Source organism: Bacteroides sp. 3_1_23 (assembly GCF_000162555.1).
GTDB classification, from domain to species: domain Bacteria; phylum Bacteroidota; class Bacteroidia; order Bacteroidales; family Bacteroidaceae; genus Bacteroides; species Bacteroides ovatus.
This window is the reverse complement of the sequence record NZ_GG774953.1, coordinates 57,672-115,342: the sequence shown is the minus strand read 5'-3', so window position 1 is coordinate 115,342 and position 57,671 is coordinate 57,672. Positions and strand designations below refer to the sequence as shown.

The following is a 57,671-nucleotide window of genomic DNA, read 5'->3' as shown; positions in this document are numbered from 1 at the left end:
TTCCCAGTCAAATGAAGAATGGTGTCCGAACCACCTCTCCAGCCAGTAAAGCAGATGATAACTCATGAACGCAAGCAACATCCACCACCACGAAAGCCAGACGGATAGCACCAATGCAGGCAATAATGCCAAGAAGAAACATTCCGTATACTGTCGCGCATGAATCTGAAGTTCCATCTCCTCCCACCCTTCCAAATATTTAAACCGGGTGAAACAACAACCGAAAATCATAAAATAATGCCTTTTCTTCCTGTTCAGGAAAGTTTTCGCCAACAGACTATTATATATTATCATATCCTTCTCTTCATTTTAAAAAAAGCAACATTGCAAAGAACCATCCAACTACCGGTCGACAAGCCCACCTTGTAACGACAAAGCACTTTCAGTCCCGACGTAGAAGAAAACGAGACAGCCCCGCAATGTTGCCTGAAATACCTTGAAATGAAATAAAACTATTATTCGACGATTACGGCACGGTTCAATTCAGGTTCACTAAAACGGTTGTTCGTATCGCCCTCCGCTTTCTTCACGAGACGTTCAGGGGAAATTTTATACTTTTCGACTAATAAATTGTACACATATTCCATACGTTGTTCACTCAAACGCTGGTTCAGTTCCTTGCTGCCCGTAGCGCTGTCTGCCGAACCAATCAGCGTGAAAGTCTTGTTCTTATCCGCCTTGATGGCGTTGTTCACATAAAACTCAAGATTGGTAAGTTCCTTCTTGTCCAGGGTAGCTTTGCCGATATTGAAGAACAGGGCTACCGGCGAAGCAGTCACTTTCGATTCATTCACCACTTCCGGTTTCCGACTTCTGGCAGCTTCCAGTTCGGCGGCAAGGCGCTGTGCTTCGGTGCTCAAATCATGATTTTTGGCGCGAAGCGCGTTGATACGTTCATTATAAGATGAATAATCTGCAGGAGCCACTTTCTCGACACGATTGAAACGGGTCTTGCCCAACTTCACGCTTAGACCCAGTGTCACCGAACTCATACCTTCACCTTTGCTGCCACTTACAGTTCCGTCAAAACACTCTTTCACTAGCATTTGCCGTCCTTCCAGAGTCAGGTCCAGACGCTTGCCCAGGCGGAACGTATTCAAGATACCGATGTTGGCGGCAATTTCATTGTCATGCGTACTGTTTCCCCACGAACGTGCCCAACCGAAACCTACAAACGGAATCACATTCCACACACGTTTCTCATTGAATCCGAGGAAACCGTTCGACCAGTTCCACATAAAGTCCGCATGGAGATTGGATACATTAAACTCTTCCTTGTAATAACCGCGATGCGCCCCTTTGGCATACATTCCGCTTGCGTCCGTCAGCCCCTTGGCTTTCAGACCCGAATATTGCAGACGGACTCCGTAAGAAGGAGTAATCCACTTGCCCAACGACACATCCAGTGCAGGAGCGATACGGTTGCCCACCGATGTCTTGTTATCAAATTCGCCTTCATAGATATTGATTCCACCGCCTACACCGATATACCAGTTACTCCAGAAACTATTCGTTTCATACGGGCCACGGAGAATATTTCCGTCCGTGTCACGATTTTCCTTTTGCTGTGCCATGGCACAGACTGATGATAATACCAATGCAACTGTAATAATTTTCTTTTTCATGTTTCAATTTTTATGTTCAACATTTAGTTTAACCTGTTTCTTTACTCTAATCTCATTTTACTTCCGGGGCGGAATTTCACTTGTCGTTTGGCCGGAATCAGCATTGAGCCGCCTGTGGCAGAATTATGCCCGTTGCGTGCTTTCCGTTCCTGAACGACAAAACTGCCGAAACCGACTAAAGTGACACTCTCTCCTTTATGCATTGTTTCCGCAATGGTTTCCATGATTGCATCTACTGCATTCGTAGCTTCGTTAAAGCTCAACTGACCTTTAAGGGCTACTTCTTTGATTAGTTCTGATTTGTTCATATTTTCATAATTTATAATTTACACGACAACGTCATTCACGCACACATCGCACTGATTGGGCTGCATCCCAAGAACCCGTATATGCAGAAAGTTCAATTTCTGACGATGTAAACATAAGACATTCAGCCCACGCCATTGAACCATCGTTACTGGGAGTAGCCCATTTTTGTGGACGGGAAGTCCAATAATACCCATCAGTAAGAAAATAAAAGGTGTTTTTTGCGACTTTTGCACTTGTAGCAGGATAATAAGCCTTTTTACGACGTTCAGCATCATAATAAAAACAATATCCCATATTATTTTCATAAGACATGGAAGAATCGTAATACAAATTATCTAATTCAGAACCTACACCGGATTTATAAAAAGAAGCGGCAAAGTCTGTTTGCGGAACCATATACCCCAGCGGGCAGGGATCATAAATTGTTTTTACAGCCTCAACTTTATAATCCTGGACAGGGACTCCCCACAAGTTATAAAGTTCTTCTGAATAAGGTATCCATGTATCATTGTAACGATCCTCCATACTACCGTGTAGTATACATTCTATAAACTTCTCCGGATTCTGAATAGCATACTGAAGCCCTGAAACATTCGGATTCATCACCACATTTTCCAACTCTATTTGTTTATCACGTACATTATAAACCAGAGCATCCTTTCCCTCTGTTAATGACACTTTGCCAATCATAGGATCTTTACGTCCCCATTGATAATGTAAGCCAACCGATTTAATCGAATTAGTTTGGACAGATGTAGCTCCCAAATTACGATCGAGTACATAATACTGCTTTCCACTATAAGTCTGGTCATTCGTAGGTATCACATATTTTTGTTCTTCCGGTTGTTCTGTACACCAAATATGCCAACTCCAAAGACATTTCGCATTTTCTGCATTAGGATCGTTATCATCATATACAGCAATCAAGGCATTGCCACTTCCTGTTCCTTTTACAAATTCAACTCGGTTTGTTGTCGAATTAAATGCAACCTGCGTTATCAACCCTTCCATATCCTGCCAAATTAGTTTTGCAGATTTAGGATGAATCTCCGCACCACCTGCCTGTGTCAACAGATTATCATCGGCATCCCTAAAAGTTCCCACATCAATAATACCTCTCGCACCGACTCCCATAACAGTAGCGTCAAACGAGTATTTTCCTGCATAGGGAGATACAATATAACAATTGGAAGTCCCTTCCTCGTCCAATACATTCGAAGTCCCTATCTCTGATATTGGAATATATCTAGTCATATTTCCCATTTTCACTTCTAAATAGCCACCATCAAATCCCTTCCCTGTTGTACAATAAAACTTCCACGAATAAATATCTCCACTAAGCCAATCAATACGTTGCGAACGATTGTCGTTATATGCATAATTATTATCTACTTTAATTACATTCTCTATTTTCTCATCATAACGCCATAACTGCAAATTAGATGTAGGCATAGTCGTTTCTTTGTCTGGTTGAACAACCCTTATACTACGAAAGATCAATTTATCCAAAAGTGCCTCATCTGAATCATTGTTATATAAATCGACATTTACCAATGAGACCGGATCTGAAATTTCAGATAAAAGTTCAACTGCTCCCCTACTAAAATTCATTTGATACTGCCCGTTATATTCATATACTCCTGTCCATGAATTATCTACAGAAACTGTATATTCCAAATTACTACCCGGCATATTTACCGCATCCTCTACATAAGAATAACCATCAGAACGCACGCTAGAAATATTGAAAGTATATCGGCATCCATGTTTGACATCTATGTACTTACCAGCAACTTTATCATAAAAATCGAGCCGATAATATTCTTCTTTATTGGTAACATTATCTTCTACAATAATTATCACTCCCATCCGTTGAGGACTAAAAACAGTTTCCTGAAGTGTTTTACCTCCTGACATGGCAGTATGATCAGAGCATCTGTATTCTGATATTAACGTTTCTGCCGAACTTATACCTAACGAAGATAAAGTATAAGCATAAGACAGTTCCCCAACTTCCGTATATATATCATCACCATTAAACAAAGATATATAACGAGGTTCATTATAGCAGACAATCTTGTTTATTGTCTTATTTATACCAGAAGACAAATTTACTCTAACGGCAGCCATTCGACGATCCATAACACAAAGATTGGATGCATTCTCCTTCCATACCAATGAGCCACTAAAGCACATATAAAAATTACCGGAGTCAGACAAGCCCTGAATAGGACTGACTTTAGCTTTCTGCAAATCTTCTTCCGAAATAGAAGAATTACCGACACTAGCATTTAGTAATACGTAAACACGATCATTCGTTTGCGGAGTAAAATCATCTGTAAATTTCAATAATGGGGAAGCTGTTGAATTTCCCAATATTGCCCTGGAATTTCCATCTTGATAATATACAGGAGTACTCTTTAAATTATCACCCCTATATACAAATAAAGTGTAAAATGAGATTTCATTCTGCCATTCAGAAGCTATCCCACGCACCTGGACATCCTGCATGCCCACAATAGACAGTTGTATTACATTTTTTTGATTATCTCCTTCCGCAACAGCAGAACAATCATCTTCGCAACTTCCTAATACCAAACTGCCTAATAAGAACAAAACTATATATATACATTTTTCCATATCTTATACGTATTTATCATTCCCAATAATCAATCTTCCCGCACACAACGTATTGGTAATCCACGTGCTGTTCCCATGTCATTATCGTAAAAATCAATCCACTTTCCATTATACCACCCAAAAGTCATACTTGTTGTTGTCATTGGAGAAGCAGTCCAATATTGTAGCCCATTATCATATACAAAACTATAATCGAAATCAATTACACCCGTCATTGGGAAAAACAATTCTCTACCAGGCTGTATTACTGAAAAATAAACTCCCGTATCTTCCATACGGCAATTTTCAGTTAAATAATAGTCCTTTCTCAAATTATAAAAAACAATATTAATAGGCACCCTATATCCATAGGGGCAGGGATCGTATATAGATTTACCTGCTGTTATATCTCTACCTTCCCATCTATACGGACTGAAAAATGACCAGGCAGTTCTTATATCAGTCCCTTTACTAAAGAAAGACATGGGATTTAGAATACCTTCACTTAATGAAACTCGTTTTAATTCATGCAAAGCAGAAACCTTCATCCCCAAAACGTCAAAGAGAGGTTTACCTGGCTTCTCAAACGGGTCTTTACGTCCCCATTGGTAATACAGACCATAAGAATTATCACCTACAGCATCCGAAACAGCCCCTATATTCCGATCCATAAACGTGTAAATCGTACCTCCGGACTCTGAATGAATATATCTATCTGAAGGACGAGGAGCACACCAAATATGCCAACTCCAAAGCACCTTTGCATCATTTGCATTAGGATCTACATTATCATACACGGCAATTACAGCATTTCCAAATCCCTGACTACCCGAAGTTATGAATTCAACCCTATCATTATTGAAGGCAACTTGTGTAATTAATCCTTCTGCATCTTGCCAAAGCAACTTTGCCGATTTAGGAGCGATTCCTGCTCCTTCCGCTTTAACCATTCGTGTTCCATCAGCTTTTTCAAAAGAATAATCGGGATTCTCATGAGAAGGATCATGAATAATTCCTTCTGCCCCATTTCCCATAATAGCCCCATTGAACGAATAAGTTCCTACTTTTTCTGCAATATAACAGTTGGCATAACTTTCATTGATATCTAATGCTACGGTAGGAGCAGGCTCCACAATAGGTAAATAGCGTACAGAATTTCCACATGAGACCTTGAAAAAGCCACCTTCGAAACCTGATTTATCCTTCGTTGTAATAGCTAGTTTTATTCCAAGTTCGTCAGCTGACACAACACTACTACTTATAGAAATATGATTATCATTATTTGTTCTTTGCAGGCTTCCATTAGTATAATCCCATAATACCACCCCTTCTTTATCTTGTGTTATTTCAGTCTGTTTGTCAGCCTTTACAATAGAAATACTTATAGTTTTGTCAGGCCTGCCTGAAGTTGAAACTGTAAAAACAGAAGTCGGATCAGTTATATTCGGCAATAAGGCTACTTCCCCCTTACTTACCGTAAAGCCTTCACCCGGGACATCGCCATTAATATTTATCTCTTCTCTCCAGTCCAACAAATCCATATCAATTTCTACATCATCCACACTTAGCACCCTCACGTCCACTGTATAAATATGATTCCTCAATATTCGATAACTATCATTTGTTTTAATAGGAATTACACGTTCAATAATACGATTTTCTCCAGTTTCATTATTCCACAAAGGAATCCTGACTTTCAAAGCTGTAACATTCGTATTTTCATCATAGTCTGATTCATTCTCTAACCAGTTCTCATAAATATAGCGGTCATAAGACGTCTCCGCTACTTTATCAACATTTACCCCGTCATCTATCGGTAACTCAACGGATGATAATAAATGAGAATTTTCCCAGCGAAACCACCAATCAACATTTTTTAAAGTACAATCTATATATCTGTGATATACGTCATTCCACCAATCATTTGCAGCAGGATTACGGTGAGTCTCAAAAGGTGCAAATGGACGAATACACAAAGGCATATGAAGTATTTGAGTCTCTACCTGATTTATATTAATATTCCATGACCCTAGAACGGAGCGTTTTGTAGTACGAACCACGGTTCGTAACTTAGCGACTCCACGAAGTAAATGTACATCAGCCTCAAACTCACGACCACCGCCCCACCTATCTCTTATTGTCCCTATCCCGGACATATATAACGGAGTTGTCAATTCCTCCTCTGGAGTGACATCAATCGGATATTCTTGATTTGCCCACACATAAATATTATCTCCATCTCTAAATGTACCAATAGGCACTTCAATACTTGCCTTATATATACTATCCTCATAAGCATAGGAATCAAGATATATTGCTCCATTCTGCGTAGAATAGAAATTTCTGTAATGGTCACTATCATAATTTCTTATTTTTACAAACAAGTCTTTTATCTCATTTTCTTTTTCTAAAGCAGTGCTGCGTGTATTAGAACCCACAACTTTAGAAGAAGGTACTATGACTTTAAAAGTAAGCCTCTCCATTCCTTCCGGTATGCATGAAGTGTCTCCATTCTCATACACTGACGTACATGAGAATATAAAACAGCTTACAGAGCATAATATTAGATATACAATGTACTTTTTCATACTATATATTATTCTGCTATTCTTAGTTTATTCTTTAACACAACGTATAGAGCGTCCATCTGCCCGCCAAAACGGTTGCCATTCTTGTCCCAAGCCATAACCATATCCCCCTAAAGGATAAACTGAATTTACTGAAGCTACAGATGCCCAATGCGACAATCCAGATATAAGACGACCATCTTGAGGCAGACGTTTGTCTGATCTTGGATAATAGCCTGCTTCTGGATGAATAATACCTTGTGTACTCTCAGTTGAACCAGCTTGTAATCCCTTCCAAGGTTGATTGTCTGGGGGAACACGCCAACCTATCGGACATGGATCAAATATTGTTTTATTATTTGGCAACCATAATGAATAATTCATTAATGACACCGAATTTGTATACCAGTCTCCCCAACTTCGCTCATTAGTTATATAAGTTAGAGGTTCACGAACCGACTCTACTAAGTTTTCCACTTCAGCTACTTTAAAACGGACATTGGTTACACTATTTTCCGTATAAAGTGTTTTTTCCTTTTGAGTCCAATTTTCAGCACTAGGAAAAGGATCTTTACGTCCCCATTCATACAGTAAACCTTTTACTCCACCGTCAATTGTATATTCATTAGTCATAGCTCCCAGATTTCTATCCATCCAAACCAAATTATTAAAAAACTTCTGTCCTTCTGTTACATTTGGTTCATAATCTGTACACCAAATATGCCAACTCCAATAAATCTCGCCGTTTACTTTCATCGCAACAACCGCATTTCCCTCTTTTGCCGTCCTTACCTGCAAATAAGCCCTCTCGCGCTCCAAAGCATTGACTACCGTTACTCCTTCGTCCGCAATAACTCCTTGTTCATCTTGCCATACGAGTTCTGCCGTTACGTCTCCATCCGGAATTGGAATATTGCCAAACTCTGCTTGTTGAGCCCATATCTTATATACGTTTTCAGTAGGAATATCCACCCTTCCGCCCGGAGCTACCATATAACAATTCGTCATCTTAACTTCTCCCTTCACCTCTTCTGCTTGTGGCGGAAGATATTCCCATGGACACACTGTCAGATTTAGTTCAAACTTAGCTGTTTTTTGAGTAAAACGGCAAAAAAGTTTATATACATGGTTACGTTCTATTTTTTCTAGAATTTCTCCATAGGGATAACCGGTATAAGGATCATATCCGCCCAACTCGACCCAAGCACGACCATCATATCCCGTTTCATATCTATAATGGAAATCTAAGGATAATTTATCATATATACACTCCATTTCCGGAACATAAAAAGAATATAATAATTCTCCTTTATCATCAGAATATACTTCTTCTCTGATTTCTTTTCTGTCCATAAAATAGATATTATCGTAACGGTTATCCGGCACTCGGACAGGCGATATAAATCCAATATCTGATATACGATCCACTCCTAACTCTTCAATATAAAGCCTGTTTTCCCAGTAGTTTTCATCCTGTCCTATTTCCCTCCTCATATAAACATCTACCCTCGCAACAGCTCGGTCTACTTGCAGATTGATTATTTGTGTCGTCCCTTCCAATGCGTCCACTCCTGTCAGTTCTCCATACATCGGCAAACAATAATCATTATAGTAGCCCATTATATTAGGATTCCAATAATCCATTATATCACGTCTCCTGTATTGTATTTCAGCCAAATCATCCGGATGATCCACTGCTTCCAATAAAGCACGGGAATCCATATCCGTTGGCTCATTTACAATGGCATAAAACGTTTTACCAGTAGCAGCCTTTACTAGAAATATCGGAGTAACGTATACACCATCATTTATATTCAAATCCGACCAATAATACATCTTATCTAAAGTAGAGCCATCAAAAACGTAAAGACGTAACCGGTTGATACGCGTTTCATTTTCGTTCAATACTTCAGGATCATATGTAGCACGTGTACTGATACTCATATTCATTCGCACCTTTCCCGGTTCATCCGACAGAACTGCACGTTGTTCCTCATTCACACATGAGAAACAAAGCAGCACAAGCCACATCATCCATTTATATTTTGTATATCTCATATCATTTGCTGTTATAGTTTACGTTTACTAAAGGTCTTCACCTTTCAACCAGATAGTCCAGCCGTTAATCACAATCTTCGTGGAAAGGAAATTCAATAATTCCGGATTATAGAAAAAGACTATCGCATACTCGCTCTGACGGTCGAGGTACTCCTGCGCCGGAATATTGTGCCCCTCCATTTTTGTAAGTAGCAGGTAAGGTATCAGGTCAACCTTCATCAGTTCCTTACTGTCCGACATGCGTGTAAGCGTCAGATATACTTTTTTATGTTCGAGCAGGCGCATGGTATTCATTTCCGCCACAATGCCCACATCTTCCACTTTTTCCAAATGATAGGGCTGATAACTAATCACGTCGTCATCCAGCAAGTCATTATTCCAGTCATAATATCCGTTGTCCGCATGGATTTCGAACAGGCAATCACTCATATCCAGTTCTTCTCCCGGACCGGACTTTTGCAAGATAAAGCGGAATTTATTGGTATCCTTTATCAGAGAGACCATTTCCGTCTGTTCCTGTCTGCCGGTAAAGTCGACAGTCTTCACCTCGCCATACCAAAGCGGGTTCAGAGCTTTATTATGCACCAATGACTCTTTCCGTTTCATTCTTACCATCAAGTCTTCCAATGTTGATTTCCCGGCAACCAGTTCCGGCATTTCAAAGTCATCGCTCACTCCCGCCCAAGCGGCTATCCGGTATTCACCGACCGGAAGCGGCAACGGCATACGGTAGCTGCCGCTGCCCAGAGTTTCTCCCTGCTCGCTCTTCTTCATGATAAACGTACCTTCCTTGTCAAATACAAACACGTCGACACGATTCACTTGAGCCGCAAAAGCGTCGGAAAACTCCATGTTATAGTCATACCGGAAACGAACATACAACTGACATTCCGGTAGTGTCTCATCAATGGATGTGCAGGAAAAGAGTACAAGCAATAACAACAGGCAACTTCCATAATTCATCCACCGGACGACACCCTTTGTTTTCATTATCTTTCTCATAATCTATGGTTCTATTTATTTTTCTAATTTCATATATAGCGTGGAAAAGCGACTTTTGCCTTTCTCGGAATAATCTGCTTTAGTTGACAAATCGCAAAACTTGCCTGTATGGAAGACCTGTTTTTATCAGTTTTTTTATATCAAGGTCTTGATTCACGGAAATAAGCCTCCGCCGGCTGAATAAAAACGAAAAGAAAGAAAAAAAAGAAGGCGCCATAAGACAAGCTGCGCCGTATCATAACGCCTTCTTATTATTTTAATTGTTATTTTAGCCCGATATAGTTGTCATTACAAATCCACTCCCTGACTCCAGGTAGTCCATGGATTTACCGTAATACTTACAGAGAGATATGCTTCAGCGTCATCATCATTCTCACCCGGTTTTTCAGGGTCAGTAGGATCTGTGGTATCAGGAATCCAGGGAGTACCCGGTTGTTTCACGCTGTTGATAGTCAATGTGTACCAGTTGTTACGTACAACACCGTATTTGCCAAGTGCCATTGTGGCGGTGATTGCATCGTCATGACGGATGAGGATGTTATAATAGCATACACCTTTCTGGAAGTATTCTACACCTACGGTTTCACCGGCTGTTGCATCAGGCTTGGAGTATTCACCACCGTTCGCAATAGCGTCCAGTTCGGCGAGAGTAATAGCGGCAAAATCAGCACCGACAGTTTTGCCTTGTGCAGTAGCGGCAGCAGACATACGTGCATAGAACTGGTCACAAAGAGTGATTATCTGTGTTTGCAATGCATCCGGTGAAGTAACTGCTTTTGCAGCATTATATACTGCCTGCAAATCAGCCAGTGTCTTATAAGTGACACCCAAAAGGCGGAACCAGCTATCGCCTGCTGTAAATGAATTAGGAGTGTAAACCGCACTTGCTACGGCAGCTGTAGTCTGTGCCTGGGTTTGTGCGTCGGCAGCCATTGTGTTCTCAAGACAGTATTTGCTATCCGTCATAGCTGAAAAATCAGCAGGCAAAGTTCCGTCGTCAGCAACTTTCAGATAGTTGAACTGTGACACATTGAATCCTGCCAGTTCATAGTTCGGGTCAATTCTGTAATCCGCACCTGCAGAACCTCCGGCGGGCATTACGATTTCAGCATACGGGAACATGCTCTTATTGGTAACATTCAATGCCCAGTTGCCGAATGTACAGGTTACTCCTGCCGGAACTGTGACACCACCCGGATTTATTCCTAAAGAAACCTTGGCAACGACACGGTCTACGTGAATCAGGGAACGGTCAGCTTCGGCAGCGGCAATCGCGGCAGTAGCATCAGCAATAAGCGTTCCATCAACCACCTTCACATTAGCTGTCACCAATGCTCCGTTAGCCGGATTTGCATTGTCGCCGGCGTTAATCATCATAAAGTTGTTCTTTGCTGCTCCAATCACCTCTTCGAGTGCCTGCTCTACAGCACCATTGATGACAGACCAGGAAGCTGAAGCTACACAGGCAGCCTTGAACTTGTCGCTCGGATTAACTACTGCCAGTACTTTGGCGGTAGTAGAAGGAACTTTGAATGCATTTCCGGTCCCTGCTGCAGGATTACCGCCTGCATTCAAAATATACTCGGCCGAAGCCAATGTCTTTGTCTCCAAACAAACGTCTGATGCATCAAACAATGCAAGGAGTACTTCGTTTACATTCTGTTCGTCCGCTGTTCCGTGATTTTCTCCAGGAGCGCGTGTTCCCGTACTTTTAGGCATATCTACAACTACGGACATATAAGCCTCCCTGCCGTCTATCGGCAACAGGTCTTGTCCGCCGGTTGCCATCTCTTCATCATTACTACATGCTGCCATCGCCAGTCCGACAAACAGCGTTAAAAAAGATTTGTCCAATTTCATTGTTTTAAAATTTAATGAATACTAAAATGTTAATTACTAAGTATAAGTTTCAGATTATATTATTCAGCTTTTATACCTTCCAAACGTTTCAGGTACACCCGCATCGCGTCGTAATCTCCCATTTCCCAAGCCACGATAGCGGCGTTATTGTTAGCTATCCTGTCACTCGGAAAACGGTCGGCAATCATCCGGATAATCCTGTTGTATTCGTCCGAACCTTTGCCGTAGCTGACTGCGACCTGATACATTTCGTTATGGTTCATCTTATCGGGACGTGTTCTGATGATTTCCCGTCCCTGCTCTACAGAGAACGGAACCACTGTATAGCTGACTGTATATTCCACTAAGCGCAGCTTCGGATATACCTCTTGCAATAAGGCATTATATATTTTTCCGCCATCGATAGCTTTTATCTTCGCATCGCGCGCATCCGGTTCGGGAGTCTGCCCGATAATATCGAGTACTTTCTGCATATAGGAAGGACGGTATTCGCACAACCATGCAGCTAGTCCCTCCCAGTTTTCCGGCACCGAACGGCATTCTATCATACTGTCGTCCAGCTTATAGGCATGTTTCAGGTTTTGTACCAACGCTTTCGCACGTTGTTCGGAAAGGCGGGCATTGCCGTCATAATTGCCTTCCGGCGATGAGTAGCCCACTATCTTAATCCGGGCAATACGATAGTTATCATCCTCACGGATAGAATCAATGGACGAATGGATTTTAACCAGTTCGGCAGGATTATTCATATAATCGGCAAGCAATGCCGACTGGTTCACTTTAAAATTAAGATATGCACTGCGGGTGAAAGAACGGCGTTTCTCCTCTGCCTGTGCCACCATTATTTCCAGATTCGGGCGTTCCACTACCTCTTTGAATAAAGGAAGCTCCGCAACGGGATCATTACCCAGTGCTTCTCCGCAACCTGCGCATCCCTGTAATTCACGGAATATCTCGACACGTGCTCCGGACATCCACTCCTGTGCCGGGACTGTTTCGTTATATTCTAACAACATATCCCGTTTCCTGTTAAAACGAATCATTTCCTGTCTCTCTCCCGCAGCCGGTTCTTTGCCATACAGACTTTCTTTCCGCTTGTTCATGCGATAACGGTTTCTGCCTGCAATGCAGACTGAAGGCAGGGCGAGCGTATCGTTTTCCGACCGGCTGATTATCAAAGGAGTGATTATCATCTGTCGGCGTGAAGGAAGCCGCAGTGTACTGCAATCCATATTAAATGAGACTTCCACTTTGTCATCGCTTATTTTCCGGGCAACGGCTTGTCCGATATTTATCTCCTGGGCATGGGCGGAAACTGCGCCTAGCAGTCCCAAGGTCACGTATATACAGATTCTTTTCATCATTAGCCTATTTTATAATGTATATGATACTCACGGCAGCTTTTGTTGGGCCGAAGTAGTTTTTCTTCTCACTTTTCTGAATGGTTCCACATGTGGCACAAGGATATTTGGAATGATCCAACCGCGCATATCCGACTCCAAGTACAGCCTCCATACTCCAGCGGTTGCCGAGCAGCCACTGATAACCGTAGGATATTCCACCGCCCCACAAATGTCCCTGATAACGGTGACGTTCCATGTTATCACTCAAAAATGACATTCCGCCCACATTGTATTTGGCGTAGTGTCCGTGCAAACCCAGAAAATGACCGTTGAATTTCTCACAAAGCCAGTAGCGAAGTTCCGGCTGTACGCCCCAGTGGCGAAGGCGCGTTTCATCATCAAACTTCCAGGGGGTATAATTTCCGGATAAATCGAGAGACCATTTCTTGCCCAAACCTATTTCCAGCCCCAAGTTCATTGTAGTAGTAGCGTCATAAAGCAAATTAGTCTTTACTGCAACCTTTTGGGCGTAAGAGTTGCCCGTATTACAAAGTAGTATTCCCAAGACTCCGATTAAACATAGATATTTCTTCATGTCATCTTATTATTGCTTTTGTTTCATCTCTATTCTGTAATAGAGATAAAACAAAAGAATACAAACAATAAAAACCTAATTACCAATGATTTATATCACATAAAGCACCCATATAACGTTTCAGTATCATGATAAAATGAATCATAGCAAACAAAACAGAAAATAATATTCTGATATATAATTCATTAAAAATACAGATACTGAAACAATTGTGAAACAAACAGATAGGTAACAGACCAAACAATCAAAACAGTTATTGCCATGGAAACAAAACTTATGAAAAGCGAATTGCTGTACATCGAAGAACACCTGTCATGCCAAAACTACATGACAACGATTGAAACCGGATTCAAGTATTTGGAGTTCGATAAGAACACAGAATTTGAGGAAGACACTACAAGTAAGAATTATCTTCTATTCTTCCTGAAAGGTGATTTCACCATAACTTGCAACCAGTTCCACAACAGATCGTTTCATGCCGGAGAGATGATACTCATCCCCCGTTCTTCCCGGCTGAAGGGAATTGGAGAAAACGGTTCAAGCCTGCTCTCCATGTTTTTCGATATGCCCGAAGGAAACTGTGACAAGCTCATATTGCAATCTTTATCAGAGCTATGCAACAACATTGAATATGACTTCTCACCGATTAGAATACACTACCCACTGACACCATTCCTCGAAGTGTTAACCCACTGTATCAAGAACGGGATGAGTTGTGCACACCTGCACACCCTGATGCAACGGGAATTCTTCTTTCTCCTGCGCGGATTTTATGAGAAGCGGGAGATTGCAACCCTGCTTCACCCTATCATCGGAAAAGAAATAGACTTCAAGGATTTTGTCATGCGTAACCATACCAAAGTGGATAATATAGAACAGCTCATCTCACTATCGAACCTGGGAAGAAGCCGCTTCTTTTCCAAATTCAACGAGGTGTTCGGAATGACTGCCAAACAATGGATGCTGAAACAAAAGAACCAAAGGATACTCGAAAAAATGACCGAACCGGGAGTATGTATAAAAGACGCCGTTGAAGAATTGGGATTTGATTCGCAGAGTAACTTTAACCGTCACTGCAAACTATATTTCGGATGTACCGCCAAACAGTTAATGGAACGCTGCCAGACTGAAAACAGCCCTATTAATGAGGATAACCACGCAACGTGTACAAAATGAATAAAAAAATGTACTTTATGACAATTTATATTATAAAAAAATAAGCTTACTTTGCGGCGTGAAATAGTTCAAAATAACAAAGAGATTTTAATATAATCTCTATTACAGAATAGATTACAATATCGCAAAGATAAATAAAAATATTATATCTTCTAATTTTCAACGGATTATATTACAAATTTTCATTTCACTTGGATAAATTTGTAACCATGCTGTTCACCTGATTAAGCATGGATACATCGAAATCTTTCAAATAGACGCGTGTCATTTCTTCCGAAGTGTGCCCTAGTCCGGCACTAATCACAGAAATTGGTGCTCCATAGTCACGGGCAAGGGTAGCCCAGGTATGGCGGGCGGTGTACGTCGTCAACGCAACTTTTATATCAGCTGCAACAGCGATTTTCTTCAAATGGCGGTTGATACGCCCTAACGCCAGGCGGTATTGTTTGTATCCCGAAGCGTATTCACCGCTGATTATCGGAAAGAGATACTCATTTTCCGTCTTGTATTTATCCATCAAGCCCTGCATCTGCGGAGTCACCGCTATGCGAATCAACTGTTTCGACTTATGACGGGAATAAGTCAGCACACCATTGCAAATATCGCTCTTCCTCAAAAGGACAATATCGACAAAAGCCATTCCCTGCGCATAAAAGCTGAACAGATACAAATCGCGGGCAAACTCCAGTTCAGGTTCATTCTCCAAATTCAAGTCCGCCAGATTCTGCATATCCGTCCGTGACAAAGCACGTTTCACCGTTTTCGCCGGGCGGGTCTGTGCCTTCGCAAACGGATATTCGCCACGAGGATGATAACCGTCCGCTACCGCCTGGTTGTACAGGGAACGCAAGTTGCGCAGATAATAGCTTACCGTATTTCCGGAAGAGCCGTTACTATACAGGAAATCCTCGTATCTCCTGACGAACGCCGAATCGACCTCCGACATCCGGACATCGGGGCGGCTTATAAATTTTGCCAACGACGAGCGGGTGCTCTTGTAGGCCGCAGCCATCCCCACTTTCTTCAGTTCCTGCTTACGCTCAATCTGCGCATTGATATATCGCAATAAATAAAACTGTGGTTTTCCTGTACCAAAAGCACTTTGAGCCAGAATATCCTCCACTGTAAATTCTTCCCTTGTCCGCTCAAGCTGCCTGATCCGTGTATCAATCCGATTCCGCATCTTCCGCAGCTCGCGGTTCATTTTCACGACCTCTGTAGCCGTAAAAGTAGAACCTACGCCATTCATAATCTTCCCTTCCAGCTCGTCAAACACCTCCTCTTTCACCCGGTAGCCTGTATACAGTAACTTTTTTCTCCGATTGTGGATCACCTGAAATACTAAAGGATAACTGCCATTATTCAATATCCTGCTCTTATTCAGCATAAGTTTCACTGATGTTATCATATCTTGCTTTTTTTGTTTGAAACGTAAAAGTACGAAGTTCACCTTACTTATCAGAACTATTTTTCCGCCTGTTACGCAAGAAACAAGAAATGGAATAAAAAGTTTTTCCACTTTAAGAATAGTTATCTGATAAATATAGTTAAAATACACGTTCTAGTAATCAGTATATTTTTATTACATATTTCCAATATGCATACGCATAAATTAGAGATGTATACTATTTATGATATTTCATTACATAATATAAATATTTCCGCTATTATTCCTTTTGAAAAATTAGAATATTAGGCATAGCTTTGCACTATGGATTTTAGGGAGCCGTCCGTTCCTTTAAAAGGAAGAGGTCCTTCCTCGGTGTGCAACGGGTCGTTCCTTTTAAAGGAACGGCCCGTTGGTTTTAAAGGAAAAACCGGCATTTGTAACCATTTGAATTTCAACTTCTTACTGAATTAAAATTCCGTCCCCGTAACCCATGGGATTTTTTCCAACAAACACGACAGAATCTGCCGCACGAAGCGGCAATCAGTATACAACAAATTTCAACAATCCAAAATTCAATTCCCATGGTTACAGTCACGTTTGCCATCAAGCCATATCTGGCGAGGTATATGTATGTCCGATACGGACAAAGTTTAGAACTTCAATCGCACAACAATCCACCTTCAAGGCTCCCCACTCCAATCCACCTCTCCCACCTCACTCCCATTTATCACTTCCTGCATCAATTATCCGTTCCTCATCCGCAAGGCGTCTCCTGGAAAGAGACAGGAAATATCTGTTTTGTTCTTCCCAGCCCAAGGCAAGGGAAGAATCCGGAAGTTTATAATTATTTCGGGCAGGACAGTATCTTTATTATCGAAAAGGAAATTGAGGTGGAAATGAAAGCGGAGCTTTATTCATTCCTGTTGGAAAATAAGTTCAAAAATGGAGTGATGTATATAAAGTCAATGCATGAGTTTGTGATAAAGTATGATATGGCGGAGTCGGTGGAAGAGGAAAGTTTGATGAGAGGGTTTCAGAGGTGGAGAAAGAAAATGAAAGTTTAATAAGACTAATAAGCAAATATCCCTAAGTGATAAGCTACAGCATATATACCCATAGTAATTATTCAAGATAAAATCAAATGCGATTTGGAATATTTTTCATTCCACATATGATAGAAAACATCCAAAAGCTTTGGAATATAATATTGTTTCAATAATTTTGTAAATTCAATTTTTAAATTAAATACTATGTACACACTAACAGAGATTAGAGAAGAGTTAAAAATTAAAGAACGTTCTGTAAATGATTTAATTAGATACATAAAAACAAGAACGGACGATAATCCCAATTATAGTCTATTATTAGGAGCCGGATGTTCTGTAATAGGTATAAATTAAAACTACATAAAACTTCAAGTCCCCGTATAAATTATAGAATCGCTATATAAATCTAATAAGTTTATAGCGATTCTCTGTTTATACAGAACTAGGAAGGGGGCTTACATTACAACTGTCTCAAATCAAACGCATAACTATAATCAATCAAGCTATGCTGTTTTTCATTTTGACGCCACGCTTCTTCAGCATGACTCATTTCTGAAATTTCATTAGCCTTACTCTTCTCAAAATGAACTAATACACATTGTAAAACCTCTAATTCTTCAACTGTAAATAAAGATTGTTCAAATTGCTCAACAGTTGTAATTATACTTCCAGAATAACCATTTCCCAAATTTATGATTTCCTTTTTTAATCCGTCCAAGTTCTCATATATAGTACTATAACGCACAGGAACAGGCCCATAATTTATAGCTTGGTATTGTAACCCGCTAATACCTTTACCATATTTCTTATAGGAAAGAAAATCAGAATAAAATAATAATTTATTTAGTTTTGTTTCAAAAACTCCTTGTAATGCAGATGCAAAAAAGACAATAATCTGCTTAACCTTCTCGGGAATGACAGAAGCATACCCATTCATACTTGAACGTAAAGACAAATGGTTGTGAAATATAAATTCATTTATTTTATTCTCAAAACAGGAATTATTTAATAACAGTTCCTTTACCCTTTTTTCAATTTTAAGTATCTCATCATTGGGAAACTGATTTTGAGCAAGTTTCAGAATTTCCAAAAAGAAATGAGGATCTTTCAAAGCTGAAATCATTTTTCCATTAGACACACTAGGCATCTCTCCTTCTTCGTATTTTCTATATTGGTTATCGCCAAAACCTAAAAGTTTAGACATTCGAAGTGCAGATATACCATATAATTCCCGGACTCTTTTTATTTCATCCGGAAATGGTATCGCATATTTCTGACGATACAAATTATAAACTTGATTCATATTCAGTTGATCAAGTTCAGTTGTAGTAAACTCTTCATTTGTATCCTTACATCTATAAAAATGATATACTATCTCAAAATTGTCTTTTCGAAATTCAAATGATTGCTTCTCATGACACAATGCAGCGTCACCACCTGTAAACGGACTTTTCATAACTTCTACTTTTTATTTTTGAAAGGATGTTCTATTTTTCTCTCTGCCAAATGAAAGGAGACACAGATTGGAGAATTTGCTCCAGTACCTTTACTTATTTTGATATAAACCTCCTTTTTATCTACGGACTTGCCAAACTTCCAAAGTTCTCCCATATAATTCAACTTATCTTCCGTAGGACCTTTATAATAGTCCTCAACTGTCAAAGACATTATTATCTTTTCACGCATAATTGCCGAAATCTCCAAATCAAGCAAAGCTTGCATATTCTTCTTTCTATCTATGCGAAAGATAATCCCGAAAACCCTAGCCTTATCTTTAAATTCTTTCAAGAATTTATCGACTGTTTCTATATCCATATCTAAAATATCTTTATGCAAAGATATGAATAATGTAGTATAACACAACAAACATTCAACTTTAAAGTTGAAAAAGAACTATTAAAAGACTATATATTCAAGATATATTGATATTAGTCCGAAAAATTCAACTCGAATCTATTTTCCTACCTTTACAAAATTAAACATTATAAGAATTATAAAGATATGACGATTCCATACTAAACTCGAAATATTTTCACTACATTCACAGCATGAAATGCAGAATTATACTCGAACTATTAGTAATTCTCTTTTTTACAGGATGTTATAACAGAGAACAGATTTCCCGGCTTGATGAGGCGGAAGCACTGTTACAAAATAAGCCGGATAGTGCCTTAACAATATTACAACAACTCAAATCGGAAGGCGACCAGGCTGAACAGGCCAGGTATGCGTTGCTTTATTCAGAGGCTTTAGACAAAAATCACATCAAAGTAACCAATGATTCGCTCATTCGCCAGGCTTGGAGCCATTATAAACATCATCCCAAAGATTTACGCCGCCAATGCAAAACTCTCTATTATTGGGGACGGGTTAAACTGCGCGCAGGAGACAAACCGGGAGCGTTACGTCTTTTCCTAGAAATTGAAGAGAAACTGAAAGATACCAATGAGCCTTATTATGCAGGGCTTTTATACAGTCAAATCGGTGAAGTGTATTATGACCAAATGAACTATAGCCGGGCTTATCATTATTTTCGTGAAGCTCGCAATAACTTCCGGCAGACTGATAACACTCGTGAAGAAACAGAGGCAACTCTCGATATGGCAGCCGCAACTTTCAATTCAAAAGATATGGAGAAAGCCATGCGACTCTATTCTGCCGCACTCGATTTGGCTGATGAGCACAAGTACAATAAGTTAGCCAAAGCCAGTCTCACCAATCTTGCTTCTCTCTATGTGGTGTCAGGCAAGAAACAAATTCCTCATGACCTACTGCAACGCATCGAACTCTCTGCCCGGCAAGATACGTTATACGGATACCATACATTAGTAGATGTGAATCTACTAAAAAACCGTATAGACAGCGCACGCTACTATCTGGCACTTGCAGAAACACATTCCACCGATATACGTGACATGGCAGACCTGCAATACACCGCTTATCGGATTGAAGCGCAGGCCAGAAACTTCGAGAAAGCGACAGAGAAGATACACCATTATATCTATCTGACTGACTCGCTGACACGTTCAAATATGCAATTCTCCGCCGGTATGGTGGAACGTGACTATTTCAAGGAACACTCCAAATTTGCCGAATACCGGATGAAGAACCGTACTACCTGGGAGATTACCATAGCAAGCGTAATTTTTCTAATAATAGGGGTAGCATACTACATCATCCGTCAACGTCTGCGCCTGCAACGCGAACGTACCGACCGCTACCTGCTATTGGCGGAAGAAGCCAACGCCCAATACAAAACCCTGACAGAACATATGGAAGGACAGCGCAATGCAGAAAGCCATTTAAAAGGTTTGATAGCTTCACGATTCGACATCATTGACAAACTGGGAAAGACTTACTATGAACGTGAGAATACCGCATCGCAACAAGCAGCCATGTTCCACGAAGTGAAACAGATTATCACCGATTTTGCAGAGAACAATGCAATGTTGCAAGAACTGGAACTTATCGTAAATACCTGCCATGATAATGCAATGGAGAAGTTGCGGAATGAATTTTCGTCAATGAAAGAAGCTGACATACGACTGCTTTGTTATATTTTTGTAGGTTTCTCTCCACAAGTAATCAGTTTGTTTATGAAAGATACGGTAGCTAATGTATATGCTCGCAAGTCACGGCTCAAATCACGTATCAAATCGGCAGAAACGGCCAATAAAGAGTTGTTTTTAGCACTTTTCGGATAGGTGTTAGACCTGTGTTAGAAATCTTAGAATACACCTTTCATAATCCATTGAATATCAATATATTTTAAATCAAAGTGTTAGATTTGCGAGATTGCATCACAACCCGAATTTGATGCAATCTTATTACTTTTGCATTCGAAAAATTAGAAAAAAGAAAAGATTATGAAGAAGATTGTTATTCTATTAAGCGCCATGCTTTTCATGGTAGCATGCGAAAAAGGAAACGAAGAAATGAAAGAAGCAAAAGTAGTGGTATCCGTTTATGATGAGAATGGAAAAATTGCAACGGGCGTTCCCGTAAAAATGTATAATGAAAAGGATTATAAGGTTTTTGAAAAAGATAATTTAACTTTGCCTACTGCAATCATACAGACAAATGAAAGTGGTATGGCCACCTTTGTACTGCCACGAGAGGAATGGTTTGCAACGCAGTCGCAACGGTTCCTGACATTCGTGGTACAAGAAGGGGGCGGCCCTAACAACTATCAGATATGGTCTTCCGGCAAAACCGTAGAAGCCGGAAAAGCCGTAAAAGTAGAAATACGTTTAACCCAATTCCCTAACTAAGCCTTTATCACATGAAGCAAACTAGACTTTATATAATTACAGCACTTTGCCTGCAAATGTTTTTGGGAACAATATTACTAAGTTGCAGCACCGAAAATGACGAATACAGGAAAGATTCACCTTCGGCAGCAAATCCTGTTGAACCCATAGAGGCTTCACTTGAAGATTTCTTCATAGAACAGCTACCCTCAAAAACAATTTATGCATTAGGAGAGAATATAGACTTAACCGGCCTTAACGTGACAGGCAAATATGATGACGGGAAACAACGGCCTGTAAAAGTTACCCCGGAACAGATCAGCGGTTTCTCTTCATCCACGCCTGTCGAAAAACAAGAAGTAACCATCACACTGGAAGGAAAACAGAAAAGCTTTTCTGTTCAGGTTTCACCCGTCCGTATAGAAAACGGAGTATTGACGGAAATATTGAAAGGATACAATGAAATCATACTTCCCAATAGCGTGAGATCAATCCCGAAAGCTGCCTTCAGCAACAGCCAAACAGCAAAGGTAGTACTCAATGAAGGATTAAAATCGATTGGAGATATGGCTTTCTTCAATTCGGCCATTCAGGAAATAGTATTTCCATCAAGCCTGGAACAGATGGAGGAAAACATTTTCTACTATTGCCGGAATTTGAAAAAAGCAGATTTAAGCCAAACGAAACTCACCAAACTTCCCGCCAGCACTTTTGTATATGCGGGCATTGAAGAAGTGCTGCTGCCTGCGACACTGAAAGAAATCGGAGCACAGGCATTCCTTAAGACATCTCAACTGAAAACGATTGAGATTCCGGAAAATGTAAAAACAATCGGATTGGAAGCATTCCGGGAAAGTAGCGTTACAACCGTGAAGTTACCGAACGGCGTTACAACCATGGCGCAAAGAGCCTTTTATTACTGCCCGGAATTGGCGGAAGTGACCACCTACGGGAGTACTTTCAATGATGACCCCGAAGCTATGATCCACCCCTATTGTCTTGAAGGATGTCCGAAATTGGCTCGCTTCGAAATACCTGAAAGTATTCGGATATTGGGACAGGGATTACTGGGTGGTAATAGGAAAGTGACCCAATTAACCATTCCGGCAAACGTCACACAGATTAATTTTTCGGCTTTCAATAATACAGGTATTAAAGAAGTAAAGGTAGAAGGGACAACACCTCCGCAGGTATTTGAAAAAGTATGGTACGGATTTCCGGATGATATTACCGTCATTCGTGTTCCTGCCGAATCTGTGGAAAAATATAAGAACGCAAATGGTTGGAGGGATTTCACAAACAAGATAACAACGTTCTAACAGTTCTCCAGTTTTTCGATTATAATCGAATAAAGTTGGTTTAATATCGACTTTTCCGGTTATAATCGAAATAACTTAAGAAAACACTATATTTTCGATAATAGCCGGAAAAATCAGTACTATTAGTTTATCTATTTAAATCTCCCCATTCACCCCCAAGCCGAACAGAGCAAAATCGCCCAGGCAAGGATCATCCGGAAAGACCTCTGCCAATGCAGTCGTTATCTGACGGGCATTTTTCAGAGAAAAAGTTTCCGTATCCGTCAACTTGAAATAATGTGCTACCCGGCATACATGTGTATCTAAAGGAACAATCAAATCTCTGCGATCAAAACTTTCCCAAATCCCCAAATCGACCTCCGAATCCCGACGAATCATCCAACGCAAAAACATATTCAGTTTCTTTTGAGGACTTTTGGCAGAAACTTCAAGAAATGCACATAACTTTTCCATTGGTATTCCGGGATATAACATCAAAGCTTCCTCCAGACTTTCAAACTGTGTATAAGCTATATATAATCGCCGAAAGTATCCATAAAAATCAGCATACGACAACATCCGATAAAAGCTATTGGTTGCTCCTGAAGGAAAATCCTTCTCCCACTGGCAGGACAATACATACTGATAAGGCGAATCTCCCATTAGCCCGTGCAATTCGTCCGCTTTCTTCAAGATCTGTTTGCGATTGCCAAAACTCATAATCGCCGTCAGCAAACCGCTGACTTCGATATCCTGTTTCAGCGTATAACGATGGGGAAACTGCACCGGATCGCTTTGTATAAAGTCTGCGCGATGATACATCTCCGCACACATTAAAAGTTTATTCTTTATATCTTCAGTCATTTCGAGAAAGTATCAAGTATTGAAAGTACAAAAATACATATTCTAGTTGGATTTCCTCTTTAAGTAAATGACGGATTGTATCCCTAATAAAATAACAAACAAATATTCTGCCGTCATATACACAGTCAGAGAAGCATGAAAACATTCACTTAACAGATACAGATAAATCAAATATACAAGAATGGTGATTAACTGGAAGATAAAGGCGAGCTTCGTCTTTCCTGTACCGGTAACAGCATTGATATAAACATATCCGGGCAGTGCAAAAGCATAATTCAACAGCATAACTATAAAAGGATAGAAAGCTAGTCTCACCAGATTATCGTTATTCGTATAAAATCCGATAACCCATTGGTTACCCCAAAGAGCCATAACTATCAATGGCCCCCCCACGGCATAACCCAACCTAAGAACTTTATGGCAAACGGGAAAAAGTTCCTTCCCCTGCCCCGCCCCAATTAGATTGCTGACTAATGAACCAGTAGTGGATGCAAAAGAGTTGACAATCACAAAAAAGACGGTAGAAACACTACGAGTAATATTGGAAATAGCAAGCTCTGTCCTTCCCAGATGCTCGATAGCAACGAAGAACAGAAACCAGGGAGCAACGCTGACAAAAGAGTGAAGCATACTCCATACAGATATCCTCAACAACTTTATTAACACTTTCCCATCATAAACGACCTTCAGCCCATATTTCACTTTATCTACCCTCACCCACATATATAATAGGAGTACGATAAAAGCTCCGAACTCTGCCAAAGAAGAAGCCATCGCCGCCCCGGATATACCCAGATTCAGTTTGAATATCAGCAGATAGTTAAAAGGAATATTGATACAGATAGCCATGATAGCTGCCACGGACAATGCTTTGGTCGTTGTTATCCCTACCAGAAAAGACCGGAAAGCTAAAAAAGGAAATGAGAATAACAAACCGAAGCTACGCCAATCCAGATAATGAATCACTGCCTGATAAATTTCATCCGAAGTTATCAACCGGCGCAGGATCAAGGGAGAAGCCAAATGGAGCAATAGGCAAAGAATGACTGCCATCCCCGACAGGAAATATACTCCCTGAAAAAATGTACGTCCCGTCTCTTTATAATGTTGTTCCCCATTTCTCCGGGCAATCATCACCTGCAGCCCGATGCTGAATCCGAAGCCCAGCATATAAACAGCTAAATAATAGATTCCGGCAAGCGCAGAAGCTCCCAGTTCGACTTCTCCCACATGCCCCAGGAAAATAGCGTCGGTAATATTGATTAATTGTTCCATCAGAATGCTCATCATCACAGGAAAGTTGATGAGCCATATTTGCTTATATGTATAATTCATTGCTCAACTTAAAAATAACACGATACGGTATACCACATCATAGCAGCACACAGTTCCGTAAATTTATAAAAATGGATATAAAACTCTTTGGCAGGCGAGTAGTTGCCTGTCGGATAGCTGAATAGCCCTGTTAGAAATGATGCTATTCGTTGAGCGTAGCTATATGCAGAGTTTCATAAATGGATGAATATTGCTGGTTTATCAATCAATTACGCAACAAAGATAAGAAATCTTATTTTCATATCCCAATGTGGTATGGTATTAGCAGATTACTTATAGTAAAGAAATGTATTAAAAACATTGATTGCAACATTAACAGATTGATTTATACAGATATACCATATTCTAAAGCTAAGGAATGATTCTTAAATATCTTTCTCTTTTGAAAAAAGGCATATCATTTTGAAAAGAGTAGTAACCAATAAATAACCAGATAACAATGAAAGTTTGTAAATTCGAGAAAATTAAAGATGAGGATGAAATGAAGCAAGTAATCAATTGTATTCAGAAAGAACATCCTTATGTAGCTGTAGTCCCTATATTGGCACAATTACAGGAGTGGTTACAGGCTATTTCCATCAGTTGGTTTCACGAAGAAGATGAAGCTTCTCATGCCACAGTCAATGCCATCGAAACATATTGCTGTGCCCTTGCCAATCATCTCATTACAGATTCGCACCTAAATCAGGAAATTAAAAACCGGATTCTGGAATGCATAAAGAAAATACATATACTTGTAGAAGACAAAGCAGATTTACTGATTGATAAAATGATAAAAGCGGAAGTATACGGATTATCCAGTGATTTATTCACTTATTGCTTACGTCAACAGGGTCTTCGTGCCCAAACATTAGATACCGGCAAACTTATACAGATCAACCTGGAAAGAAAGCCGGATATCCCATATATTCAGGAATCTATCCAACAATACATTGACGAGAACCGGAATGTAGATATTTTTATCGCCCCACTTTCCATTTGCAGAAATGTGTATGGTGAAATAGACTTCATGAGCGAACAACGCAATGATTACTATGCAACAGTGCTTGCCACCCTATTCAAAGCGGACGAAATACTGTTATCCACCCCTATCAATCATATCTACGCAAACCGGAATTGCCTGCGAGAACAACATTCACTAACCTACATAGAAGCCGAACAACTGATTAACAGCGGAGTACACCTGCTCTACGCAGATTGTATAACCCTTGCGGCACGCTCCAATATAGTTATCCGCCTAACCGATACACACGATCTGTCAACAGAACGACTCTATATATCTTCCCATGACACAGGCAACAGTGTCAAGGCCATCCTCTCACAGGATTCGGCTACTTTTGTGCGTTTTACCTCATTGAATGTATTGCCCGGATATTTGTTTATGGGTAAGATATTGGAAGTTATCAACAAATATCAAATCAATGTCATCTCAATGGCCTCATCCAATGTATCCATCTCGATGATGCTGACAGCCAGCCGGGACACCCTGCGAATCATTCAAAGGGAACTACACAAATATGCCGAAATGGTTATGGACGAAAATATGTCTGTAATACATATCATCGGCTCCCTTCATTGGGAACGCACACAAGTAGAAAGCCATATTATGGATACTATCAAAGATATCCCCGTATCTCTCATTTCTTATGGAGGAAGCGATCATTGTTTCACACTATCTGTACATACCACAGATAAAAACAGACTAATTAGTTCGCTATCCAGACAATTTTTCGAGAGTCAGTGCGCAGCCTGATTCAAAGCCGGATAAAAAGAGACATCTGAAAGCCAAATAAAAAAATAAAGAGATGAAAATAGCTATTATAGGAGCCGGACACATAGGGAGTGCAATCGTCACTTGTCTGGCGCAAGGACATCTTTACAATGAGAAAGACATTATTGTCTCCAATCCAAATATCGATAAACTGGAGAGACTGCAAGAACATTTCCCTGCAATACACATAACGACCGATAACCAACAAGCCATATCGGAAGCTGAAGTAATCGTCCTCGCCATCAATCCCTGGAAAGTAGATGAAGTATTGTCCCCTCTACGTTTCTCGCGTACACAAATCCTCGTATCTCTTGTGTCCGGAGTATGTATCTCCCACCTGGCTCATTTAACAGAAGCCGAGATGCCTATCTTTCGGGCAGTTCCCAATATGGCCATTACAGAACGTTCCAGCCTCACTTTGATAGCTTCCCGCGGAACCGATAAAGAATATCAGCAATTAATAAAACAGATATTTGAAGAAGGAGGAAAATGCCTGTTCCTGCAAGAGAAACAACTAGATACCACTTCCGCATTAACCTCCAGCGGAATAGCTTTCGCCTTAAAATATATGCAAGCGGTTATGCAGGCAGGGATTGAGCTAGGAATTCCCGGCAAGGATGCCATGCAAATGGCAGCGTATAGCATGGAAGGAGCGACAGAACTGATTCTGAATCATAACACTCATCCATTGCTGGAAATAGAGAAAGTAACCACTCCGGGCGGAACCACTATAAAAGGATTGAACGAACTGGAGCACAAAGGCTTCACTTCTTCTATTATTCAAGCCATCAAAAGCAGTGCCACAACTTTGATTGACAAAGAGGAAGAAGATGCAAAAAATTTCCGATAGTCCTTATGGTATGGTTTCTCAAGTCCTTTTTGCCTATTTTGAAATGCTATATATCCCAAAGCCAGCATAAAAGGACTTAAGAAAATGTATGCTTAGATTTTATATTCCTCTATCTTCCGGTACAGGGTGGTAAGTCCGATTTTCAACAAACGGGCAGCTTCCGTTTTATTCCCTTTTGTATATTCCAACACACGTGCAATATGTCTGCGTTCCATTGCGGCCAACTCAAAACTGCCTACACTATCATCCGAACATTCATAATGAGTGTTTTGGATTTCCAAAGGAAGATCACAAATATCCAGTCGCCCCCCTTCACACACAATCAGGCTACGCTCAATCACATTTCTCAATTCACGGATGTTCCCTTTCCACGGCTGTTGTTCCAGAGCTTCCAGAAAAGCAGGAGTCATCTCATTGATGGCATACGAAAGTTTTTCGGAGAAACTCTTGGCGAAAGCAGTTGCAAGAATCCGGATATCACCGGTACGTTCACGGAGCGAAGGAAGATGCACCTGAAAAACCGAAAGACGATAAAACAAATCTTCACGGAAATGTCCTGCTTTGATCTCCTCCTGCAGGTTGCGGTTGGTAGCAGCAATGATACGCACATTGACTCTTGTCGGCTTGGTATCACCGATCTTTATATATTCTCCTGTTTCAAGGATACGCAGTAACTTTGCCTGCAGTTCGAAAGCCATCTCTCCGATTTCATCCAGAAAGATCGTTCCGTTATTAGCTTCTTCAAAAAGTCCTTTCTTATCTTTCAGTGCACCGGTAAACGAGCCGGCCTTATGTCCGAACATCTCGCTTTCGAGCAATTCTTTGCTGAAAGACGAACAGTTGACTGCCACAAAATTCTGTTTGCTCCGTTTACTACTATAATGTATAGCTTGCGCAAAAACTTCCTTTCCTGTTCCTGTTTCCCCCGTCAGTAATACGGGAACATCTGTCACAGATACCTTCTGCGCCAGAGATACAGCCTCTTTCAACACCTTTGACTCACCCAGAATAGAATCGAACGAGTACATCTGCCCGACTTTCTTTTCCAGTTTTTCCAAACGGACATTCATCTTTGCTTTCTCCACGGCACGGCTGATTAAAGGGATAATCTTGTTATTATCATCTCCTTTTGTTATATAATCAAATGCACCGTTTTTAATAGCCTGCACCCCGTCGGGAATATTGCCATGAGCAGTAAGAAGAATCACCTCTACATTGGGAGCTATTTTCTTGATGTTCAACACCAGATCCACTCCGTTTCCATCAGGAAGAAAAACATCGCATAAAGCTACGTCGGGCGATTGAATTTCCAGTTGTTTGATGGCAGCTTTGCAATCACCTGCCTGACACACTTCATAGCCCTCAAGTTCCAGCATACGAGCTAAAAGACTGCGAATCTGGACTTCATCGTCAATAATAAGAATTTTACTCATACAATTTATCTACATTAAATAGAAGAATGAAAAACAGGGTGTGCAAATATAGTTTTTTTATCTGAATCCATGAACATTTCTTCCATACAGTTTGTTCTTTCCAAAGGAAACTATTTACGCTATAAACAGATGAAAATAATTATTATTGGGGGAGTTGCAGGAGGAGCCACCACTGCTGCCCGAATCAGACGAATAGATGAAACAGCTGAAATTGTCCTTTTAGAAAAAGGAAAGTACATATCATACGCCAATTGTGGCCTGCCCTATTATATAGGGGGAGTGATAGAGGAACGGGATAAATTGTTCGTGCAAACGCCCGAAGCCTTTTCTACACGCTTTCGCGTAGATGTACGTACAGAAAACGAAGCGATTTTCATTGACCGGAAAAGAAAGACAGTGACCATCCGGCAAAGCAGTGAAGATACTTATGAAGAGAGCTATGATAAGTTAGTCATATCTACCGGAGCCTCTCCGGTACGCCCCCCTCTTCCCGGAATCGACCTAAGTGGAATTTTCACACTAAGGAATGTCACCGACACAGATCGGATCAAAGAATATATCAAGAGCCACGCCCCACGAAAAGCCGTTGTCGTAGGAGCCGGATTTATCGGCCTTGAAATGGCGGAAAACTTACATGCACAGGGAGCGAAAGTATCGATTGTGGAAATGGGCAATCAAGTGATGGCCCCTATTGATTTTTCGATGGCATCACTTGTCCATCAACATCTGATGGATAAAGGAGTAAACCTCTATTTGGAGCAAGCTGTCGCCTCTTTTAGCCGGGATGGAAGAGGATTGAAAGTTACTTTCAAGAATGGCCAGTCAATCTCTGCCGACATCGTTATTCTATCTATCGGCGTACGTCCGGAAACCAATCTGGCACGGGCTGCCGAACTGACTATCGGTCCTGCAGGAGGTATCGCTGTAAACGATTACCTGCAAACCTCTGACGAGTCTATTTATGCCATCGGTGACGCGATCGAGTTCCGCCACCCGATCACGGGCAAACCCTGGCTCAACTATCTCGCCGGACCCGCCAACCGTCAGGGACGCATCGTTGCGGACAATGTCCTCGGAGCAAAGATTCCTTACGAAGGCTCTATCGGTACTTCAATCGCAAAGGTTTTCGACATGACCGTTGCTTCAACCGGCTTACCCGGCAAGCGTCTGCGTCAGGAAGAGATAGACTATATGTCGTCTACCATTCATCCCGCTTCCCATGCCGGTTACTATCCGGATGCCATGCCGATGAGCATTAAAATCACTTTCGATAAAAAGACAGGAAGATTGTATGGCGGACAAATCGTTGGTTACGATGGGGTGGACAAACGGATTGACGAACTCGCACTTGTCATCAAGCACGAGGGAACAATCTACGATCTGATGAAAGTGGAACAAGCGTATGCTCCTCCGTTCTCTTCGGCCAAAGATCCGGTAGCACTGGCAGGATATGTAGCTGAAGATATCATCACAGGCAAAACCAATCCTGTGTATTGGAGAGAATTGCGAGACATTGAAATGGAAAATAAGTTCCTGTTGGATGTCCGCACCCCGGATGAATTTTCATTGGGTAGCTTACCGGGTGCCGTGAATATTCCGTTGGATGAACTTCGCAACCGGTTGGCAGAATTACCGAAAGATAAAATGATTTATACATTCTGTGCAGTCGGGTTACGGGGGTATCTTGCTTACCGTATACTGACACAACACGGATTTGACAAGGTACGTAATCTCTCGGGAGGATTAAAGACTTATCGGGCTGCCACTGCTCCCATCATCATACGGGAAGAAAATGGAAACGAAATGGACGAATCACCCATACAAAAGGAAACCGCTTCCCAAACCAGTCAACCCAACGTTTCTACGGCTCCCGTCACTGCTGCTACCCCTGCCAAAACAGTCCGGGTGGATGCCTGCGGGTTACAGTGTCCCGGTCCGATTCTGAAAATGAAGAAAACAATGGATACACTGGTTTCAGGCGAACGGGTGGAAATCACCTCAACCGATCCAGGCTTTCCGCGCGACGCCGCCGCATGGTGCAGTTCGACGGGTAATCAATTGATTTCGAAAGATACCTCCGGAGGAAAATCTATTGTTGTAATAGAAAAAGGAGAACCAAAATCGTGCAATATTGTTACTTCATGTGAGGGCAAAGGAAAAACCTTCATCATGTTTAGTGATGATTTGGACAAAGCCTTGGCTACTTTTGTACTGGCAAACGGCGCAGCAGCTACGGGACAAAAAGTCACCATCTTCTTCACTTTCTGGGGACTGAACGTTATCAAGAAGTTGCACAAACCGGAAACCGAAAAGGATATTTTCGGAAAAATGTTTGGTATGATGCTGCCTTCCAGCTCCAAGAAACTGAAACTTTCTAAGATGAGCATGGGCGGAATAGGCGAAAAAATGATGCGGTATATCATGAACAAAAAAGGGATTGATTCACTGGAATCCCTGCGCCAGCAAGCGCTGGAAAACGGTGTGGAATTTATTGCTTGCCAGATGTCAATGGACGTGATGGGAGTCAAACAAGAAGAACTCCTGGACGAGGTGACCATTGGCGGCGTAGCAACGTATATGGAACGGGCGGATAACGCAAACGTTAATCTATTTATTTAAAAAATGAACAAATGAAATATTTAAATAAGGTATGAAAACAATATGTGCAATGCGTGATGTATTCAAAGCAATGGGAAACTTTGAAACAGCATTTGAAAAAATGTACCAGATAACGCTTAATGAAGCAATGATATTGTGTGCCCTTAAAGAGGCTTCGGACAAAGTGACGGCTACCAACCTGTCTAAACAAACCGAACTAAGCCCCTCACACACATCCAAAATGCTGCGGATACTGGAAGAAAAAGGACTAATCGTCCGATCACTCGGAAGTGAAGACCGGAGACAGATGTATTTCCATCTGACTCAATTGGGTAAACAACGGGTAACTGAACTGGAACTTGATAAGGTAGAAATACCGGATCTACTAAAACCTCTGTTTTAATAAACGGATTTTTCAAATAAATATCTGTAAATAATAAACGGTGAGCAAACTCCCTGATAATAGGGCAGAGCGCTCACCGTTTTTCTTTCCGCCGGGCCAAAGAAATATGTTAATTTTCCGGCAAAAGAAATTTCCACGCGAACCTTTTTCCACCTTTCTTGTTGTTTGTATCAAAAGCCCAAGGTACCTGGGCGTGATTTTTATATAACCTAAACATTATAAAAGATATGAAGAAATTAATTCCTATTTTATTGGCGGTCTTTGCACTCGCTTCATGTGAAAAAGACCCGGACATGGGTAAACTGGATGACAATTATCTGGTATACACTAACTATGACAAGAAAGCCGATTTCAAAGTTCCTACATTCTATCTGGCACCCCAGATTCTGGTGATTAGTGACAGTAAAGAACCGGAATATCTCGAAGGTGAAGGCGCAGAACAAATTCTGGCTGCTTATACAGACAATATGGTAGCCAGAGGCTACGAAGCAGCAGCAGACCAAGAAAGTGCAGATCTTGGTATCCAAGTGAGCTACATCGCAAGTACTTATTATTTCACCAGCTACACACAACCTGAATGGTGGTGGGGTTATCCCGGATACTGGGGACCTGGCTACTGGGGTGGCAACTGGGGTGGTGGATGGTACTACCCGTACGCTGTAACTTATAGTTATAGCACCAACTCCTTCCTGACAGAAATGGTGAACTTGAAAGCCGAACAGGGAGACAGTAAAAAACTGCCTGTTGTATGGACAAGTTATCTGACCGGATTTGAAACTGGTTCCAAAGCTATCAACCGTACTCTTGCAGTAGAAGCTGTCAACCAGTCATTTACACAGTCACCTTATCTTACTAACAAATAAACAACTACAACTGTTATGAAAACAAGAAAAAATATATACTTCAAGGTAGTAGCCTTGGCGGCTATTGCCATCGCCTTCGCCATGCCGGCTAAGGCACAGCTATCAGACAACGGATATGCGAATATCGACTGGCAGTTCAATGCTCCGCTAAGTAATCACTTTGCAGATAAAGCAAGCGGTTGGGGTATGAACTTTGAAGGTGGTTATTTTGTGACTCCTAACATTGGCTTGGGGCTTTTCCTCAACTATCACAGCAACCACGAATATGTAGGTCGCGAAACCTTCCAGATGGGTGCCGGTGAAGTGACTACCGATCAGCAACATACCATTTTCCAATTGCCTTTCGGTGCCGCTGCACGTTACCAGTGGAATCGCGGTGGATCTTTCCAACCTTATGTCAGTGCTAAATTAGGTGCTGAATATGCAAAAGTCCGCTCTAACTTCAATATGTTGGAAGCAAGAGAAAACAGTTGGGGATTCTACGCTTCTCCTGAAGTAGGTATCAATGTATTCCCATGGGTTTACGGACCGGGCTTGCACTTTGCTTTGTACTACAGCTATGGTACCAACAAGGCTGATGTACTGCATTACAGTGTAGATGGATTGAGCAACTTCGGTTTCCGCCTGGGTGTATCGTTCTAAAAAGAACTGCAACTATCAGAATATTACGTTAATAATAAAAAAGGTAAAAGGTAGCTTTTAATATAGATACCTTTTACCTTTCTTTTTTTATTTTTTCTTCATCGCATCATAAATAGCTCCCTGTATTCGCTCACGAATGTGCAGCTGGTTCAATTTGCGGTTCGTTACGTCCGGATAAATCCGGTTGCTAAGAAATACATAAACCAGTTCATTCATTGGGTCCACCCATGCACATGTACCGGTAAATCCGGTATGGCCATATACTTCGGCAGGTGCAGCAGGCGCACAATTTCCTTTCTTCGGATCGTCTGCATCGGGCTTGTCAAAACCTAAGCCACGCCGGCTGATCTTCGAGATTTCAGTAGTAAACAGCTGGCAAGTTTCTTTGCTAAGATAACGTTGTCCATCTATTTCTCCTCCATTCAGCAACATCTGATAAACGCGGGCTACATCACGGGCAGTAGAGAAAAGTCCGGCATTTCCGGCCAATCCGCCAAAGAAAGCGGAAGCCTCATCATGTACAAATCCCTGCAAAGTCTCTTTACGCAAGAAACGGTCTTTGTTGGAAGGGACAATTTCCGATTTGGCAAAGCGGCGTAAAGGCAGGTAACCTGTATGTTCCAACCCCATCGGCTCATAAAACTCACGTTGCAAATAGGCTTCCATAGGCATACCGGCCAGTTGTTCCACCAACATTCCCAAGAGTATAAATCCGACATCACTATATACATAGCGCTTCTGCTTTAACGGAGCTTCTGCAATTTTCTCTTCTATCACCTTTCGGAAAGAACGGTTTAACCACAAACTGTCACAGATCTGAACAGTATAATCACCGGTCTTGACCGGAGAAATATATTCACTCTTGAATTTGAATTTCGGATTCGCCCACGTAGTCGTACCAATCTGTACCGGATGGTGGACATCTTTACGTGCGCTGAACAATCTTCCGTCATAGCTATCCTTATCGATGGCTTCCTGATAAAAAGGAATCCAGGAAGGTAAACCGGACTGATGATACAGAATTTCCTGAATCGTTATATCTTTCTTATCAGTACGTTGCAAGAACGGCAAATGATCCGAAATTTTATCTGTCAGATTAAAACGTCCCTTATCGTAGAGTTTCATAATGGCAAGCAAGGTACCCGTCGTTTTTGAAAGGGAAGCCAGATCGTAGATATTCGTAGATTCGACACGAGGACTTCCTTTACCCGTATAAGTACCGAAAGCCTTGTCGAACATAATATGACCGTTTTTCAGCACCACCACCTGGCAACCGGGATAGGCTCCCTGACGAATACCATCCAATGCAATGGAATCAATCTGTTTTAGATGAGCAGAGGAAAGCCCGTATTCTTCCGGAACGAAATGCAACGGCGTTTTAGGGGTAATAGTCACTCCTGCTCCCGTTGGGAACAGTTCTCCCAGACTTGCCGACAACTGTCCGTCTGCAGATGCCTTGGCAAATAGCACATCTGCCACCTGGCGCTGCACGTCACTACTATAGCTATGTCCCAGCACCACCGCCGAAGCATGAGCCACCGCGCGCTGAATCTGCAACATCATCTTCCCGGGAGTAAAAAACAGATAAATGGCCGGGCTTTCGGGAACAAACTTAGCAAAGAAAGGCTGATAAGGAGCCAGCCGCTGTTCACTGACGGCTACAATAATCCGTTTATAGGTAGACAAAGAATCACGCAACCGCTGATTTTCCTCTTTCGTCTGATTGGCACGAAGGGAAAAACGAGCCAAAGACGTATAGCGGGAAAGTTGTTTCGCCAACGCATCAGTTTCTCCGGGATCTCCTACCTCGAGCAATGCAATCGTCTGCTCTTTGTCTGTATGCAAGGGGAGAATATGATTCTTGTTGTTCAGAACTGTTATTGCCGCTAAATTCAACCGGCGAACCAAATCACGCGTTTGCGGACTGTTAATCCGTTGTTCCAGACCGGATAATTGTACATACGACTTTTTCTTCAGTCCCAACACATATTTATAAGTCAAGACCTTACGACATTTGCTTTCAATATCTTCGCGGGTCAACTCTCCTTTTTCAATGGCTTCCAGTACGGCCGGTATCTCTTCCTTCAAGTTTCGGGGAGACAATACCATGTCATTACCAGCTTTCAAAGCCTGCAAACTGACATTTCCATTTCCCGCCACTCCTTTCATGGCAAGCGCATCCGTAAATATGAGTCCTTTGAACGCCAGTTCATCTGTCAGTAAATCGTATACGACATTGCGGGACAAGGAAGACGGAAGTCCACCAATCGGTTCTATCACCGGAACTTGCAAATGTCCTACCATCATACCGCCCAATCCGGCACGGATGGCTTCTTTAAAAGGATAAAGTTCCACACTGTCCAGACGCTCACGAGTGAAAGGAAGTACCGGAAGCGCCTTATGCGAATCAACATCGGTATCTCCATGTCCGGGAAAATGTTTACACACAGATAAAACCCCTCCACTTTCCAAACCGGAAGCATAAGCGATTACCTTATCAGCCACCTGTATCGGATCTTCTCCAAAAGAACGGGTATTGATTACGGGATTTTCAGGATTTATATTCACGTCCGCCACCGGAGCAAAGTTGACCTGTACTCCAATCTGTCGGCATTGACGAGCAACTTCACGCCCGTATTCATAGAGCAGCTTGTTGTCACGGATACATCCCAATACCATATTCCGTGGAAAAACAGGCATACCACGCAAACGCATGGCCAGCCCCCATTCTCCATCAAAGGTAATCATCAAAGGGACTTTTGCCTGCCGTTGCGCCCGGTTTGTCAGTTCAACCTGATTTTGCATCTTCCCACCGGAAAAGAGAAGTCCGCCCACTTTATAGGTGTCGATGACTTCGCGCAACAGTTCCAGGTTTCGTTTGGTATCTACCGGGGCAATGGTATAGATGAACAACTGCCCTACCTTTTCTTTAAAGGAAAGCTTATCCATAACCGAATCAACCCAGTGCCGGCAGTCCTTGTCCTGAAGGGCTTTATATACCAGCAGAGGTTCAACGATTGTAGCATTCTGCGCCGGACTTGAAACCGTGCCGGCCGCAATAAGGAATAAAAGCGTTACTATTGAGGGGATTATCTTCATTTATGTTTCAAAGTCAAATCGAGACGGCCTACACGAACACCATTTTTTCCCGTGTGCATAACAGGCACCTCTTTTCCGTCCATATTCAAGTATGTTTTGGGGCCTTTCATAAATGTATGAGAGTGCCCGCCCAGAATCACGTCGATATTGCGTGTTCCGGCAACCAGATGTTCATCCATTTGAATACCCAGATGAGACAGGCATACTACCAAATCACAACCTTCTTCGTCTTTCAACAAAGCAGCTATTTCGTTGGATACGCGGATAGGATCTTCATAAACGACTCCTTCGCATTTATTAGCCTGAATCATCCCTTCGGGTTGGGTTCCAAGGCCAAACACACCAATTCTCAAACCATATTTCTCAAGAACGACGTAGGGTTTAACTATATCTTTCAATACCGTAGCATCCAGATTATAGTTGGCACAAACAACCGGGAAATTAGCCATCTTGAAAATACGTTCCATATTATCCACATCGAAATCAAACTCATGGTTACCGATAGTCATAGCATCGTAACCCATTTCATTCATTAGTTTAACTTCCACTTCTCCGCGGAACATATTATAATAAGGTGTTCCCTGAGAAATATCTCCGCAGTCGAAAAGCAGCACATTCTTATGCTCCTTGCGAAACTGTTCGAGAAAAGCAGCCCGGCGAAGAAAACCGCCTTTGTTATAGTATTCGTCCCCCTTCTGATTGACAGGTTCGATACGGCTATGCACATCGCTTGTTTGTAAAATAATCACTTCTTTGGTATCCTTATCCTGCGCAAAAATTGAGAAAGTAAAGCTCAATGCAAGACATAACAGGAATAATATCTGAATTCTTTTCATATTCAATATTTTTAGATTCTCCTTTTTATTTTATGGTAATACGTCCATCCAGTTTGGAGGTAATCGCTTTGCCTTCGGCAGTCTGTTTGCGTACATAATCAAGAAATAGTCCGCGTAAGGTTGCGTCTTCGGGGCATACTCTCTTTTCTGCCTGCAGGAAAGCATCCATCCGTCCATTTCCATCTGCCAGATAGTCGATAGTGGCCACCGTGTAAAGCTGGTCATCCTTTAGTGGTTTTTCACCGACAAAGGCGTTCAACAACTTTCCATCTTTGGTGATTTCAAGGCGGATACCGCTCACTCCTTCTCCGTGCAGAGATGAAATCGCTTCAAAAAGACGTCTCAAGTCTGTTCCTTTCATAGTCAGTACGCAAAGAGAATTCTCAAAAGGAAGAATTTCAAACACATCGCCTACCGTGATATCTCCTTCGGGCAAGATATTACGCAAGCCGCCCATATTTACCAATCCCATATCAGCAGGTTTCCCCAACACCTGAACAGCCGCTTGCTGCAAAACACCTGCAACAAGGTTGGAAAGTAAACTTTCGGGACCTCCTTTGTCCATTTTCATCGCACTGGTGCCGATGACTTCATACATCATCGCATCCACCTTTTCCTTATAAGGCTTTAAGATTTCGGCAGCTTTCGCGTTGGGAATGGTGTCCCAAACAGAATCAATCGTTATCATGCTACCCTCTACTTTGGTTACTTCGTACTGTGCCGTAGTCTCGCGTGCGGTCCGGCAGGAAGTAAACAGGAAGCCTCCTGCAAACGTCGCCACCATCAGATACTTTACATAAGTCTGTTTCATGTTCGCTATTTTTAGATATGCCACAAATATACAAAAACATTTGGCTATCTGGCAAATAATTCGTTACTTTGCACCGCTTTCGCGCAATCGCTGTCAAGAGAAGAGATACTTGGTATGTTGCGTTGTAACGATGAAACAATTTAATAATAACAACAATGGATTTAATTAAAATTGCAGAAGAAGCATTTGCTACCGGAAAACAGCACCCGAGCTTCAAAGCAGGAGACACTGTAACAGTAGCATATCGTATTATCGAGGGTAACAAAGAACGTGTACAGTTGTACCGTGGTGTTGTTATCAAAATCGCCGGTCACGGAGACAAGAAACGTTTTACTGTACGTAAAATGTCAGGAACTATAGGCGTAGAAAGAATTTTCCCAATCGAATCACCGGCTATCGATAGCATCGAAGTGAACAAGGTAGGTAAAGTTCGTCGCGCTAAATTGTACTACCTGCGCGCTCTTACTGGTAAGAAAGCTAGAATCAAAGAAAAAAGAGCTAACTAATAAGCCGAACTTTTCGATTCGAAATAAAAAAGGGAACTTCATTATGAGGTTCCCTTTTTTATTGTATATTTTCTCAAACATTCTCATGCCTATGAGAAAAAATTCTCATTGCAATGAGAATAATTCCTCAAAGGTATAAGAATATTTTCTCACTTCGGTGAGAATAACCCTTTGTCTGAATAAGCCGTACACGTCAGAAAGGACTAAATAAAACAAAGCCCCGAAAGTCATAAACTCCCGAGGCTTCATTACCTTTATTATAATAATGAAATGTTATTCTTTCAAATCTTTCAGTTCCCAAGCCAATGCACTGGCGCCCAGTACAGCAGCATCAGAATCCTTCAATTCGGAAACGAGCAGTTTAGTCTTGCCTTTATAGATATTCAGGATATTATCATCAATTGATTTCTGAATTGGTTTCATGATATAGTCACCGGACTTAGCCAAACCACCAAACAATACAATTGCTTCAGGGCTGGAGAATGCAATAGCATCTGCCAGTGCTTCACCCAAGATGTTACCTGTAAAGTTAAAGATTTCCTGTGCCAGTTTATCACCTTGTACAGCTGCATCATACACATCTTTTGAAGTGATGTTTTCTGCAGGAATGTTACGAAGCAAGCTAGCATCCGTACGGGCAGCAAGGAATTCACGGGCTGTGCGAGCTACACCGGTAGCCGAACAGTAAGTTTCCAGACATCCCTTACGGCCACAACCGCAAAGACGACCATCGCGACGGGCGATAACGTGTCCCAATTCACCTGCAAAACCGTCATGACCATACACCATCTGACCGTTGATAACGATACCGCTACCCACACCAGTACCCAGTGTAATCATGATAAAGTCTTTCATACCACGGGCAGCACCGTAAGTCATTTCACCGATAGCAGCAGCGTTTGCGTCGTTTGTCAAAGCAGTGGGGATACCCAGTCTTTCTTCAAACATGGCAGCCAACGGAAGAATTCCCTTCCAAGGCAGGTTCGGAGCAAATTCAATCGTTCCCGTGTAGTAGTTGCCATTCGGAGCACCGATACCAATACCTCTGATTTTATCAACACCACCATTAGCAATAATCAATGGAAGCAGACTTTTACACACTTCATCAGCGTATTCTTCTACTGTAGGGTAACCAGATGTTTTGATTGAACTGCTGGCAATAATAGTTCCGCGTGCGTCTACAATTCCAAAGACGGTATTCGTTCCGCCTATGTCAATACCTACTACGTAGGGTTTTTCCATGTTTGAATTCATGATACTTTTATTTAAAAGGGTTAGTTAATCATTAAGTTTACTGCACACAAATTACGTAAAGAAGATTGAGTCTACAAAATGTTTTTTGAAAAAAGTTCAACCTGTTTGCAACTTTTCGTATCTTTCGCACGTCTAATAGTAGAAAATTATCAGAAAACAGAAACTAAATAAAGAAAATTGTGATACAACTAACGAATATCAACAAGACCTACAACAACGGAGCGCCTCTCCATGTACTTAAAGGTATCAATCTCAACATTGAACAGGGGGAATTTGTTTCTATCATGGGGGCATCCGGGTCTGGGAAATCAACTTTACTCAACATATTGGGAATCCTCGACAACTACGATACCGGAGATTATTACTTGAACAACGTACTTATCAAGAACTTGAGCGAAACCAAAGCTGCCGAATACCGGAACCGTATGATCGGATTTATTTTCCAGTCATTCAATCTGATTTCCTTTAAAGATGCCGTAGAGAATGTAGCACTTCCTTTATTTTACCAGGGTATAAGTCGCAAAAAACGAAATGCGCTTGCCTTGGAATATCTCGACCGCCTGGGTTTAAAAGACTGGGCACATCACATGCCGAACGAAATGAGTGGCGGTCAGAAACAACGTGTAGCCATTGCACGAGCTTTAATCACCCAACCACAAATCATTCTGGCAGATGAACCAACAGGAGCTTTGGACAGCAAAACTTCCGTAGAAGTGATGCAGATTCTGAAAGATCTTCATAAACTGGGAATGACGATTGTCGTTGTCACCCACGAAAGTGGAGTCGCCAACCAGACAGACAAGATTATACATATCAAAGATGGAATCATCGAACGTATTGAAGATAATATCGACCATGACGCTTCTCCTTTCGGAAAAGACGGTATCATGAAATAATCTAAAATCCACCACTATACAAACATTATCATGATTGACATCTGGCAAGAAATATATAGTACCATCAAACGCAACAAGCTAAGGACTTTTCTCACAGGATTTGCCGTGGCATGGGGAATCTTTATGCTTATCGTCCTACTAGGTGCAGGTAACGGACTGATCCACGCATTCGAGCAATCGGCTTCCGAACGTGCCATGAACTCCATCAAGATTTTTCCGGGATGGACCAGTAAATCATACGACGGACTGAAAGAAGGAAGACGGGTGCAACTGGACAATAAAGACATGGATGCTACCAGTCATTATTTCCCGAATCATGTCATCAAGGCCGGAGCAACCGTGTGGCAGGGAGGCGTAAATCTTAGTTTCGGGCAAGAATACGTCAGCCTGAACCTTTCCGGCGTATATCCCAATCATACAGAGGTAGAAGTCGTGAAGCTTTTCGAAGGACGTTTTATCAATGAAATCGATATCAAGGAACGCCGGAAAGTAATTGTACTCCATAAGAAAACAGCAGAAATCCTTTTTAACAAGACTCATACCGAGCCAATCGGACAGTTTGTCAACGCCGGAAATGTGGTTTATCAGGTAGTAGGTCTTTATAATGATAAAGGAGATAGCGGAGACAGCGATGCCTACATTCCTTTTACCACTCTACAAACGATTTATAATAAAGGAGACAAACTGAATAACCTGGTCATGACTACCAAAAATCTGGAAACAGTAGAGGCTAATGAGGCTTTTGAAGCCCATTACCGTAAAGTATTGGGAGCCAACCATCGGTTTGACCCAACGGACCACAGTGCTATCTGGATATGGAACCGGTTTACCAACTATCTGCAACAGCAAAAAGGTTCGGGCATGCTGCGTATCGCCATCTGGGTAATCGGCATCTTTACGTTACTTAGCGGAATCGTTGGAGTTTCCAACATCATGCTGATTACCGTCAAAGAACGTACCCGCGAGTTTGGTATTCGTAAGGCTTTGGGAGCCAAACCGCTTTCCATTCTCTGGTTGATTATTGTAGAGAGTGTCACCATCACCACCATATTCGGATATATCGGGATGGTAGCCGGTATCGGAGTGACCGAATGGATGAACAGCGCTTTCGGCAATCAGACCATGGACACCGGAATGTGGACGGAAACCGTTTTCCTGAATCCGACAGTAGATATAAGAATCGCCATACAGGCTACACTCACATTAATAATAGCTGGTACGTTAGCCGGATTATTCCCTGCCCGAAAAGCAGTTAGCATCCGACCGATCGAAGCACTTAGAGCAGATTAAGACTATGAGAATAGACATGGATACCTGTGAGGAAATCCTCATTACCATTACAAGAAATAAAACGAGAAGCCTGCTGACTGCATTCGGTGTTTTCTGGGGAATCTTTATGCTCGTAGCCCTTATCGGCGGCGGGCAAGGATTGGAGGACATGATGAAAAAAAACTTTGAAGGATTTGCCACCAATTCCGGTTTCCTTGTCTCGCAAAGAACGGGCGAGGCTTACAAAGGCTTCCGCAAAGGAAGATGGTGGAATCTGGAATCTACCGACATCGACCGTCTTCGCTCCCAAGTGAAAGAGGTGGAGATCATTACTCCGTCCGTAGCCCGTTGGGGTTCCAAAGCCGTATACGAAGATAAGAAATATGATTGTAGCGTGAAAGGATTGTATCCGGATTATCTCCACATTGAATCACAGGAAATGGCATACGGCAGGTTCATCAATGAGGTGGATATAAAGGAAGCACGCAAAGTATGTGTCATCGGAAAACGAATTTATGAAAGTCTTTTCAAACCGGGAGAAGACCCGTGTGGCAAATATGTAAGAGTAGATGGCATTTATTATCAAGTGATTGGCATGTCTTCTTCCGAAGGGGACATGAATATACAGGGACGGGCTTCGGAGGCCGTCACTCTTCCTTTTACTACGATGCAGCAAACATATAATCTGGGAGGACGAATTGATGTGATCTGTTTCACTGCGAAGCATGGAGTCAAAGTGTCTGAAATACAACCCAAAATGGAACAGGTCATTAAAGCCGCACATTATATCTCCCCGGATGACAAACAGGCTGTTATGTGCCTGAATGCCGAAGCTATGTTCTCTATGGTCGATAACCTGTTTACCGGTATCAACATACTTGTTTGGATGGTAGGATTGGGAACTTTGCTGGCAGGTGCCATCGGAGTATCCAATATTATGATGGTGACCGTTAAAGAACATACCACAGAAATCGGTATCCGCCGGGCGATCGGTGCACGGCCGAAAGATATTCTGCAACAAATTCTATCAGAGAGTATGGTACTTACCACCATTGCAGGAATGTGTGGAATATCCTTTGCCGTCATGGTGTTGCAACTTGTAGAAATGGGAGCCAACGCTGACGGAGGGGACACCCGTTTTCAAGTTACTTTCGGACTGGCAATCGGTACTTGTGCCCTTCTAATCGCACTGGGAATGTTGGCAGGTCTGGCACCTGCTTACCGGGCCATGGCTATCAAACCGATTGAGGCGATTCGGGATGAATAAGGAAGTGGAACAGTTATCTGGATATGTGAGGAGTTTAGTTTCAATCATCAATCGTAAATAATAAAATTATAAATAAAATCATGAAAAAGTATCTGAAAATCACATTATTGGTAGTCATTGCTATCATTCTTGTCGGAACATTCGTATTCCTTTATCAGAAATCCAAGCCTAAGGTAATCACTTACGAAACAGTTAGACCGGAAATGACTGACCTCCAAAAAACTACAGTAGCTACCGGAAAAGTGGAACCGAGAGACGAAATTTTAATCAAACCGCAAATTTCGGGTATTATCGACGAAGTATATAAAGAAGCCGGACAAGCTGTAAGAAAAGGGGAAGTTATTGCCAAAGTAAAAGTAATCCCTGAACTCGGACAACTGAATTCTGCAGAAAGCCGTGTGCGCCTGGCAGAAATTAATGCAACCCAGGCAGAAACGGATTTCGCCCGTGTGAAGAAGTTGTATGACGGTCAGTTAATTAGCCGGGAGGAATACGAGAAAAGTGAAGTGGCTTTGAAACAGGCTCGCGAAGAGAGACAGACGGCCAAAGACAATCTGGAAATCGTAAAAGAAGGAATTACCAAAAACAGTGCCTCTTTCAGTAGCACGATGATTCGCTCTACCATTGACGGGTTAATCCTGGACGTACCTGTAAAAGCTGGTAATTCGGTGATTATGAGTAATACGTTCAATGATGGAACCACGATTGCTACGGTAGCCAACATGAACGATATGATTTTCCGCGGCAATATTGATGAAACAGAAGTGGGACGTATCCACGAACAAATGCCAATCAAGCTGACCATCGGAGCCTTACAGAATCTGACTTTCAATGCCATTCTGGAATATATCTCTCCGAAAGGGGTGGAAACCAATGGAGCCAACCAGTTTGAAATCAAGGCTGCGATTACCATTCCGGATTCTGTTCAGATTCGTTCCGGATATTCGGCTAATGCGGAAATCGTATTACAAAAAGCCAATCAGGTATTGGCAGTGCCCGAAAGCACTGTTGAATTTAGTGGTGACTCTACATTTGTGTACATCATGACAGATTCAGTGCCCGAACAAAAGTTCCAGCGTACACAGGTGACTGCCGGTATGAGTGATGGAATCAAGATAGAAATCAAGAAAGGGGTAACCATTCAGGACAAAATACGTGGTGCAGAGAAAAAAGATAAATAATTGAATCCGATGAAAATAATTCGTAAAACCATATCAGCCATTCTGCTTGCCGGAGTCGGAATCACCTCCATCCAGGCACAGAACAACTCTTCGCAAGCGTGGACGCTGCGGCAATGTATCGACTATGCCATTGAGCATAATATAGAAATCCGTCAATCGGCCAATAATGTCGAAGCAGGCAAAGTGAGTGTAAACACTACTAAATGGGCACGCCTTCCGAATTTGAGCGGTAGTGCCAGCCAAAACTGGAGTTGGGGCCGTACTGCTTCTCCGATAGACAACTCGTATAGTGACATCAACAGCGCCAATACCAGTTTCAGCTTGGGAACAAACGTACCTATATTTACCGGTTTGCAACTGTCCAACCAATATTCACTTGCCAAACTGGATTTAAAAGCTGCCATAGAAGATTTGAATAAAGCCAGAGAGGATATTGCAATCAATGTCACTTCGGCTTATTTACAGGTTTTATTCAATCAAGAATTAAGTAAGATTGCTCATAATCAGGTCGATTTAAGCAAAGACCAGTTAAAACGTATTCAAGGTCTTCAGGGAGTGGGTAAGGCATCCTCTTCTGAAGTGGCCGAAGCACAAGCCCGTGTTGCACAGGATGAAATGACTGCTGTACAATCAGACAATACGTACAAACTGTCCTTACTGGATCTCACCCAACTCTTGGAATTACCCACGCCTGAAGGATTTGTACTCGAAAGCCCTAAGGAAGAATTAGAGTTCGAATCTCTCACTCCGCCGGATGACATATATACACAGGCGCTTACTTACAAACCAAGCATTAAGGCTGCAGAATATCGTTTACAAGGTAGTCTTAATAGTATTCGTATTGCCCAAAGTGCGTTTTATCCACAACTCTCTTTCAGTGCCGGTCTGGGAAGTAATTATTATACGGTTAGCGGAAGATCAGAGAGCAGCTTCGGCAGTCAGATGAAAAACAATCTGAATAAATATATAGGATTTAATTTGAGCGTGCCAATCTTCAACCGTTTTGCCACAAGAAACCGGGTACGCACCGCTCGTTTGCAACAAATAGATTTATCCTTGAAGTTGGATAACAGTAAAAAAATACTCTATAAAGAAATTCAGCAAGCCTGGTACAATGCTCTGGCAGCAGAAAGTAAATACAACTCCAGTGAAGTGGCAGTAAAAGCCAACGAAGAATCTTTCCGCCTGATGAGTGAGAAGTTCAATAACGGCAAGGCTACCTTTGTGGAATACAATGAAGCCAAACTTAATCTGACGAAAGCTCTTTCGGATAAGTTGCAGGCAAAATATGACTACCTGTTCCGGACTAAAATTCTGGATTTCTACAAAGGACAGGTCATTGAATGAAAAAAAATAAAGTTGAGTTTAGTATAGTAGTTCCTTAAAACATATCCGTTGGTTCATTCGTTATTATAGAAAGAACTAACGGATATGAAGTATTTTATCGTCCTAGTGATTGTAATGATTAGTAATACATTTTTAGGAGTTGCTAAACCAATGAAGAATCAAGCAGAAATCTATTTTGCGGGAGGATGTTTCTGGGGGACAGAACATTTCCTGAAACAAATTCGAGGAGTAGAAAATACTCAGGTAGGGTATGCCAACAGTAATGTTGCCAATCCGAGTTATGAACAGGTCTGTTCAGGAAAAACCAATGCTGCCGAAACAGTAAAGGTGGTTTATGATCCGAAAACGGTAGATTTGAATTTACTGCTCGATCTATATTTCAAGACAATCGATCCTACCAGCCTCAACCAGCAAGGTAATGACCGGGGAACGCAGTATAGAACCGGAATTTATTATGTAGATAAAGAAGATCTCCCTGTCATCAAGCAGGCGATTCAACTATTATCCGCGCAATATAAAACTCCTATCGTCCTAGAAGTAAAGCCATTGACAAATTTCTATCCGGCAGAGACTTACCACCAGGACTATCTGGATAAAAATCCGGGTGGATACTGCCATATCAATCCCGCTTTATTCGAAATGGCACGCAAAGCGAATGCGCCGAAAGCTAAAGCGTATCAAAAAGCGGATGATGCAACCCTTCGTAAGGAATTGTCGGCGGAACAATATGCCGTAACCCAAAAGAATGCCACTGAACCTGCTTTCCACAATAAATACTGGAATGAGCATCGTCCCGGCATTTATGTGGATATTACTACCGGAGAACCTCTGTTTGTCTCTACCGACAAGTTTGATTCAGGTTGCGGGTGGCCAAGCTTTTCCCAACCGATTCAAAAAGATCTAATCGCAGAAAAGAAAGATACTTCGCACGGCATGATACGTACGGAAGTACGCAGTAAAACCGGAGATGCTCATTTGGGACACGTATTCACAGATGGGCCGAAAGAGAAAGGTGGATTACGCTATTGCATCAATAGCGCTTCACTTCGTTTTATCCCGAAAGATAAAATGAAAGAGGAAGGTTATGGAGAATATCTACCACTCGTTAAATAGATATTGAAGAGTTACAAAAGCTAATCGTAACTGTTCATTAGAAAAACAGAACGGTGGATTATCCCATAAGGAAATCCACCGTTTTTAATGTAGTTAAATTAAAAGAGAGAGAAGGAGTTTCACAACTCCGATTTATTTTTATCTGCTGGCAGTCAGCAGAGTTGCTTCATTAGTTGCCGGAGTAGATACATTCATAGTCCAGCTAGCAGCGGATTCTTCAATCCATTTATCATTCCATTTATAGTTCATATAAGCAACCGGCATATTAGCGTCGTTCAGTTCATAAACGCTCTTTTCAACAGATGCGTCGTAAGCTCTGTGAGAGTCATTCCAGCGTGCATATACCAAAGTGATTTCATTAGATGAATAAGTATAATCAATTTTAAAGTACGGTATCCATTTTTCAGTAGAAGCATCCCATTTGAAAGCTTCTTTGGAGGACATTCTCTTCTGATCGTCATAGGTAAAATCATATTTCATGTGGCGATAGAGAGAACCATCGAGTCTGTAAATCACTTTCGATACTACAAGATCATCTACTTTTTCTTCATTAGTAATGAAGTTATTACCCTGTGCCTTCACTGTTGTATTAGCGATTCCTGCAAATACCATAGCAACTAAAACGATCATTCTGAATAATACTGTAGTCTTCATAATTGTATATTTTTTATTTGTTCAACATTCTGTTTTTGTTCTTCTGTTTATTAGACGGATCAAGCGTCTCAAACGGTTGCAACCTTCTGAAGTTTTTTTCATTTTTCTTCGTTGTCCGCTTGCGACTATAGAGATGCAACGAGCGTGCCAAAACGATAACTAACTAATAATCAAGGAAATCATAAAACAGAACGGTGTACGAAAACGAACAGTTGTACGCTTAAAAGCGAACAACTAACCATTTTTTTCGCATTTTCTTCTTTCTACTGATGAATATAACTCTAAAAATGGGAAAATACTCCGCTTGTTGCCCGAATTATTATCTACCTTTGCAGCGATTATCATATCAAGAAAAAGAAGATGGAAACGTCCAGCAAAAAAAGAATTATCATTCTATCGGCTACCGGTATCTTGCTTACCAGCCTTATTTGTCTCTTTGCATTCCGCAATGTCATTTTATGCCATATCGTTGACAAACGAGCTACACGTGCCGAACAAACATACGGTCTACAAATTCATTATCAGGAGTTACGAATGAAAGGCTACAATGAAGTGGCTTTACAAGGACTTTCTATTGTTCCCAACCAACGGGATACCCTCCTGACATTACAATCCGTCAATGTAAAACTAAGTTTTTGGGAATTGCTAAAAGGAGAAATCGAAGTACGGAATGTGCTTATGAATGGCCTTGCAATCAACTTCATCAAGCATGATAGCATAGCTAACTACGATTTCCTGTTCTTTAAACGGCAACAAGAAGCAGAACTCCAACCTGTCATAGAAAGTGACTATGCCAACCGTATTGACCGGATATTAAACCTCATTTACGGTTTCCTGCCTGAAAACGGGCAACTCAGGCAAATCAATATAACCGAACGTAAAGATAGTAATTTCGTTGCAGTCAACATTCCTTCTTTTATTATTGAGAACAATCATTTCCAATCAACCATTCAGATAAAAGAAGATACACTTCCTCAACAACTATGGGAAGCGACCGGCGAACTAAACAGAAGAGACTATACATTAAAAGCATCTCTCTTTGCCCCGGAAAAAAGAAAAATCTCACTACCTTATATTACCCGCCGTTTTGGAGCAGAAGTCACTTTCGACACCCTATCTTATAATATGACTAAAGATAAGCGTGCATCCAATCAACTGCTCCTCAAAGGAAAAGCGAGAGTGAACGGACTTGACGTATTTCATAAAGCTCTCTCTCCTGAAGTAATTCATCTCAATCGTGGACAACTCTGTTACGAGATGAACATAAGCGGGCACTCACTCGAGCTGGATAGCACGACCATTGTTGATTTCAACAAACTCCAGTTTCATCCTTATTTGCGAGCCGAGAAAGAGAAAGGAAACTGGCATTTCACTGCTGCGGTCAACAAATCCTGGTTTCCGGCAGATGATCTGTTCAGCTCTCTCCCCAAAGGATTATTCAGCAATCTGGAAGGCATCAAGACAAGTGGCGAGTTGGCCTATCATTTTCTATTAGATATTGATTTTGCACAACTAGATAGTCTCAAACTGGAATCCGAACTGAAAGAGAAAGACTTCCGCATCACAAGCTATGGAGCCACTTCACTCTCCAAAATGTCCGGCGAGTTCATTTATACAGCTTATGAGAATGGAATACCGGTGCGGACTTTTCCTATTGGTCCCTCGTGCAAACACTTTACACCATTGGATAGCATTTCACCCATCCTAAGAATGTCCGTTATGCAAAGTGAAGACGGAGCATTCTTTTACCATCGCGGTTTCCTGCCCGACGCCCTACGGGAAGCATTGATTTACGACCTGCAAGTGAAACGCTTTGCACGTGGAGGAAGCACGATCACCATGCAACTCGTAAAGAATGTATTCCTGAACCGTAATAAGAACTTTGCACGTAAATTGGAAGAGGCATTGATTGTATGGCTAATAGAAAATGAAAGATTAACTTCTAAAGAACGCATGTACGAAGTATATCTGAACATTGTTGAATGGGGACCGCTCGTTTATGGTATTCAGGAAGCTTCTGCTTATTATTTCAATAAACGCCCTTCACAACTGAACACGGAAGAAAGTATTTTCCTGGCTTCCATTATCCCGAAGCCCAAGCATTTCCGCAGCTCTTTTGCTGAAGGCGGACAGTTAAAGGAGAATATGGAAGGCTATTATAAGTTGATAGCCAAGCGGCTTGCACAGAAAGGAGTAATAAGTGAAATCGAGGCGGATAGTATCCGCCCCGATATCCAAGTTACGGGCGCTGCCCGGAATAGTCTAGCCGGTGAAAACCCGGAGTCTAGTTCTCCTTCCGCTGAGGAGTAATGAGATTGATATAAATAATAAAGGAATAGGTTATCTTCTTGAACTGCTGCTGTTTCTTTCAGAGGAACGGGAAGAACTTTGAGTGCTATTGCTTCTCGTACTTCCGGAAGAAGAGCGTCTTTCTGTTTGTCCACTAGAAACATTGCTCCGGGTAGAGCTCGAGCTACCGCTACTCCGGTTAGAAGTGGTACTGCTGCTACGACTGGTAGTACTACCGCTACTGCGACCAGAATCACTGCGACTGGAACTACTACGATTGGAACTACCGCGACTGGAACCGGAAGAGCTATTATTTCTCTCGGAACTGTTATTTCTATTATAGGAACCACTATCGTTTCGTTTACTTGAACTTTCTCTCGAACTGCTACTTGTTTTTCCACTTTCACGATTGGAGGAACTGGAACCAGTTGAACTTCCGCTTGTTGGTCTGCGATTAGAGCTTGAAGAACCGGAACCTGTTTCCGGACGACGACCAGAATTACGATCACTTTCTACTCTATTCGTATTCCCATTTTTATCAGGAGCAACATTGTTATCAGGTCTTCCACTTCCGGACGGTGTAGATGGTCTGACAGAAGTCGAAGGTCGATCTCCTCCAGATTCCGGACGGGGACGTGTTGACGTACCAGGTCTTGTTGTCGTTCCGGGACGAGTAGAAGTATCAGGACGAGTAGAGGTACTTGGGCGAGACGTACCAGGACGCGTTGTCGATGAACCCGGACGGGAAGAATTACCCGGACGTGTCGGTGCATTATGCGGACGAGTGGAAGTATTCGGACGGAACCGGACAGAACCGAAATCCGAACGACGATAAGAGTGGAATACTCGCTGATCTCTCACCCGATGCGGTGCAGAATAATGGTTGAAATTAGTATATCTGCCCCGATAATAACTCACATGGTGAAAGTGTGGACGATAATGTGCTCCACAATAAGTACGGTAATGGTAAGGCACACCAAAATAAAACAAACTACGATTCGGGTAATTAACATAAACCCTGAAACTCCATTTCCCTCCGGTTACATAGATTGGCCGATAGAAATACCCGGCACCGAGGAACCGGCGATACTGTGCATCACTCAATACCCAGCGAAGATCGTCGTTACGGATATCCAACGCTTCATAATAATCATCCAATGCCCATTCGTAACCACGTGCTACGTAATCCATGATATTACGGACAGAATAAATAAAGTCGTAATTAATTTCATACGCATCATTATATTGCTGTGTACTCAAGCTCAATTCATATGCCATCTTATCGGTAAGAAAACGCGTCTCCTTACGTACCTTGCTAGTGCTCATTCCAGCCATTACGGTCATATTGGCAGTCAGACCGACAGCAAAGAGTAAAAACAGTATTCGTTTCATAATTCAATCTCCTATCATTTATTATTCTGATGATATTCCTCAATAAACTTACGCATCTCATCTTTATATGCATTAGAAAATAAAATATCGATCACCTTATTAAAATTTCTTTTATCCCTTACATAAGGATACAGCTTCTTCATCATCTCCACCTGGTCAGGAGTATACGAAATCTCCTTCACTATTTTCACACATTGATTTGAAGTGACATCATACGTTCTCAACATCCGATCGACAAGCTTCTTCTGGTCTTCATTCATAACCGTTATTTTGAGCTTATTGATAAATTCATCAAACTCCGGATCAGTCATCAAACGAGCTTCTTCCACTTGTTCATGATTAGGAAAGACTTCAACGGTAGTGTTCACAGCAGGCGGTACTACAACGGAATGCATTGGTGCAGGTCTGCCATAACCTTTGAACGTATCCATACTAACCACCTCTCTATTTACAAACTGAACGATTATCGTCACAGGTTCCGAAGTAAGTACAGGCGTACCGTTATCACGATGGAATTCCCATTCTTCCATATCACCGTCAAAACGCCGGAAATCAGGTTTTCCTAAAACGGACTCTACCTGCGATTGAGTCATTCCCTGATATATACCCATCATCTGTTTGGTAGATACATAGCTGGTAAAACAGCCACTGACCAATATTCCCAACGCCAAACACAGCATAATATGTATCTTTTTCATAACCGTATCGTTTTTAGTTAATAGTATCAACGTTTACCGTACCCTATGATAAAATCCTTCATCTTTTCCTTGCTGGAGCTAAATGTCAGGGTATTAATCACCGTAAAGAAAGCTTCCTTATCTACAATCCGGGGATACATGATCTTCATAATCTCCATCCGGTCATCATCGAATGTATATAGTTTGGTCAGTTGGAGACATTGGGCAGATGTGAAATCAGAACCAGCCAATGCAGCATTGAGCAACTTCATACGGTCATCTTTAAAAGGCTCATTCTTCATCTCTTTATAAAACGTTTGGAAGAGCTGATCGTTCATCACCCTGTTGTAACCATATCCCGGACGATGTTCTCCCTGTTCGGGACGGCCGGGTCTTTCCGGGCGCATGTTATCACGTCCGTCTACCCATATTTCTGTCACTCCCCTCCCATCAAAATAAACGAAATCTTTATATAATTTTTCTCCTTTCCATACTCGCTCTCCCGCACGGGTAAAGCGGGTGGCAAACACTTCAACAGTATAATGTCCGGGATTTAAATTGGCTATAAAGCAGGTAGTAGTAGGTAAACATATCTGGCTCCCTCCCAGGTAAACAAGAATCGGAGTATTCCCGCCATCGATACGGATTCCGTTAACAGACTGCGCTTGTAAGGAGAGGGCAGCGAACAGGATGCAGAAACTTATTATAATCTTACGCATAGCTTATCTAGTTTTTATTATTTATATCTTTAATCTGATAGCACAAAAATAGGGTGAGGAAACTCCCCACCCCAATGATTCTCTCTATTCGTATGTAGGGAAATCCCTATTCTGTTTAGGAATCCGCCAAAGCAATGCCATCCTCATGCAAGGTAATCAGACGTTTCTTATACAAGTCGCCCACTCCTTTCTTAAAGGTTTTCTTGCTAACACCAAACGTGTCATAAATATCTTCCGCAGGACTTTTATCATTCAAGTTGATCCGTCCTCCATGCGCTTTGATATAGTCGAGCAGCGTTTTCGAAAAATCGTCAATCTTTTCAAAACCGGGTTTCTGAAGAATCAGGTCTACCTTACCATCTTCACGCACCTGTTTCACAAAAGCTTTCATCTCCATTCCTGTTTCCAACGGACAGAATATTTCATTTTCATACAGCAAACCGCTATACTTATTATCTATAATCGCTTTAAAGCCCAAATCCGTCTTCTGCCAGATAAGGATATTCACTTCTGCTTCCGGAGTATATTCCGGCTTTTCTTTCGACAGATAACGTTCCACCTTTGCTGAAGCCACAATACGATAACTCTCTTCATCCAAATGCGCATGGACCACATATTTCCGCCCAACCTGCATTTTCATCTTCTGCTCACTGAACGGAACGAACAGGTCTTTCATCAATCCCCAGTTCAGGAAAGCTCCGTATTGATTCACCCAGGAGACTTCCAGACAGGCAAACTGACCTACCTGCACCAACGGAGTCAGCGTCGTAGCAATCAGTCTTTCATCCATATCCAGATAAAGAAACACGTTCAAAAAATCTCCTATCTTACAGTCTTCGGGCACATAGCGGGTAGGCAACAAAATCTCACCTTCTTCCCCACCATCGAGATATACGCCGAAATCTACTTCTTTCACGACTTCAAGCTGATTGAACTTTCCTAATTCGATGCTCATATTCTTATCTATTTATTGTAATAAGACACAAAGATAATCTATTTTGAATAGATCTCTCAAACAGTCAGCCATAACTTTTCGTTATCGGGCAAAACTATTTGCAATGAACAATCTGCTTTCTAATATGTTAACTTTGTAGCGACAAAAAGAAAAAGTAAATTATTCACCTTTAAACATATAAACTTATGGAATTTCTAACCAACGAGAAACTTACGATTGTAGGAGCTGCCGGAATGATCGGCTCCAATATGGCACAAACAGCCATGATGATGAGACTCACTCCGAATATTTGCCTGTATGATCCATTTGCCCCGGCTCTGGAAGGAGTAGCTGAAGAATTGTATCACTGCGGTTTTGAAGGTGTCAACCTTACATTTACTTCCGATATCAAAGAAGCGCTGACAGGAGCTTCTTACATTGTCTCTTCCGGTGGAGCTGCCCGTAAAGCAGGTATGACCCGCGAAGATTTGCTGAAGGGAAATGCAGAAATTGCCGCTCAATTCGGTAAAGATGTTCATCAATATTGCCCGAACGTAAAACATATCGTTGTGATCTTTAATCCTGCAGACATCACCGGATTGATTACTTTGTTGTATTCAGGTTTGAAACCCTCTCAAGTTTCTACACTGGCTGCCCTGGACAGCACCCGTCTGCGAAACGAACTGGTGAAATTCTTCCATATCCCGGCTTCCGACATTCAGAATTGCCGTACGTATGGTGGTCATGGCGAACAAATGGCTGTATTCGCATCTACAACCAAAATAAAAGGAGAGCCTTTGACCAATTTCATCGGCACTACCCGTCTTCCATTGGCAGATTGGGAAGCACTGAAAGTACGTGTCATCCAGGGTGGTAAGCATATTATCGACCTGCGCGGTCGTTCTTCTTTCCAAAGCCCGGCTTATCTTTCTATCGAAATGATTGCCGCTGCTATGGGTGGACAACCTTTCCGCTGGCCTGCCGGAACGTATGTTTCTAACAGTAAGTTCGACCATATCATGATGGCGATGGAAACTTCAATAACTAAAGACGGCGTCACTTATAAAGAAGTAGCCGGAACTCCTGCCGAACAGGAAGAATTGGAAAAAAGCTACGAGCATTTATGCAAACTTCGTGATGAAGTGATTGAAATGGGGATCATCCCAGCTATTAAAGACTGGCACGCATTGAATCCCAATATTGACTAATCAAACAATATTAGCAAAAAGCCGAAAAAGAGAAAATACATCTCTTTTTCGGCTTTTATTCCAATTACTTACATATCACATATACCCCCCACTTAGTCTATAAATCTTTCAAGACTCCAATTCAAATGACTATGCAAAGTTGGGGATAATTCGTCAATTAAAAAAATAGACAAAATGGGGAAAGTACCTAAACTGAAGTTACAGGTACTCAAAGTGCGAAATATAGTGATTATCCTATCCAAATTAGTGAATGGAATAAAACTGCGCATCGAAGTTTATAAAATATCTGTCATTTTTGAGAAGTACATTCGGAACAAACTCCTTTTAGTACATAGTTTATACTATGCAAAGTAAATCCTTTAGGCAAATCAATCACCGGGATATGTGTACCTTCCAGGCAGAATGTACGATGACATTTCTCACAATAAAAATGCGAATGTAAATCCTGTACCACACAATTGCAGGAGTTGTCGCAAACGGCATACTTCAACGAGCCGCTCCCATCGTCTATGCTATGTATGAGGTGATGAGACAAGAAGAGAGCGATGGTACGGGATATAGTCGATTTATCGACTGTATCGAGCAGTGTTTCCAAATCGAGCAATGACACCGCACGCTCTGCCTGCATCATCGCTTTTATCACCAGAAGCCTTATGGCAGTTGGCTTGATACCTCTTCTATCCAACTTATCCAAATAAATATCTTCTTCCATCTTTCTCCTATTTTATCATTTTCTGTATTCTGACAGCATTCATAATGGCAAGTAGCGCAACACCCACATCTGCAAAGACAGCTTCCCAAAGAGTAGCAATTCCACCGGCTCCCAAAATCAATACAAGTAATTTCACTCCAAATGCCAGTGATACATTCTGCCAAATAATTCTTCGTGTCAGTTTTCCTACTTTGATAGCTTCGGCTACCTTCGACGGCTGGTCTGTCTGTATCACGACATCGGCTGTTTCAATAGCCGCATCACTACCCAGTCCTCCCATAGCAATGCCAACATGACTTAGAGCGAGCACCGGTGCATCGTTCATTCCATCACCGACAAATGCGATCCGGTTTGCCTCATCCTGCCGCAGCTCTTCCAGATGATTCACTTTTCCTTCCGGCAACAGGTCACCATAAGCTTTCGATATACCGAGCTTTTCTGCAAAGTTAGTAACAATACTCTGTTTATCACCGGATAGTATCTGGATGTTTTCAATATTTAAAGCTTTTAAATTGTCAATAGCTACCTTTGCGTCCTCTTTCAGGGCATCAGCCAGCAGCAGATAACCTGCATAACGGTTTCCAACAGCACAGACCACGATGGTATCCGTTATTTCCAGCAGTTCTTTTGGATAGGATATATCAAACTTAGACAGTAACCGGCAATTACCGACCAGAACCATAGCCCCGTCTATCGTTGCTTCCAAACCATAGCCGGCAAATTCTTTTGTACCGGTAACAGCTACACATTCAATGTTTTGTTCTTTCGCATAATTCACAACAGCCTTGGCAATCGGATGAGTACTATCACTTTCTACCGAAGCAACCAGTTTCACTAATTCTTCTTCCGAAACCTCGCCTGCACTTTTACAGGCCTGTACTTCAAAGGTTCCTTTTGTCAGGGTTCCAGTTTTATCGAATACCACTGTATTGATCTTAGTGATAGCATCCAGATAATTACCACCCTTGAATAAAATTCCCAACCGGGATGCCGCTCCAATTCCCCCAAAGTAGCCCAACGGAATACTAACCACCAACGCACAGGGACACGAAATCACCAGAAAGACCAAAGCTCTGTATAGCCAATCATTAAATGCAAATACAAATGGAGGATTAATAAGTGAATAAACAAATGGACACAAAACAATTAACACTGCAAGCGCTATAACAATAGGTGTATAAATGCGCGCAAACTTACGAATAAACAATTCAGCCGGAGCCTTACGTTCGGAAGCATTCTGAACAAGTTCCAATATTCGGGCAAGTGCACTCTTATCAAAAGGTCTCGTTACCTCAAGCCGGATAACCTTATCGGTTACAATCATTCCGGCAAGTACTTCTTCACCTTTCCGAATATTACGAGGAACGCTTTCCCCCGTTAATGCGGCTGTATTGAAGGCAGCCACTTCATTCTGCATGGTTCCATCCAATGGTACCCGTTCGCCTGCCTTTATTTCTATGATTTCACCGACTTTTATCTTTTTAGGGCTTTCAATAACAAGATTGCCTTCCCGGAGCACTAATGCTTTCTCGGGTCTTACATCCAATAAGGCTCCGATATTACGTTTGGCTTTATCTACCGCTTTATCCTGAAACAGTTCTCCTACTGTA

General features: G+C 41.7%; 47 protein-coding genes (2 of these 47 cut by a window edge). 20 read left to right on the top strand and 27 right to left on the bottom strand.

The annotated features are described in order from the left end of the window. The 10 genes from HMPREF9010_RS09030 to HMPREF9010_RS09070 form a co-directional block, all read right to left on the bottom strand. On the bottom strand, positions 1–294 hold the 5' portion of the coding sequence (locus HMPREF9010_RS09030) for a hypothetical protein (RefSeq protein ID WP_008649874.1). It extends 111 nt beyond the left edge of the window; 294 of the gene's 405 nt are visible here — the first part of the coding sequence; the start codon lies at positions 292–294; its stop codon lies beyond the left edge, outside the window. Positions 295–455: 161 nt separating this feature from the next. Continuing rightward, entirely contained in the window at positions 456–1,625 is a 1,170-nt protein-coding gene (locus HMPREF9010_RS09035) for an OmpA family protein (RefSeq protein ID WP_008649871.1), read from the bottom strand. Between the two features lie 41 nt (positions 1,626–1,666). Further along, a complete protein-coding gene (locus tag HMPREF9010_RS09040) occupies positions 1,667–1,948 on the bottom strand; it encodes an HU family DNA-binding protein (protein ID WP_287645906.1) in 282 nt (93 codons plus the stop codon). Positions 1,949–1,964: 16 nt separating this feature from the next. Beyond that, positions 1,965–4,574 (bottom strand): hypothetical protein, encoded by a 2,610-nt coding sequence (locus HMPREF9010_RS25020; protein ID WP_008649867.1) that lies wholly within the window; start codon positions 4,572–4,574, stop codon positions 1,965–1,967. Between the two features lie 29 nt (positions 4,575–4,603). Continuing rightward, a complete protein-coding gene (locus tag HMPREF9010_RS09045) occupies positions 4,604–7,141 on the bottom strand; it encodes a hypothetical protein (RefSeq protein WP_008649860.1) in 2,538 nt (845 codons plus the stop codon). A 27-nt stretch (positions 7,142–7,168) separates the two neighbouring features. Further along, positions 7,169–9,178: a hypothetical protein gene (locus HMPREF9010_RS09050; RefSeq protein ID WP_008649859.1), complete on the bottom strand. Its 2,010-nt coding sequence runs from the start codon at positions 9,176–9,178 to the stop codon at positions 7,169–7,171. Between the two features lie 27 nt (positions 9,179–9,205). Continuing rightward, positions 9,206–10,180, bottom strand: a complete 975-nt coding sequence (locus HMPREF9010_RS09055) for a FimB/Mfa2 family fimbrial subunit (protein WP_050428291.1) — start codon at positions 10,178–10,180, stop codon at positions 9,206–9,208. A 288-nt stretch (positions 10,181–10,468) separates the two neighbouring features. Then, on the bottom strand, positions 10,469–12,040 hold the full coding sequence (locus HMPREF9010_RS09060; RefSeq protein ID WP_008649857.1) for an Mfa1 family fimbria major subunit: 1,572 nt from the start codon (positions 12,038–12,040) through the stop codon (positions 10,469–10,471). Positions 12,041–12,099: 59 nt separating this feature from the next. Beyond that, positions 12,100–13,404 carry a DUF3868 domain-containing protein gene (locus HMPREF9010_RS09065; RefSeq protein WP_008649855.1) on the bottom strand — a complete coding sequence of 435 codons (1,305 nt, stop codon included), beginning with the start codon at positions 13,402–13,404 and terminating at the stop codon, positions 12,100–12,102. 4 nt (positions 13,405–13,408) lie between these two features. Further along, entirely contained in the window at positions 13,409–13,978 is a 570-nt protein-coding gene (locus HMPREF9010_RS09070; protein WP_008649854.1) for a DUF3575 domain-containing protein, read from the bottom strand. Positions 13,979–14,239: 261 nt separating this feature from the next. On the opposite strand from HMPREF9010_RS09070, the gene HMPREF9010_RS09075 reads away from it, so the two are divergent. Then, entirely contained in the window at positions 14,240–15,154 is a 915-nt protein-coding gene (locus tag HMPREF9010_RS09075; RefSeq protein WP_008649853.1) for a helix-turn-helix domain-containing protein, read from the top strand. 187 nt (positions 15,155–15,341) lie between these two features. On the opposite strand, the gene HMPREF9010_RS09080 is transcribed toward HMPREF9010_RS09075, so the two are convergent. After that, positions 15,342–16,562, bottom strand: coding sequence for a site-specific integrase (locus HMPREF9010_RS09080; RefSeq protein ID WP_032852803.1), 1,221 nt, complete (start codon positions 16,560–16,562; stop codon positions 15,342–15,344). A gap of 563 nt (positions 16,563–17,125) precedes the next feature. On the opposite strand from HMPREF9010_RS09080, the gene HMPREF9010_RS09085 reads away from it, so the two are divergent. Continuing rightward, positions 17,126–17,608 carry a hypothetical protein gene (locus HMPREF9010_RS09085; RefSeq protein ID WP_008649850.1) on the top strand — a complete coding sequence of 161 codons (483 nt, stop codon included), beginning with the start codon at positions 17,126–17,128 and terminating at the stop codon, positions 17,606–17,608. A 442-nt stretch (positions 17,609–18,050) separates the two neighbouring features. On the opposite strand, the gene HMPREF9010_RS09090 is transcribed toward HMPREF9010_RS09085, so the two are convergent. Both HMPREF9010_RS09090 and HMPREF9010_RS09095 read right to left on the bottom strand, forming a co-directional pair. Further along, the gene (locus HMPREF9010_RS09090; protein WP_008649841.1) at positions 18,051–19,046 is read right to left on the bottom strand and encodes a type II toxin-antitoxin system antitoxin SocA domain-containing protein; all 996 of its coding nucleotides are present in this window, start codon (positions 19,044–19,046) and stop codon (positions 18,051–18,053) included. A gap of 5 nt (positions 19,047–19,051) precedes the next feature. Continuing rightward, entirely contained in the window at positions 19,052–19,405 is a 354-nt protein-coding gene (locus tag HMPREF9010_RS09095; RefSeq protein WP_008649839.1) for a type II toxin-antitoxin system MqsR family toxin, read from the bottom strand. Positions 19,406–19,638: 233 nt separating this feature from the next. Here HMPREF9010_RS09095 and HMPREF9010_RS09100 point away from each other — a divergent pair, with 233 nt between their 5' ends. The 3 genes from HMPREF9010_RS09100 to HMPREF9010_RS09110 all read left to right on the top strand — a co-directional run bounded on the left by HMPREF9010_RS09100 (position 19,639) and on the right by HMPREF9010_RS09110 (position 23,159). Continuing rightward, complete coding sequence (locus HMPREF9010_RS09100) at positions 19,639–21,294, top strand: hypothetical protein (RefSeq protein WP_008649837.1); 1,656 nt, start codon at positions 19,639–19,641, stop codon at positions 21,292–21,294. 162 nt (positions 21,295–21,456) lie between these two features. Continuing rightward, positions 21,457–21,861: a hypothetical protein gene (locus HMPREF9010_RS09105; protein ID WP_008649835.1), complete on the top strand. Its 405-nt coding sequence runs from the start codon at positions 21,457–21,459 to the stop codon at positions 21,859–21,861. Positions 21,862–21,872: 11 nt separating this feature from the next. Beyond that, positions 21,873–23,159, top strand: coding sequence for a leucine-rich repeat protein (locus tag HMPREF9010_RS09110; protein ID WP_008649834.1), 1,287 nt, complete (start codon positions 21,873–21,875; stop codon positions 23,157–23,159). A gap of 135 nt (positions 23,160–23,294) precedes the next feature. On the opposite strand, the gene HMPREF9010_RS09115 is transcribed toward HMPREF9010_RS09110, so the two are convergent. Continuing rightward, the gene (locus HMPREF9010_RS09115; RefSeq protein WP_004296184.1) at positions 23,295–24,002 is read right to left on the bottom strand and encodes a TIGR02757 family protein; all 708 of its coding nucleotides are present in this window, start codon (positions 24,000–24,002) and stop codon (positions 23,295–23,297) included. Between the two features lie 42 nt (positions 24,003–24,044). Next, positions 24,045–25,337, bottom strand: a complete 1,293-nt coding sequence (locus HMPREF9010_RS09120; RefSeq protein WP_008649831.1) for an MATE family efflux transporter — start codon at positions 25,335–25,337, stop codon at positions 24,045–24,047. 439 nt (positions 25,338–25,776) lie between these two features. Between HMPREF9010_RS09120 and HMPREF9010_RS09125 the strand changes: the two genes are divergently transcribed. Both HMPREF9010_RS09125 and proC read left to right on the top strand, forming a co-directional pair. After that, on the top strand, positions 25,777–27,090 hold the full coding sequence (locus HMPREF9010_RS09125) for a lysine-sensitive aspartokinase III (protein WP_008649829.1): 1,314 nt from the start codon (positions 25,777–25,779) through the stop codon (positions 27,088–27,090). A 52-nt stretch (positions 27,091–27,142) separates the two neighbouring features. Next, entirely contained in the window at positions 27,143–27,958 is an 816-nt protein-coding gene (proC, locus tag HMPREF9010_RS09130) for a pyrroline-5-carboxylate reductase (protein ID WP_004307010.1), read from the top strand. Between the two features lie 92 nt (positions 27,959–28,050). Here proC and HMPREF9010_RS09135 read toward each other — a convergent pair whose 3' ends face one another. Next, the gene (locus tag HMPREF9010_RS09135) at positions 28,051–29,391 is read right to left on the bottom strand and encodes a sigma-54-dependent transcriptional regulator (RefSeq protein ID WP_004311972.1); all 1,341 of its coding nucleotides are present in this window, start codon (positions 29,389–29,391) and stop codon (positions 28,051–28,053) included. A 129-nt stretch (positions 29,392–29,520) separates the two neighbouring features. On the opposite strand from HMPREF9010_RS09135, the gene HMPREF9010_RS09140 reads away from it, so the two are divergent. The 4 genes from HMPREF9010_RS09140 to HMPREF9010_RS09155 all read left to right on the top strand — a co-directional run bounded on the left by HMPREF9010_RS09140 (position 29,521) and on the right by HMPREF9010_RS09155 (position 33,897). Continuing rightward, positions 29,521–32,010 carry an FAD-dependent oxidoreductase gene (locus HMPREF9010_RS09140; protein WP_032852802.1) on the top strand — a complete coding sequence of 830 codons (2,490 nt, stop codon included), beginning with the start codon at positions 29,521–29,523 and terminating at the stop codon, positions 32,008–32,010. 31 nt (positions 32,011–32,041) lie between these two features. Next, on the top strand, positions 32,042–32,392 hold the full coding sequence (locus HMPREF9010_RS09145) for a winged helix DNA-binding protein (protein ID WP_004314299.1): 351 nt from the start codon (positions 32,042–32,044) through the stop codon (positions 32,390–32,392). 227 nt (positions 32,393–32,619) lie between these two features. Then, the gene (locus HMPREF9010_RS09150) at positions 32,620–33,255 is read left to right on the top strand and encodes a DUF4136 domain-containing protein (protein ID WP_004307006.1); all 636 of its coding nucleotides are present in this window, start codon (positions 32,620–32,622) and stop codon (positions 33,253–33,255) included. Between the two features lie 15 nt (positions 33,256–33,270). After that, entirely contained in the window at positions 33,271–33,897 is a 627-nt protein-coding gene (locus tag HMPREF9010_RS09155; protein ID WP_004307005.1) for a porin family protein, read from the top strand. An 87-nt stretch (positions 33,898–33,984) separates the two neighbouring features. Here the strand turns inward: HMPREF9010_RS09155 and HMPREF9010_RS09160 are convergent, their stop codons facing one another. The 3 genes from HMPREF9010_RS09160 to HMPREF9010_RS09170 are packed head-to-tail and all read right to left on the bottom strand — an operon-like array spanning position 33,985 to position 38,643. Continuing rightward, positions 33,985–36,996, bottom strand: a complete 3,012-nt coding sequence (locus HMPREF9010_RS09160; RefSeq protein ID WP_008649827.1) for a glycoside hydrolase family 3 N-terminal domain-containing protein — start codon at positions 36,994–36,996, stop codon at positions 33,985–33,987. Then, entirely contained in the window at positions 36,993–37,832 is an 840-nt protein-coding gene (locus HMPREF9010_RS09165) for a bifunctional metallophosphatase/5'-nucleotidase (protein WP_008649825.1), read from the bottom strand. Before HMPREF9010_RS09165 ends, HMPREF9010_RS09160 begins: the two co-directional genes overlap by 4 nt. Positions 37,833–37,857: 25 nt before the next feature. Then, positions 37,858–38,643: a 5'-nucleotidase C-terminal domain-containing protein gene (locus tag HMPREF9010_RS09170; protein ID WP_008649824.1), complete on the bottom strand. Its 786-nt coding sequence runs from the start codon at positions 38,641–38,643 to the stop codon at positions 37,858–37,860. 155 nt (positions 38,644–38,798) lie between these two features. On the opposite strand from HMPREF9010_RS09170, the gene rplS reads away from it, so the two are divergent. Next, the gene (gene rplS / locus HMPREF9010_RS09175; protein WP_004296199.1) at positions 38,799–39,149 is read left to right on the top strand and encodes a 50S ribosomal protein L19; all 351 of its coding nucleotides are present in this window, start codon (positions 38,799–38,801) and stop codon (positions 39,147–39,149) included. A gap of 273 nt (positions 39,150–39,422) precedes the next feature. Here rplS and HMPREF9010_RS09180 read toward each other — a convergent pair whose 3' ends face one another. Beyond that, positions 39,423–40,403, bottom strand: a complete 981-nt coding sequence (locus HMPREF9010_RS09180; protein WP_004307000.1) for an ROK family protein — start codon at positions 40,401–40,403, stop codon at positions 39,423–39,425. 179 nt (positions 40,404–40,582) lie between these two features. On the opposite strand from HMPREF9010_RS09180, the gene HMPREF9010_RS09185 reads away from it, so the two are divergent. The 6 genes from HMPREF9010_RS09185 to msrB all read left to right on the top strand — a co-directional run bounded on the left by HMPREF9010_RS09185 (position 40,583) and on the right by msrB (position 47,476). Further along, complete coding sequence (locus HMPREF9010_RS09185; protein ID WP_004296202.1) at positions 40,583–41,299, top strand: ABC transporter ATP-binding protein; 717 nt, start codon at positions 40,583–40,585, stop codon at positions 41,297–41,299. A gap of 30 nt (positions 41,300–41,329) precedes the next feature. Next, complete coding sequence (locus HMPREF9010_RS09190) at positions 41,330–42,589, top strand: ABC transporter permease (RefSeq protein ID WP_008649823.1); 1,260 nt, start codon at positions 41,330–41,332, stop codon at positions 42,587–42,589. 4 nt (positions 42,590–42,593) lie between these two features. Then, positions 42,594–43,835: an ABC transporter permease gene (locus tag HMPREF9010_RS09195; RefSeq protein WP_008649822.1), complete on the top strand. Its 1,242-nt coding sequence runs from the start codon at positions 42,594–42,596 to the stop codon at positions 43,833–43,835. 80 nt (positions 43,836–43,915) lie between these two features. After that, positions 43,916–45,016, top strand: a complete 1,101-nt coding sequence (locus tag HMPREF9010_RS09200; protein ID WP_004306998.1) for an efflux RND transporter periplasmic adaptor subunit — start codon at positions 43,916–43,918, stop codon at positions 45,014–45,016. 9 nt (positions 45,017–45,025) lie between these two features. Continuing rightward, positions 45,026–46,363: a TolC family protein gene (locus HMPREF9010_RS09205; protein ID WP_004306997.1), complete on the top strand. Its 1,338-nt coding sequence runs from the start codon at positions 45,026–45,028 to the stop codon at positions 46,361–46,363. A gap of 84 nt (positions 46,364–46,447) precedes the next feature. After that, positions 46,448–47,476, top strand: coding sequence for a peptide-methionine (R)-S-oxide reductase MsrB (msrB, locus tag HMPREF9010_RS09210; protein WP_008649821.1), 1,029 nt, complete (start codon positions 46,448–46,450; stop codon positions 47,474–47,476). 138 nt (positions 47,477–47,614) lie between these two features. On the opposite strand, the gene HMPREF9010_RS09215 is transcribed toward msrB, so the two are convergent. Next, positions 47,615–48,130 carry a DUF3836 domain-containing protein gene (locus HMPREF9010_RS09215; RefSeq protein ID WP_008649818.1) on the bottom strand — a complete coding sequence of 172 codons (516 nt, stop codon included), beginning with the start codon at positions 48,128–48,130 and terminating at the stop codon, positions 47,615–47,617. Positions 48,131–48,490: 360 nt separating this feature from the next. On the opposite strand from HMPREF9010_RS09215, the gene HMPREF9010_RS09220 reads away from it, so the two are divergent. Next, positions 48,491–50,440, top strand: coding sequence for a transglycosylase domain-containing protein (locus tag HMPREF9010_RS09220; protein WP_004306994.1), 1,950 nt, complete (start codon positions 48,491–48,493; stop codon positions 50,438–50,440). A 30-nt stretch (positions 50,441–50,470) separates the two neighbouring features. Here HMPREF9010_RS09220 and HMPREF9010_RS0124565 read toward each other — a convergent pair whose 3' ends face one another. From HMPREF9010_RS0124565 to HMPREF9010_RS09235, 4 genes are all read right to left on the bottom strand, one after another. Then, positions 50,471–51,811 carry a hypothetical protein gene (locus HMPREF9010_RS0124565; protein WP_032852789.1) on the bottom strand — a complete coding sequence of 447 codons (1,341 nt, stop codon included), beginning with the start codon at positions 51,809–51,811 and terminating at the stop codon, positions 50,471–50,473. A 14-nt stretch (positions 51,812–51,825) separates the two neighbouring features. Beyond that, positions 51,826–52,509, bottom strand: a complete 684-nt coding sequence (locus tag HMPREF9010_RS09225; protein WP_004306992.1) for a DUF4476 domain-containing protein — start codon at positions 52,507–52,509, stop codon at positions 51,826–51,828. A gap of 26 nt (positions 52,510–52,535) precedes the next feature. After that, entirely contained in the window at positions 52,536–53,207 is a 672-nt protein-coding gene (locus HMPREF9010_RS09230) for a DUF4476 domain-containing protein (RefSeq protein ID WP_008649815.1), read from the bottom strand. 115 nt (positions 53,208–53,322) lie between these two features. Next, positions 53,323–54,162, bottom strand: coding sequence for a S1 RNA-binding domain-containing protein (locus HMPREF9010_RS09235; RefSeq protein ID WP_004296216.1), 840 nt, complete (start codon positions 54,160–54,162; stop codon positions 53,323–53,325). Positions 54,163–54,347: 185 nt separating this feature from the next. Here HMPREF9010_RS09235 and HMPREF9010_RS09240 point away from each other — a divergent pair, with 185 nt between their 5' ends. Then, the gene (locus HMPREF9010_RS09240; RefSeq protein ID WP_008649814.1) at positions 54,348–55,349 is read left to right on the top strand and encodes a malate dehydrogenase; all 1,002 of its coding nucleotides are present in this window, start codon (positions 54,348–54,350) and stop codon (positions 55,347–55,349) included. A 289-nt stretch (positions 55,350–55,638) separates the two neighbouring features. On the opposite strand, the gene HMPREF9010_RS09245 is transcribed toward HMPREF9010_RS09240, so the two are convergent. Then, on the bottom strand, positions 55,639–56,061 hold the full coding sequence (locus HMPREF9010_RS09245) for a Fur family transcriptional regulator (RefSeq protein ID WP_004296218.1): 423 nt from the start codon (positions 56,059–56,061) through the stop codon (positions 55,639–55,641). A gap of 7 nt (positions 56,062–56,068) precedes the next feature. Continuing rightward, a protein-coding gene (locus tag HMPREF9010_RS09250) for a heavy metal translocating P-type ATPase (protein ID WP_032852801.1) crosses the window boundary here: on the bottom strand, positions 56,069–57,671 show its 3' portion. It continues 344 nt past the right edge of the window; the window shows 1,603 of its 1,947 coding nt (coding positions 345–1,947); the start codon falls outside the window, past its right edge; the stop codon is at positions 56,069–56,071.

Excerpts from the sequence above, each read along its gene's own strand:
- HMPREF9010_RS09170 (WP_008649824.1), bottom strand. The coding sequence starts at position 38,643 with ATGAAACAGACTTATGTAAAGTATCTGATGGTGGCGACGTTTGCAGGA.
- HMPREF9010_RS09190 (WP_008649823.1), top strand. The coding sequence starts at position 41,330 with ATGATTGACATCTGGCAAGAAATATATAGTACCATCAAACGCAACAAG.
- HMPREF9010_RS09140 (WP_032852802.1), top strand. The coding sequence starts at position 29,521 with ATGAAAATAATTATTATTGGGGGAGTTGCAGGAGGAGCCACCACTGCT.
- HMPREF9010_RS09035 (WP_008649871.1), bottom strand. The coding sequence starts at position 1,625 with ATGAAAAAGAAAATTATTACAGTTGCATTGGTATTATCATCAGTCTGT.
- HMPREF9010_RS09145 (WP_004314299.1), top strand. The coding sequence starts at position 32,042 with ATGAAAACAATATGTGCAATGCGTGATGTATTCAAAGCAATGGGAAAC.
- HMPREF9010_RS09065 (WP_008649855.1), bottom strand. The coding sequence starts at position 13,404 with ATGATGAAAAGAATCTGTATATACGTGACCTTGGGACTGCTAGGCGCA.
- msrB (WP_008649821.1), top strand. The coding sequence starts at position 46,448 with ATGAAGTATTTTATCGTCCTAGTGATTGTAATGATTAGTAATACATTT.
- HMPREF9010_RS0124565 (WP_032852789.1), bottom strand. The coding sequence starts at position 51,811 with ATGAAACGAATACTGTTTTTACTCTTTGCTGTCGGTCTGACTGCCAAT.
- rplS (WP_004296199.1), top strand. The coding sequence starts at position 38,799 with ATGGATTTAATTAAAATTGCAGAAGAAGCATTTGCTACCGGAAAACAG.
- HMPREF9010_RS09120 (WP_008649831.1), bottom strand. The coding sequence starts at position 25,337 with ATGAATTATACATATAAGCAAATATGGCTCATCAACTTTCCTGTGATG.
- HMPREF9010_RS09060 (WP_008649857.1), bottom strand. The coding sequence starts at position 12,040 with ATGAAATTGGACAAATCTTTTTTAACGCTGTTTGTCGGACTGGCGATG.
- HMPREF9010_RS09160 (WP_008649827.1), bottom strand. The coding sequence starts at position 36,996 with ATGAAGATAATCCCCTCAATAGTAACGCTTTTATTCCTTATTGCGGCC.
- HMPREF9010_RS09165 (WP_008649825.1), bottom strand. The coding sequence starts at position 37,832 with ATGAAAAGAATTCAGATATTATTCCTGTTATGTCTTGCATTGAGCTTT.
- HMPREF9010_RS09230 (WP_008649815.1), bottom strand. The coding sequence starts at position 53,207 with ATGCGTAAGATTATAATAAGTTTCTGCATCCTGTTCGCTGCCCTCTCC.
- HMPREF9010_RS09150 (WP_004307006.1), top strand. The coding sequence starts at position 32,620 with ATGAAGAAATTAATTCCTATTTTATTGGCGGTCTTTGCACTCGCTTCA.
- HMPREF9010_RS09070 (WP_008649854.1), bottom strand. The coding sequence starts at position 13,978 with ATGAAGAAATATCTATGTTTAATCGGAGTCTTGGGAATACTACTTTGT.
- HMPREF9010_RS09045 (WP_008649860.1), bottom strand. The coding sequence starts at position 7,141 with ATGAAAAAGTACATTGTATATCTAATATTATGCTCTGTAAGCTGTTTT.
- HMPREF9010_RS09215 (WP_008649818.1), bottom strand. The coding sequence starts at position 48,130 with ATGAAGACTACAGTATTATTCAGAATGATCGTTTTAGTTGCTATGGTA.
- HMPREF9010_RS09115 (WP_004296184.1), bottom strand. The coding sequence starts at position 24,002 with ATGACTGAAGATATAAAGAATAAACTTTTAATGTGTGCGGAGATGTAT.
- HMPREF9010_RS09195 (WP_008649822.1), top strand. The coding sequence starts at position 42,594 with ATGAGAATAGACATGGATACCTGTGAGGAAATCCTCATTACCATTACA.
- HMPREF9010_RS09245 (WP_004296218.1), bottom strand. The coding sequence starts at position 56,061 with ATGGAAGAAGATATTTATTTGGATAAGTTGGATAGAAGAGGTATCAAG.
- HMPREF9010_RS09135 (WP_004311972.1), bottom strand. The coding sequence starts at position 29,391 with ATGAGTAAAATTCTTATTATTGACGATGAAGTCCAGATTCGCAGTCTT.
- HMPREF9010_RS09180 (WP_004307000.1), bottom strand. The coding sequence starts at position 40,403 with ATGAATTCAAACATGGAAAAACCCTACGTAGTAGGTATTGACATAGGC.
- HMPREF9010_RS09100 (WP_008649837.1), top strand. The coding sequence starts at position 19,639 with ATGAAATGCAGAATTATACTCGAACTATTAGTAATTCTCTTTTTTACA.
- HMPREF9010_RS09055 (WP_050428291.1), bottom strand. The coding sequence starts at position 10,180 with ATGAGAAAGATAATGAAAACAAAGGGTGTCGTCCGGTGGATGAATTAT.
- HMPREF9010_RS09075 (WP_008649853.1), top strand. The coding sequence starts at position 14,240 with ATGGAAACAAAACTTATGAAAAGCGAATTGCTGTACATCGAAGAACAC.
- HMPREF9010_RS09205 (WP_004306997.1), top strand. The coding sequence starts at position 45,026 with ATGAAAATAATTCGTAAAACCATATCAGCCATTCTGCTTGCCGGAGTC.
- HMPREF9010_RS09105 (WP_008649835.1), top strand. The coding sequence starts at position 21,457 with ATGAAGAAGATTGTTATTCTATTAAGCGCCATGCTTTTCATGGTAGCA.
- HMPREF9010_RS09125 (WP_008649829.1), top strand. The coding sequence starts at position 25,777 with ATGAAAGTTTGTAAATTCGAGAAAATTAAAGATGAGGATGAAATGAAG.
- HMPREF9010_RS09200 (WP_004306998.1), top strand. The coding sequence starts at position 43,916 with ATGAAAAAGTATCTGAAAATCACATTATTGGTAGTCATTGCTATCATT.
- HMPREF9010_RS09110 (WP_008649834.1), top strand. The coding sequence starts at position 21,873 with ATGAAGCAAACTAGACTTTATATAATTACAGCACTTTGCCTGCAAATG.
- HMPREF9010_RS09095 (WP_008649839.1), bottom strand. The coding sequence starts at position 19,405 with ATGGATATAGAAACAGTCGATAAATTCTTGAAAGAATTTAAAGATAAG.
- HMPREF9010_RS09080 (WP_032852803.1), bottom strand. The coding sequence starts at position 16,562 with ATGATAACATCAGTGAAACTTATGCTGAATAAGAGCAGGATATTGAAT.
- HMPREF9010_RS09050 (WP_008649859.1), bottom strand. The coding sequence starts at position 9,178 with ATGAGATATACAAAATATAAATGGATGATGTGGCTTGTGCTGCTTTGT.
- HMPREF9010_RS09220 (WP_004306994.1), top strand. The coding sequence starts at position 48,491 with ATGGAAACGTCCAGCAAAAAAAGAATTATCATTCTATCGGCTACCGGT.
- HMPREF9010_RS09155 (WP_004307005.1), top strand. The coding sequence starts at position 33,271 with ATGAAAACAAGAAAAAATATATACTTCAAGGTAGTAGCCTTGGCGGCT.
- proC (WP_004307010.1), top strand. The coding sequence starts at position 27,143 with ATGAAAATAGCTATTATAGGAGCCGGACACATAGGGAGTGCAATCGTC.
- HMPREF9010_RS09225 (WP_004306992.1), bottom strand. The coding sequence starts at position 52,509 with ATGAAAAAGATACATATTATGCTGTGTTTGGCGTTGGGAATATTGGTC.
- HMPREF9010_RS09235 (WP_004296216.1), bottom strand. The coding sequence starts at position 54,162 with ATGAGCATCGAATTAGGAAAGTTCAATCAGCTTGAAGTCGTGAAAGAA.
- HMPREF9010_RS09090 (WP_008649841.1), bottom strand. The coding sequence starts at position 19,046 with ATGAAAAGTCCGTTTACAGGTGGTGACGCTGCATTGTGTCATGAGAAG.
- HMPREF9010_RS09240 (WP_008649814.1), top strand. The coding sequence starts at position 54,348 with ATGGAATTTCTAACCAACGAGAAACTTACGATTGTAGGAGCTGCCGGA.
- HMPREF9010_RS25020 (WP_008649867.1), bottom strand. The coding sequence starts at position 4,574 with ATGGAAAAATGTATATATATAGTTTTGTTCTTATTAGGCAGTTTGGTA.
- HMPREF9010_RS09085 (WP_008649850.1), top strand. The coding sequence starts at position 17,126 with ATGGTTACAGTCACGTTTGCCATCAAGCCATATCTGGCGAGGTATATG.